Genomic DNA, 41583 nt, shown 5'->3' with positions numbered 1-41583 from the left:
TTACAAATACCCGTGTTCTGCTAAGAATGCGGGTGTGATGCCATCTATACTAGTTTCATCAGTGGTGGTGTGTGAGTTTCCAGGGTAAACAAATTTTTCGACGTATTTGCCGAGAATATCCCCTTCTAGATTTACTAAACTCCCAGAAACTAAATAGCGAAGATTTGTATCGGCGTATGTGAGGGGAATTACCGCTACCTTGAATTGAGAGAGTTCTGGCTCATAAGCAGCTACAGTAAGACTGATGCCATTGACAGCTATGCTACCTTTGGGGACAATATACCGTGCGATCGCCTCGGATGCAATAAAGGTCATTTCCCAAGAACCAGCCGTTTGTTCTGCTACTAGTAATCGACCAATGCCGTCTACATGACCCATCACAAAATGACCGCCAACTTTACTGCCCACCCTTAGCGACGCTTCTAAATTTACATATCTCTGTTGCGTTTGCTCACCTCCCAACGTCGTGCGGCGTAGAGTTTCCGGTGAAGCCGTGGCAATAAAGCCGTCTTTTAAAACTTTTTCAACTGTCAAGCAAACACCATCTACTGCAACACTGTCACCATAAGCCAAATCTTGCATAATTACTTCACCCGAATGGCTTACACAAGTAATTTGCCAAGAATCGCCCTCTAAGGGTTTCATCGTTCCTAATGCCTGGATTAATCCTGTAAACACGGCTTTTTTGTCAAACTAACTCTATTTATTGCCTACTTTTGCTTGAAATCAATTGGTAATTGTCACAGAAATTTCCAACATCCAAGTATATTTTCTGACTTTTTTTCGTATAGGAATATTAACACATTAGCATCCTTCACAAGGCATACTTGGGTAAGAAGGTTATTGTCGAAGAAGACCAATTTGACTTACTCTGGTTTTCACCACAAGTTCGGAGTTTAATAGAAGCAATTATAGAGAACGAATGCTTATGTTTATTACTGTCGCAAAACTGTCTAAAAAGGGGTACTATTTGTTACACAGCATCCAAGGCTCTCGAAGCATTGTAGAGGCTTAGGCAATGATTGAAATGAAAGTCGCTGGCATAGCATTAGATGCCATAACCCGCAGCCCGATCGTCCTTTTGAAAGATTCTTCAGATCGGCGGGCTTTGCCAATTTACATCGGTCAGGAACAGGCTAGGGCAATTATGGGTGCGCTGGAGAATCAAAAGCCTCCCAGACCCTTAACCCACGACCTGATTGTGAATCTTCTAGAGACTTGGAATATGACTCTAGAAAAGGTGATCATTCATTCCCTGCAAAAGGATACATTTTATGCGGCTTTAATTGTCCAGCAAGGCGAGGTCAAAAAAGAAATCGATGCGCGTCCTAGCGATGCGATCGCTATTGCCCTCCGTACAAATACTCCTATTTGGGTAATGGAAGAAGTGATTGCTGATGCTTCTATCCCTGTTGATCGTGATGCAGATGAAGCCGAACAGCAAGCCTTCCGTGAATTTATTTCCAATCTCCGTCCTGAAGATTTGATCAAGCGCTTTGGTAATGACGACAGCTAGGCAATTTTAGATTTTAGATTTTAGATTTTTTCTTGAATCTAAAATCCAAAATTCAAAATCTAAAATTGAATGACTCCTAACTCTTTGTTAAAGATGCAATACCGACGCTTTGGGAAAACGAATCTGCGCCTCTCGGTTTTTTCTCTGGGAACAATGCGCTATTTGGCTTCTTTTGAAAATGCCCACCAGACTATCGAACAAGCCTTAGCGCTAGGAATTAATCATCTAGAAACTGCCAGAGGTTACGGCAAAAGTGAGGAGTATCTTGGTAGGGCACTAAAAGCTGGGTTGTCAGTACCCCGAACGAGGCTTTATATCACTACCAAAATCTCAGCCACAGCAGATGCTGACACCATGCGTCGGTGCATCGACGAATCCCTAGAACGATTACAGCTAGATTATTTAGATTGCTTAGGCGTTCATGGCTTGAACACCTGGCAACATTTAGAGTGGGTGCAAGCCAAAAATGGCTGTATGCAAGCTGTAGAGGAAGCTGTTGCTGATGGTAGAGTACGACACGTTGGTTTTTCCAGCCACGGGTCATTAGAGCTAATTCAGGCAGCAGTAAATACAGATTATTTTGAATTTGTCAATCTGCATTATTACTATTTTTTCCAACGGCACGCACCAGCGATTCAACTAGCTGCCGAAAAGGACATGGGCATTTTCATTATTTCCCCTGCTGATAAGGGAGGACGCCTCTACACACCACCCCAAACTCTAAAAGACCTGTGCTCGCCGTATTTACCCTTAGAACTAAACTATCGCTTTTTACTTTCTGATAACCGTATTTCTACTTTGAGTATCGGCCCAGCAAACCCAGATGAATTAAGGGAACCTTTGCGAATCGCTGACGATGATGGAGAGTTAACATCAGCCGAAAATTCTGCTTTTGAACGGTTAGAAAATCACCAAAAAGTTGCTTTAGAAACTGATAAGTGTAGTCAATGTTATGCTTGTTTGCCCTGTCCAGAAAATATCAATATTCCAGAGGTATTGCGGTTAAGAAATCTTGCAGTGGCATACGATATGACTGAATATGGGCAATATCGTTACGGAATGTTTGAAAATGCCGGTCATTGGTTCCCTGGAATGAAAGGCAACCGTTGTACAGAATGCGGTGACTGTTTGCCTCGGTGTCCAGAAAAGTTAGATATTCCACCTTTGTTGGAAGATGCTCACGAAAAATTAAGTGGCAAAGCAGGTAGGAGATTGTGGGGTTGACACTCTCCGGTCTAAAGACTTACTGTGTACACACAAGTCGGAAAACCTTATCCACATTGGTTTGAATCTGGTAGGGTGCGTTATGGACATTAGTCCTAATGCAGCGAAAATCTGAGATGGTGCGTTAGTAGGGTCTTGACTTTAAAAAATTAGAATTGGGATATCCACAAAGGAAACAGACAGACATATAACGATCCCAGTCAGTGGCTGCCAGAATCTTGAACTCAGCACCAACAGTATTCTTCAGTCAGCTGCACTGGGCGTGTTAGACTGCGACCTCCAAACTCATTCTGATCGCCCCCAACATAGTTGCTCGCCATCTTAACTTATCGCCTCGATGAATCCTCACCTTTGACCTTCTGCACAGGTGTCCATTTGAATACGTCTGATGATGGTTGTTGATTTGAAATCAGCTTACCTTCAATCGCAAGCTTACCCGTCCCTGTTACATAAATCTCATAGCTTTTGACAATCCAGTAAACTGCAAATACAACAACCCCAGATGTTTCAACCCAGAAAATCGTTGCTCTTACCCCTGAGCCAGGGGGGATAATTAATGTCAGCAGAAGAGTAATTAAGGGAATAGCGATCATTGCTAAACCCAGTAATTTATATATCCTTCCATACTTTTTTCTGTCATATTCTTTCTTCATTAGGTCTGGCGTAAGCGTATCTGATGCTAGGCAAATGCAAACATACGCAATAGAAAGGAAAAACAGAATTGCGAAAGTACCATGTAACGACCATTTGCTACATGAGGTATCGCAGTTCCACTCCATAGGAAATAGTGCTACTCCAACAAGAAAGATCCCAGCACCATTTAGTGCCCAATCTTCCAAAAGTGAGTAACCTTTATAGAGACATAAGAAAGCCCCAATTGCACATAGGATACCAACAAACAAGTCTCTTGTAGTACCACCTCCACTGTGATAGTAGGCACTTATTGAATCTTGAAGCTGTAGGTTAGAGCGACTATGCCCTACAGCCCATAAAGAAAAGGGCAAGATGAGCGCAAGTCCCCCTATTCCAATGCGAAGGTTAGTATACGCAGCAAGAATATGATCTTGCAGATTTTTAGATTTCATTTACTTCCTAATTTCTGAAAAAGATTACAAAATGTTAGATTGAGAATAAGACGTTTACAGCGCTTCCGCCTATATGCAATACAGTTTTCCTTTTGCCCCTGTCCTATCATAGCTTTCAGCTTTGAGGATGTACCTCATAGCCGCCGGAAGTGCTGTAATATCTAATTAATAGTTACACTTTACTTTTTAATCTTCCTACACTTAAGCTTTTACTACAAAAATTTATCTTCCAAGCACCGCACCCAAGCCTCTAAAAACCAAAACTCTCAATAGCCCTAACCATTAATCAAACCGACTCAAACACCCTAGTGCGTTAGCCTACGGAATAACAACTAGTTTTTAGGTTTCAACTTCGGGGTTTTCAGCGAACATTCTTAGAAAAATGTAAAATTAATAAAGATTTAATAGAGTCAGGAAGATCCGCCTAAGCTGGGGTATCTAGCGGCAATAAAGATGAAGATTAAAAAAAAAGAAATATCCTGCGTCAATCACTGACGGTTTTCCGCTACAGTGGACGGGCTGTTAGCTTAGTATGGACTACTAGCCGATCGCTTACTATTCTTCTGGCTAGTTTAACAATAGTTGCTGGTCTTTTACCGGCGGCGATATCCTACATCAGTAAGTTAATTGTGGATGCAGTGGTACTTGCCTCTCAAGTTCACTCACAAAACAATGGTTTTGTCAATATTTATCCTTCCCTATCTTATGTAGGATTAGAAGCGATCGCTGTAATTTTATTAGCAGGCAGTCAACGGGGAATCACCATTTGTCAGTCGTTATTGCGGGCGCTAATGGGTCAGCGAGTGAATGTACTCATCTTGGAAAAGGCGCTAACACTTGATCTTAGGCAGTTTGAAGACTCAGAATTTTATGACAAATTAACCAATGCCCGACGAGAAGCATCAGTTCGTCCGCTTTCCTTAGTAAACCGCACCTTTGGGTTAGTGCAAAATGCCCTTTCCCTGTTCACCTACGGTATTTTGCTAGTAAATTTCTCAGGTTGGGCGGTGGTGGTGCTGATTTTGGCAGCTATGCCTGTATTTATTGCCGAAACAAAGTTTGCTGGAGAAGGCTTTCGCTTGTTTAGTTGGCGTGCGGCAGAAACTCGTCAACAGCATTATTTAGAAAATTTGCTAGCAAGAGAAGATTTTGTCACAGAAGTCAAACTCTACCAACTGGGAGAGATGGTGTTAAGGCGTTACCGCAACCTGTTTGAGCAACTCTATGGCGAAGACCGCGATTTGACTCTGCGGCGAGGACTATGGGGGTATCTCCTGGGTTTAGTCAGTACTGGTGCTTTTTACCTAGCTTATGCTTGGATTGTACTGGAAACAGTGCGAGGTAAGATTTCCTTGGGAGATATGACAATGTATCTCACTGTGTTTCGCCAAGGACAGTCTACTTTCTCCAATGCCCTCACTTCTATTGGAGGGATGTATGAAGACAACCTATATTTATCAAATCTCTACGATTTCCTGGAAGAAGAAGTACCAAAATCTTGGGGTAAGGCAACCATTGGTTTAAATCCTCAAGATGGTATCCGTTTTGAGAACGTATCATTTACTTATCCAGGGAGTTCCAAACCAGCGTTGACAAACATTTCGCTGCATTTGAAACCCAGAGAGAAACTGGCAATTGTCGGTGAAAACGGTTCTGGTAAGACTACCTTAATCAAACTACTTACCCGACTCTACACCCCTGACTCTGGGCGAATTTTCTTAGATGGCTTGGACTTGCAAGAATGGGATGTGGATGTATTGCGGCGTCGGATTGGTGTGATTTTTCAAAACTTTGTCCGCTACCAATTCACTGTGGGTGAGAATATTGGGGTGGGCGATGTAGAACATCTCGACAACAAAACCCGTTGGCAAACTGCTGCTGAAAAAGGGATGGCGCAATCTTTTATTGACCAATTACCCCAAAGCTTCCAGACTCAACTTGGTCGTTGGTTTAAGGGAGGACAGGAACTTTCTGGGGGACAGTGGCAGAAAATTGCTCTGTCTCGTGCTTTTATGCGATCCCAAGCAGATATCTTGGTGTTAGATGAACCAACATCGGCAATAGATGCCCAAGCTGAGTTTGAGATTTTCAATCATTTTCGCACTGTTACTAAAAATCAGATGGTACTTTTGATTTCCCATCGCTTCTCAACAGTACGAATGGCTGACAAAATCGTAGTTATAGAAAACGGGGAAGTTATAGAACAAGGAACTCACGAAGAACTGTTACAGCTAGGAGGACGTTATGCCAAGTTGTTTCTGTTACAAGCAGCCGGTTATCAATAGGAAAAGAAGCTAATAAACTTGGTTGTTTGTCATAATCTATGCTAATTGGGTTAGTTACTCAAAAAAAACAGCCATGTATGTAAAAAATTATTGGGTCTTTAATTTACCAGAGTGTATCTATTTGAAATTCGCTTTAACTAATCTCCGCTTTTTTAAGTACCGTTTTTTTGTTTTGCGCCGTAATTTCCAATTGCGTATGCTCATGACAATTGAGCCAAAGTCCCGACTGGCAAAGGCTGTTGTTTTATTCGCACTGTGCCAAATTGTATCCGCCTCAGCTGGTTCAAGTGGAGATATACAGCGATCGCAATATCGATCAAATAGCTAGCGTGGGTCAGGATGATAAACTATTCCGTGTTGATTCATCAAAGCCAATGAAAATAGCTTGTAATAAATATTTACAAAACTCAGAAAGTTATTAATCAAATGCTGAACTGGAGAAAATCACGATCGCAGATTCTGTTAATGTATGCGCTATTGGGAGCGATCGCACTGGTGATGCTCTTTCCTTTACTGTGGCTAGTTAGTACAGCCTTGAAATCGCCTACAGAAAATATTTTGCAGTCGCCACCACAGTTATTGCCTGCCTCACCTACACTAGATAACTTCTTTAGTGTGTGGAACTCTTTACCTTTTGGACAATATCTGTATAACAGTACTTTGGTGTCAGTGCTGACTGTGGGCTTAAATCTGCTATTTTGCGCTTTAGCTGCCTATCCGTTGGCAAGATTATCATTTGTCGGGCGAGACTGGATTTTTGTAGCGATCGTCTCTACGATTATGATTCCCTTCCAAATCGTGATGATTCCCCTTTATATTTTGACAGTCCAGTTGGGTTTGAGAAATAGTTATTTAGGAATGATTTTTCCGAGTTTAGCCTCTGCCTTTGGCATTTTTCTGTTGCGTCAAGCTTTTATGAGCGTACCCAAAGAGATAGAAGAAGCGGCTCGAATGGATGGCAGTTCGGAGTTAGGTTTGTGGTGGCATGTGATGTTACCAGCAGTTCGCCCAGCATTGGTAACTTTAGCTATTTTTGTATTTATTGGTGCTTGGAGTGACTTTTTATGGCCTTTAATTGTTATCCAAGATGAAAATTTATACACTCTTCCGTTGGGAGTCGCAAAGCTAGCCGGGACATTTTCCCTTGACTGGCGATTGGTAGCTGCTGGTTCAGTAATTGCGATCGCCCCAGTATTATTACTATTTTTATTTTTACAACGTTACATTGTACCCACAGAAACTGGTAGTGGGGTTAAGGGTTAAAGAAGAATTCAGAACAAGAAAGTGGTAGATGAGGGAAAAATAATTAATGCCCAATGACAAATGACAAATTCAATAAGCCCCAGTCTTTTTCAAGACTACCCCAATAGTTTTAATAATCAGACTCAGGTCATAAGTTACAGACCACTTACGTTGATAATCTATATCCATCTTGACAATGGTTTCAAAATTTGTAATGCTTGAACGCCCATTAGCTTGCCATTCTCCAGTAATACCTGGTTTGACTCGCAATCTATCCCAGTGGTGTGGATCATAATTGCTGACTTCATCAGGAGTGGGTGGACGAGTACCAACTAAACTCATGTCCCCTACCAGAACATTCCAAAATTGGGGAAATTCATCTAAGCTAGTACGCCGCAAAAATTTACCCACAGGAGTAATGCGAGGATCGTTAACAGATTTAAAGATGTGACCTTTGGCTTGATTTTCGACCAAATGCTTGAATTTATCGGCATCGACGATCATTGAACGGAATTTCCAGATGCGGAAAGTTTTTCCGTTTAAACCACAGCGAATTTGGGAATAAAATATTGGGCTTGGAGCATCTATAAAAGTAACAATTGCTACAGGAATTGCTATGAAAAATGTAATTATCAGCCCCACAATCGCTCCAACAATGTCAATTAATCGTTTTCTCACGCTTAAGGTTGACGGGTGGAAAGGCTGTTGCGAGCAATTAACTGAATAAAGATAAAGATGATTCACAACGACTAAACTTATCTACAACAGGACTTTTTGAATCAGTAGTGTAGACATGAACATAATTATTAAATGATTTTTATTGATTTTGTCAATACTACTGAGTGTTAACATACACAAAAATTAAGCAATATAAAAACCGAAAACCTAAAGTTTACAGAATCTTTTAATTAAGGTAGGAATTTGTAAAATTACAGTATCATCTCATAAGCTAAAAAAGCTAGTGTTATGGATATACTACATCCAAAGCATTACAGTGTTGAAAGTTGAAAGCTCATCAGGATGTGACCGACTCAGAAAGACACATGAACCTATCCCACTCTTCTAATAATCTCTACTTCTTTTCGGAAAATGTGCTTAAAACCTTGATTTTTCGATTTTAGTTCTCAATAAGCTTAAGCTTTGTAGCACATATATTATTAGTAGGATAGGTTCATCCGTAATGTAAGTAAAACGGCGTAAATAATTAAAGGTATGTAGTCAGGACTTTAGTCCTAAAAGAAGGGCTAAAGTCCTGACTACGAAATCGATTACAATAATTTTACATTACTTAAAATAGTTCAATTTATTCGCACCGACTTACTTACTAATCTCAATGATTAACCTCTAAAGCGAAATTCGCTAAGTATGCTTCCTCCAGTGATTGCTGATTACTAGCCTTGATTGCATCTAGATAGCGACGCAAAGACAACAGTTGTTGGGAATTGGGACGATATGTGAGACTCCCTTGTTTTTCAAAAAGCGGTGCTGTAGCGATCGCCTGATAGTCAGGATTTTCTTGCGAACTCTGAGTTAGCCAAGCCGAATCTGTAACTGAAGGTATCAAACCCGAAGGCAGTTCACCTTCCAAAAAAGCCAGCAGACGTTGCTGACAAGTGCGAGTATTGATCCTACGGCCCTCAAATAACTGGATAACTTCACCGAAAGATAAGGGTCGATCTGGTAGCAACCGCAGCAATTCTGTAAATAGGAAATAATCAGTGTATTGTTGCCTGGGTATATCTAATATCTGGGGATGCAGAGGCAGCATCGCCAAACCATAAGCAACGCGACTGCAATTAGGAGCGCCGTTTTCGCCAAGATATAAATCTTGAATAATCTTAGCGCTGGGGAGTTTTTGCCGTAGCCAACGATTCACCGTCCCGACACAAGCCACCCCACCAGTCAGGATAGCTTGATTAATGGATTCTGTGGGGATGCCACGAGCTACCAATAACTTGTTGAGTTCTCGGTTCAGGCGACGCACAAAGGGGATAAATACCTGGCTTTCTAAATCTCGTCGCTGCAAAATCCACTGCTGATCGGCTAATTCTAAGGTAAAAGACTCTTCGTGTTGCAAAATCAGCTTTAGAGCTAGTGCGGCATCTAATACCGCCTGTCCCAGCAGGGAACTTTCTAGACGCTGCTGGAGGCGAATCCGAGCGGTGATATCTGGCTCTCCGACTCTGGGTAGTTCTAATGCTTCCAACCCTAAACTCTGCCAACGCATTTGGTCTAAACCGGGAATTGACGGTTGCCATTGCCAAGCATTATTGGCAGTAGTTTTGCGTAGGCCTAGCCCGCCGCAGGCATCGCTTTGTATTTCTTGGCGTGATTGCCGAGATTTAGGTGGCAATAGCAACTGGCAGATTATATCTTGTTCAATTCCCTTGCCAGCATAAGCAAAACTGTGGAGCATGAAATCATTGTATGTCAATTGCTGCAATGTTTCTGGGAGATTGACCAGCAGCATTTCTGTGGCAGTTGCCCCAATGTTAATCACAAGGGTATTACCAACAATGGGATTTTCGCTGGTTTTTGCCGGATGAGAACCCTGATGTTGGCTTAATTTTACTTGCTCACCGTTAGCAGCATCAAGTTCTGGGAGTAGACTAGCGATCGCTTCTTCGACAAAAAAGACTTGCTGCGGATGTTGGATGAGTTTACTGGTAAGTAAAGCTGACCGCACGTTAAAGCGGTATTGTTCCGACCAACTAGATGGACAGGTGCAAATTACACCAGCAATATTATTGATAATTTTGGGGAAATCTTGTTCGCTGATCCCCATAGCAGTAGCCATTAAACTAGGGGTGGTACAAGTTTTTTCGGATTTGAGGGTTAATAGTAGTTTAGAGAGCGATCGCACAATCCAAATCAAAGGCCCTGCCGAAAATTCATTTAATTGCAAAACAGGTTCCCATTTTTGCCGTTCACTCTTGTAGGGAATGGCTACTTGTAAATAGGGCTTCAACTGCGCCGAGTAGAGATTATTTATCGTCGCATCTGTTGTTGTCCGTGTTGCAGGAGTGTTGGCGCGATCGGGTACTTTATCTTGGGCAACAGCCGCAGGTGCAGTCCGCTCATGTACTTCGATACTTTCGTTTTCTCCGTGGGGTACAGAAGCTGTAGGCAGATAAACCTCTGTTGGTAAACGAAATGATTGCTGAAAGGAAGTTGTTCCCGGCGGATTTTCTGCTGACCAGTAGATAGGATGTACAACAAAAGTAGAGCGATTTAATAATGCCGCAGAAATTCCTGTTGTACCTAAATCAATTCCTAAATACCAGACAGATTCTAGAACATTGAGTGATTCTGGATTGTTGATGGAGTTGGAAATTGGAGGTAAAGAACTTTCTTCAACAGGAATAGTGACTTCCTTTTCTTGTTCAGTTTCTATCTGAGGAACTGCTGAGGTATTTTCTACTATTTGGAGATTTTCTGTTGGCGGCTCAGGGGAAGTTATGGGAATTATGTGTAGATTTTCATCAAGTAGTTCTGAGAAAATATCCAAGTTGGTAGCTGGCTGCAACTCAGAATTTAGCTGTAAATCAAAATTAGCTAAATCCCGATCTAATTGTTGCAACTGTTCTTCATCTAAAGAAATATCAAGTACGGCTGGAGCCTGATTTGACTCAACACAAAGCAAGTTTTCTTGTGGCGAGGCAGCAATGTAGTCATCTGAAGACAGTTCTGGCTGATTATCGTTAATTAGTACTTCCGGTTTGGCAATCGCAATTTCTGCAATTTCCGCTACTTCGGGAGTAACTGGTGCTGTAATTATGCCATTATCCTCAAAAAATGACACTTCCAGCAGTTCCTGCTCATTACCTGTATCAGGCAATAGTTCAGTTAGAGTATTAATTGTATCAGCGCTAGCTGGCTGATTGCCGATCTCCAAGCTGTCTATTGCGCCAACTGCTTGTGGAGTAAAGCTAACAAGCTCTATATCTGTATCTTCTTCAAAAAATAGTTCTTCCTGTGAATCTGATAATGCTGTAGTTTCTACTGGAGTCTGTTGGGTTGTTTCTGGGTTAAAGTTGCCCAGATCGAACAGATCCGTCGTATCTGCTGTTACAGCTTCAGAATCCACAGTTGGAGAGACAGATGCGCCCTCAGCAATGTTTAACGTTGATTCTGAGGCTGTGGAAACTTCAAGACTTGGATTATTAACATCACCAGTACCAAACAAGCTGGCGTAAAGTTGGTCTACTTCATCACCAATTAACGCAGAAATATCTTGCGGTAATTCAGTCTGCTGGAAAGATTGAGACGAATCTATACCAAGCTGCAACAGCGCTGCATCTAAATCTTCTGTAGTGTTAGTATCCTGTTGGTTAGGATCAATTGTGAGTGAAGATGTTTCTGGCTGTATAAGCTCTAAGGATTGGGGTGCAACTCCAGCAGAAATCTCGGCGGGGTCAGTTAATGATGCTGGTGTATCAGATTCGACCTCAAGGAAAGATGGTTGGGAACTAGGGGATTGCTGCTGCAAATGCTGGGTCAAATTGTTGAGAAAGCTGGCCATCAATTGTTCGCCTTGCATCCCCTGACTATGCATTCTTGCCAATGCTTGCGACAGGGACTCGTGATAAGTATTAATGTTGCGCTGTAGTGCTTCAAATACTACATTTACAGTCCCATCTAGTGACAATAAACGTTGATCCAACTCCCTGGCCAGGTGAGTTAAACGTTCCTCTGAGTCTGGTGATTCTAATAACGGTTGAGTTGCAGAGATTCCTGGTTCTGAGTTTGCACTATTTGCTCCTGAAGTGGCGGAATTTTCCCGCGTCTGTGTTAGCTGTGGCGTTAAAGTTGGCACAAGACGACTCATAAGTACCTGTAAAAACTCGGTAATCATCTGCTCCTGGTTTGTCAACTGCTGCGCTAAGGAGTAATTTTGCAATCGCCTTTGCTCTAGCTGCCTAATTTCCTGTATGAGAGCGCCTCGCTCTTGCAAGAGCAATTCTAATTCCGATCGCAATGGCTGGATCAAGCTCGAAAATTCACTTTTTAATTGTCCTACCCCAACAGTACTCTGTTCATGATTGGGTTCGGGTCGGGGTAGTGGGTACTGATTATAACCTTGCTCAATAAATTTTGTTAATAAAGGCGATCGCGGTTCTTCAGAAGACTCATTTGGGATGCTATTCTCTAATGCTTCTTTTTCTTCTAGCCTTACCAAGAAGTTGCGAATTCGTTCTAAAACTTCTTTAGGCTCTTGCGCCTGACCAGACAGAAATCTAGACATACGCTTGCCACCACTGGCAAGTAAGTTGTCAATGTCTGCGATCAGCTTTTGAATTTCGTCTGCACTGGAAGTCACTTTTGTTACCTTACTTAGAGATGTATGTCAAATAATCTGACAATTACTTTACAATCACCGATAGGAGAAGTTTTGAGTGGCAGAAGCCGCTTTCGACTTGTAACTGTCATTATGTTATGGATTACTGCGAGTCGTGGCAATCTTCAGTCAGCCTTTGTGTGAAAGCTTAGTTTTACAGATCATTAATTGCCTATTTTTGAAAATGGCTAAAATACCTGAGCAATAATTTACTCCCTTTAGTATCATTAATGTTGTTTGCCTATATTATTGTGAACTAATCAAGTTTGCAGTGCAGCTAGCCCCTAAGCAATACAACCGTCGGCTATAAACTACTTTTTGCAAAACTTTTACCCCGTTTAAACTTATAGGTAAAGATTATTTAGAAAAAGGTTCTTGTCGCTTTCTTATGTAGCATAGTTTAGTTTTCTTTTTGAAAGGGAGCTGTGCAATGATAGCTTAGGCTGAAAATGGCGCTCTTGTTTGTTGTGTGTATATATATAGCCGCTTGAATAAAGATGTCGTAATGGAAGACCGATATAGCTTGCAAGCACAGGCTAATTCCTGGATGATCATGTCGTCAGCTCCCTTTTTTCAAGGGTTGCCAGAAACTGCTGTAGAATCAGCCCTCATCCATCTTGTTACCCGCACTCACCCAGCCAATCAGGTAATTCTGCTGGAAAATGACTGGGGCGGTTCTGTGTATTTTATCTTGGACGGATGGGTAAAAATTCGCACCTACAATCTGGAGGGAAAAGAGGTAACACTGAATATTCTTGGTAAAGGGGAATTGTTCGGTGAAATGGCGGCGCTAGATGAAGTGCCTCGATCTACAGATGTGATTACCTTGGCCCCAACGGTAATTGGTAGTATGCCTGCTCAGGATTTTGTCAAGTTACTTCAGATAGAACCCTTAGCGGGAGTTCGATTGGCGCAACTAATGGCACGACGCTTGCGGCAAGTAAATCGCCGATTGCGGTTGCGGGAATCTGATAGTCAGTCACGGGTGGCAGATACGTTGGTATTTTTGGCAGAAGGACAGGGAAAAAAAGGGCAAACAGGAACCGAAATCCCCAATTTACCTCATCGGGAATTGAGTAGTTTGAGCGGACTGGCACGGGAAACTGTAACAAGAGTGTTGACAAGGCTAGAAAAAAAAGGCTTGATTAAACGGGATCAAGACACTATTTGTATTCCCGATTTGTCAGCCTTAGAAAGAATGATCGTTTAAAAACTTGTCAGATATGAGTATTTTAGATTCTTTGCCAGATGAGCCAGAGAAAGATCCATTGCCTGAGCCTCCAACTCCCCAAAATCATTGGTTAGACAAAGAACAGCAGTTAATGCCTCCTCAACTCAAAGCTGATGCGCCCTTAAGAATGGTAGAAACAGCATTTTTAGCAAGTGCCGCTAGCTTAATTTGGTTTATTAATTTCTACTTTCCCTTAGGGCCAGTTTTGCGGATATTTTTTCCGGTACCGATCGCTTTAGTTTATCTGCGTTGGGGCAGGCGTGCGGCATGGATGGCAGCACTCACCTCCGGGTTACTGCTGATGGTACTGATGGGGCCAGCCCGCAGTTTGCTGTTTGTCATGCCCTACGGGTTTATGGGCGTGCTTTTAGGAGCAACATGGTATCGTCGTCGTGTTCCTTGGATTACTTCTATCACCTTGGGTACACTGTTGGGTACTTTGGGGGTCTTTTTTCGGCTGTGGTTGCTGTCTGTTTTGTCAGGTGAAGACCTATGGATTTATGTAATTACCCAGGTGACTGAGTTCATAGAGTGGGTATTTTTTAACTTGAGTTTGTTAACGAGTCCTAGTGTGTTTTTAATTCAAGTGGGAGCGATCGCTTTAATTCTACTCAACAACTTTATCTACCTTTTTGTGGTACACCTAGCAGCATGGTTGCTTTTTGATCGTTTGGGCAACCCCATTCCCCCTCCACCACGCTGGGTACAAGTCCTCATGGATTATGAAGGATAGTTATTAGTCATTTGTCATTTGTCTTTGGTTAAATGATAAGTCCTAACTAATACCCAATGCCCAATTCCCAAATTCGCATTTATACGCAAAAAGAACAGGGTGAAGAATGGCTACGACGGTATCGTGGCTGTCTACCCGTATTTGCCTGTGTTTTAGGATTTACTGAAACTGGTTTAATTCCAGGTATTTCAGCAGCCGGTCGCACTCCAGAGGATCGGAAATATACTGCTTGTGCCGATGCCGAGTTTTTGTATTATGGCTCAGAATATAAAGCCCAATATCCCTTACCACCATTAACGGCCGGGGCTTCACCTGTGCTGATTTCTCGCGCTGTCTTTGAGTCACTAAAAATACCAGTTCATTTGTTTAATGCTGGTTTACCCCAGCCTCCGGCTGTGCCAGTAATTGATTTGGGCGGCACAGCTGCTCGGTGTTTAAGTAGTGGTGCTGCTATGGAAATCACAACTGTACATCACTTGTTTAAACAAGGGCTAGTTTGGGGCGAACGCCTTGCTGCCAATAACCAACATAACTATGTGATTCTCGGTGAGTGCGTCGTTGGAGGTACTACAACTGCCCTGGCAATCTTAACTGGTTTGGGTATAGATGCTGCCGGAAAAGTTAACAGTAGCCACCCTATTTGTAACCACGCGCAAAAGTGGGCACTAGTGCAAGCTGGGCTAGAGAAGATGAGGGGGAGCAGAGAGCAGGGAGCAGGGGGAGCAGGGGGAGATGAGGGAGCAGGGGGAGAAAATTTTACTTTGTCCTCCTCATCCTCCCCAGTTAACCCCTTGCAACTCGTCGCTGCTGTGGGTGATCCGATGCAAGTGGTGGTAGCTGGGATGGCGATCGCTGCTAGTCGGAGTTGTGGTGTAATGCTCGCTGGTGGGACGCAAATGCTGGCGGTTTATGCGCTGATCAGTGCGATCGCTCAAACTTACGCCTTATCATGGCAACCTGAAGAAGTAGTTGTAGGCACAACTCGCTGGGTGGCAGAAGATCCTACTGGTGCTACAGTTGACTTAGCTCTCAACTTAGAAAAAGCCAGCTTAACTCAGAGTGGAAAAACTCCTCCCCTATTAGCAACTCATCTAAGCTTTGCTGATTCTCGTTATCCCCAACTCAGAGCTTATGAGCAGGGCTTTGTAAAAGAAGGTATGGGCGCTGGAGCCGCTTGCATAGCCGCTCATCTTAGTCAAGATTGGCAGCAACACCAGCTTTTGGCAGCTATTGAAGCCCAACTTGAACGGCTAAGTACAGCATCTCATTAATTCTTAGCGAATTAAATTCGGCAAGATTCCGCGCCCCACCAAAGTTATAGGCGGAGGTTTCCTCCGATGCTACTTCTCTGTGCGTTTAAACAACGCTACAATTTTACGCAAAGCTTTACTTAGCCAAATCAACAGTTAATAATCTAATCGTTATTCAAATTGCATCTGCGTGTTTCACGAACTTTTGCTCTCAGGAAGCCAGAAACTCTTGACTTCTCTGTGCGTAAGAGCGTCTTTCTAACAATTTGAACTATGCAACTTTGCTTACCTTCTTGTTTTTCAGGAGAATTATCTGATGAAATTAGTAAAAAAGCTTGGTATTGCTACCGCTAGTGCTGTCATCAGTATTACTGGTGTCGATGCATCTTCTGCGGCACAAGCTGTACAGCTATTTGATTTTCAATACTCTTTTCCCAGTGATGAAGCAAATGGTACAGGGATTTCCGCTAGCGGCACTCTTACCACCACCGATTTAGATCCTATAAAAAACAATTACACAATCACAGAAATAACTGGAACAAGGACGATTCAAGGAATTTCCGAGACAATCATTGGAATACTCTCACCAGGTACATACGGAATCAATGATAATCTGTTGAATGCGAGTACGCCCCTGTTAACTCAGAACGGTCTTTCTTACCTGGTTTCTGGAAGCGGAGAAGACGGAAATGGAAACGTTAACGTATTTTATAGTAGTTTCAATGAAGGTTATTCAGAGCTTTCAAGCGATGTAGATTATGGCAGCTTTAGTGTCGTACCACGTCCTGTTCCCGAACCCTACACAGTAAGTGGTTCATTGGTTGCTCTTGGTTTTGGCTGGTGGATGAAGCGAAAGCAAGCAGTAGCTTCCCAGAAGAAGCTCTATAACAATATCTATCTGTTAGATTCATAGTGCATCTGCAATCTAGATTGCATTAAAAAAATGTGCTTGCTATCCTACTTTTACAGTAATACCAAGTCGCGTTCATGATATGTCACTAGACGACTTGGTATTAACATAGGATATTAGCTGTAACTAAAATTAAAAACTTCCAGGATTGTCATCAAGTGCTAGCAAGAAATTAATTAGGTCTGTTTGCTGGTTTGAATTAAACCCAGACTGCCTATCTACGTAGAAATAATGACCAGTGCCATCAAGGTTACTACGCACTAAACTAGGGTTAGCTTTGTTAGCTTTCACAACTTTTGCACGAAGATCGCGATCAACTAAGGCACGTAAGCTACTAGCTGGATCGGCAGGTATACCTTGACTGAGAGTGCCAGAAAGCCCTAAGCCAGTCTTGTCAACAACCGCGATTCCATTTGAGTCAACTTTTAGACTTCCTGCTCGTACTGCTACACCACCATCATGCAAATATGGTGCGCTTAAATAAAGACCACGCAAGGAAGTAGTTTTGTAACCGCCTTTTGGCAATATACCTTTGGGTAGAGTCGTAGGACTATCGGAGATACCCTGCGTTGGTACATCTAGCACTTCAGCTTTAGCGGGTATGGGAACTGGAGTGTTAAAAGTGTATAGCTTGGGTGGTACTAACAAATTACTCACTCCCAAGCGAGATTGGGCACGAGCGGGGTTAGTACGAATTTCATCAATTGGATGAATTTGATTGTCAGTGAAGAAAGGTGGAAGATGGCAAGTTGCACAATTAGCTTTCTCAAATACTTTTGCGCCACGCTTAACAGAATTGCTGTTCAACGCTTGCCAGTTTTCCGAAGTCTGGTTGGCAGGTGGTACTAAGCTATTTTGGAAAGCAGACATGGCGTTGCTAGCAAATAAGAAAGTTCCACTGGCGATATCACTGGGCTTTCCAGTATTCGGGCTAAAAACCAAACCGTTGTAAGTAAATAAACTGGGGCGCAGGTTTGGGTAATTTCCTGTGCCAGGAGCAGGAACTTGGTCTTCTAATTCTGCTTGTGTAGGATTCGGTGCAAGCTTCCGCAGCCATTGTGAGGGTTTTACTATCACTCCTTCTGGTAAGCGTAGGCTGGGAGTGGCAGCGTTTTGCAAAAATGTACCAATATAAACCTCTGGATCAATACCAAGGGTTTTTGCACTGAGTTGAGCAGCTGCCGACAGATTGATTTCCGAAGAGTGAACACCATTGTTGATAGTACTCAATCCTGCAAACGGGCCGACAGCAAACTGTCCATCAGCCCCATAAGGATGATCCTTAAAGGTGAAAACACTAGGGATTTGAGTAGTGTTTCTAATACCATCTGGTGAACTCTCGAAATTACCGAAAGGTACATCTAAAACAGCATCATCAAAGGCTTTTTCAAACTTTTCAGGATCAGGTAATTCTACTTTATTACCTTTACTGTCAATAATCGTCTTGCCATTGCCTTTATATTGTGGGTCTAGAGGGTTAAAGTTTAACCGTGCAAACCCTGCGGCTGTATTTGGTGATAAGGCAATCAGTAGAGGCGTGGCAATTTCGCCATTAGGTACTCCTAAAAGACGTTCACCTTTCTTTGAAAGGGATATGTGGCAACCAGCACAACGAAGGTCAATCTGAGATGTATTTGTTGTTCTGTTAACTGTGATTCCCAGCCCAACGGGAAAAGACCCTCCCTTTTCCATTTTTAAGCCTGTATTAATGACACTTCCTTTAGGAAAAGTTTGACTACCTAACGCTATATTCTTCTCAAGAATAATTTGTAAGTTCGTTGTCGGTTGACCTTGCAACTTAACTATTGCTGTCTGTAATTCTGGCAAAATTCTAGCAATGCCAAGTCCAAAACCAAATACCCCTTGCAAACCAAATGTGTCGCCAATCTTCCGGTTGAAGAATATATCTTCACCTTGGGCAATTAATTCCTTAGTAATTTTAACTGCCCCTACCCGTTGATAGGAAATGGGGTTATTAGGATCAAGTCCCTTATTTGCAACTACCCCTGCTGCTTCTTGAGGGCTAAGTAGTTTGCCGAAATAGTCGTAGTAGCCTAGTGGTTGAGTAGGAGCAGGTTGCAAAAGGTCAATCTTAGCGAAAGCTGTCTGACTCGTCATCAACCAATTTGATAACAAGATGCCAAAAACACTAATGATAAAAACGCAGATTAATAAGAAAAGCTTGGTTTTTGAACCATACAATACCCTAAAAGCACCAGTCTTAGGGTTATTTTTTTTTTGTTTCATAGTGAGGTACTCACTAAAAGCTCTAACGTAGATATATCATACTCTTACGTAAATATATGTAATAATGTGTTTAAGTTTTTTATCAATTTTATGGCTGGACTAGTTGCTTATACTTAATAAATATATAAACCTATATTACTAATAATATTTATTGCTACAAAGCTTAAGCTTATTGAGAACTAAAAACTAAAAATTAAGGTTTTCAAGCACATTTTACGGAAAGAAGTAGGGATTTTTAGAATAGTGGGATAGTGTCATGGACATAAAGCCATGATTTGGCATTGAATTTAAAGGCTTGCCTTCCCTACCTCCAGCCATTTTTTTAATTCGTTGAACTCAGGTTAAATTTAATGAATTCTCTCTCTGAGTAATTGTTCTTCTAAGGCAGCAATGCGATTGTATGCTGCTGTTAATTGCGCTGTAAGTCGTTGTATTTGAATTTCTGGTGTTATGTTATCTCCACCTTGACGATGCATATCTAGATAAATGCCATCTATCAAGACATCCTTGTGTTCCATTTCTGAATTTAAATTGTTACGTCTGAACTGGTAGCCATCAGTTGCGCCATTTTCCTGATAATTATCCTTACTTTGTGTATTTGCTAAAGAACACTCTGAAAAAGCTTGAGTGACTTTACCATCAAGCTGCTCAATTACTTGGCAGAGGGCATCGAGTTTTTGGCTTAAAGTCAGGATTTGCTTCTGTAATGGCTCCATTTAATACCCTCATCCGTACATTTTCTATATGTTATTCAATTTACTCCCAACCTTAACGATACTTATGGATTATTTAAGTATTGATAATTTTTGGTGGAAATGTGACATTTAAATCATTACTTAAAAATACAAGTAAAATTTAGCTATAAGTACTAATGAGGAAAATTATGAAGATAATTTCATTTTTATATAGCCATTTGCTCAAAAAATCGCTATTTTGATTCAAATAGTCAAAATTATCGGTATTGCCAAGACAAAATACCGTTAATTTTCTAACTACAGCTTTTCACTTAGTCAGCCTCTGGTAAATCTCTGCTTAATATTAGATATAATCTAAAATCTCAAAATCCAAAATCAATGGATCGACGGTCTTTTTTACTAAGTACAAGTACACTGGCACTTTCACAACTGCTTTTTGGCTGTGGTGGAAACAACCAGACGCAACTAAAAGTACAGTTATTAAAAGGTTCTATACCTGGTCAGGTGGTTAATCAGTTCCACAAAGGTTTGCAGCAACAGGTGCAGTTAAAGTTTGCTCCGGTTGAGCAGATACAAGGTTTATTTCAGCAATTACAAAATTGGCAGCAGAAACCAAAAGCCACTGATGAGCAGGCATGGAGACGCTTTATACCCTTTATGCAAGGTCAAAAAACAGCTGATGCAGACCTGGTGACATTGGGAGATTACTGGCTAAAAGCAGCTATTGAGCAGAAACTGATTCAACCACTCCAAGAGGTACAGGGAAACCAATTAAAGCAGTGGTCTGCTTTAGATGAAAGGTGGAAACAACTGGTAACGCGCAACGACCAAGGTAACTTGGATACTCAAGGGAAAGTATGGGGTGCGCCTTATCGGTGGGGTAGCACAGTAATTGTTTATAACCGTGACAAGTTGCAAAAATTGGGATGGACGCCCAAAGATTGGAGTGATTTGTGGCGAGATGGATTGCAGCAGCACGTTTCGCTACTCAATCAACCACGAGAAGTTATTGGTTTAGTCTTAAAGAAGCTAGGAAAATCTTATAATACAGAGAATCTTGACCAAGTACCAGACTTGGAAAAGGAATTACAGACGTTAAACAAACAGGTCAAGTTCTACAGTTCCAATAACTACTTAGAACCTCTAATTATGGGAGACACTTGGGTAGCGGTTGGTTGGTCAAGCGATGTATTGCCAGTTCTGGGACGTTATCCGCAACTTGGTGCAGTTATTCCCCAATCAGGAACAGCAATATGGGCAGACTTGTGGGTACGTCCCGCAGGTATTACTACTAAGAGTACTTTATCAGATCAATGGATTGACTTTTGTTGGCAACCAAGCACAGCTAAACAAATTTCGGTGCTGACCAAAAGTAATTCGCCAATTTCTACAAATATTGTCGCTTCCGATATCCAAGAACCATTATGGAGTTTGTTAGAGAGCAATCGCCAATTTTTTAATAAAAGCGAATTTTTGCTTCCCTTACCCCCATCAATAATAAAACAATACGAGTCTTTATTCGCCAAAATTAAGGTTTAATTGGGAATTGAGAATTGGGAATTGAAATTTTCCCATCTCCCTCATCTCCTCCAATTCCTAACTCCTAACTCTTAACTCCTAACTAGAGTAAACGCTCTAACCCTATCTTGTTCTTAAAAGTCGTTTGAATACTGCATAAAGCTGGACTTGTACTAAAGTTGCAAGTGTAGGTTGCCAAGGGTTCTTTTTGATAGTTAAATACCCGGACATTATAACCAAAGTTACGTGCAGCGCTACCCAAGCGATTTACGAAGTCGTAACGCTGTATAGAGTCTAGTAAGCTCCAAATTTGCTGATTCACGATCAAGTCTACTCGTGCAGGTTCTTTTTCAGAAGTTGGATATGCTATCCAATTATCCAATAGCTTTGTCTCAGAGTTTTGTTGTGCCCACCATAAACTGGGAACGGTTAATCGTTCTGGGTTTATGGTGTTAGCTGTGATTACATAGTCTTTTGGTTTGGTCAATAAATCTAGTTCCAGAGGTGCATTAGAAGGCGATGGTATTGGGCGGGTTTGCGCTAGCGAAGGCGGGACTAGTAAAGTGGTGAGGCTAATGGTTAGTAATAATGAAAGTAATCTGTGGCGTTGGCTACGCCCGCCGCAGGCATCGCACAATTTAGGTATATGCATAGCTGATACTAATTCGTAATTCGTAATTCGTAATTCGTAATTAAGGCAATAGTAAAAATTCGCACATTTTAAAGTTTAATGGCAACGATGCAAATTCTTCGATAGTCTGCTATCCAAGTTCCTTGTTGATACAATATTGGCTTAAGATATTCCTCAACGACGCGAATTATTTGTATTTGTTGCTCACTAGAAAGTCCTGCTAAAAAACTGCTGGCGAACATCCCAATCCAGTTTGCCATACCTGCTTCTCCTTCTGCTAAAGGAGTCGGACGAGCGAAAAGCATGGCATGAATGACATCAAAGCCTTGGTGTTCTAGTAAGGTGGCGTATTCACCAATACTAGGGAAATACCACGGATTTAGGGCTTGTGCAGGGATATTGATTGCTTCTAAGGCGCTTTCTAAAGCTGTGGCGATCGCTTGCACATTTCCCTTACCCCCAAATTCTGCCACAAAACGGCCTCCGGGCTTTAGGGATTGATGGATGGAAGCGATTGCATTATCTGCTTCTTTCACCCAATGTAGTACAGCGTTGGAAAACACAGCATCCAATGGCCTGTCTACTTGAAAGTTTCTAGCATCAGCAACATTAAAGTGGATATGGGGATAGTTTTCTCTGGCCTTTTCGATCATCGCGGGTGCAAAATCAACTCCCATGACTTCAGCACCAGCTTGGGCAATTTTTTCGGTGAGTTGTCCAGTACCACAGCCAAGATCCAAAATGGATTCTCCTGGCTGAGGGTTGAGGAATTTTAGCAAGTCCTCACCATACTGCCAGACAAAGGCGTGTTTATCTTGGTAAAGAGCAGCATCCCAAGAATTTTTAGGTATTGAAAGATTATTCATAAGTAGTGAAATTACAGTGTGTTGATTTGCTGATTGATGACCCCCTGATCATCACAATAAAAAAGATTTTTAATTATGTCCAATATATATTTTTACCTTAACTAATATTTTAAAGATATGAGTTTAAGTAACAGATGGAATTACGGCACTTGCGCTACTTTGTCACCTTGGCCGAAGAATTGCACTTTGGACGGGCGGCGGGTAGCAGCCGAGATGGGTGTGGCGATCGTCCCAGCATCTTTGCAAAATTTGCAACGGATTGGGGTAATTTATAAAACTTTAGAAGAACCTACGCCAAAAGTAGCCATTGCAATGATTTGGCGAAAAAACGAGACATCGCCAACTGTGTTGAAGCTTGTGGAAATAGTTAAACAAGCTGCCCAACAGTGGTGAATAGGGCAGCAACAATTATTACCGCAATGCAGACACTCCCATAGGGCCACGAGTTACGCCTAATTGATTTTGCAGTTTCAACTCGCGCCAGAGTTGGGAACCTGTAATCTCACCTTGCAGTAGTTGAGTATAGCAATGTATTGTTTTACTCACTTGTTCTGGTGTTTCATTCACAAATTCGATGCGAAACTGACGTAATCCCAGTTCTATGAGGCGCTGTACGTACTCAGCTCCCGTTTGAGCAGTGCCGTTAAATACAGTATTGCGACAACCTACATCTGCTTTGAGGACATGTTCGCTACCAACGCGATCGCGCAATTTAACTTCCTGCTTTTCACAAGGTCGTCCACAGTTAGTGTAGTCTGTACCTGTCGATAGAAAGGCACAAAATACACAATGCTCCATGTGAAACATCGGCATGTGTTGATGGATTGTCACCTCAAACCACTGGGGTGAGCAACTAGCGAGCAGGTCTTGTAGTTGGGTAATATTCAGGTCATAGGATGCCGTCAGCCTTTCTAAACCAAAGTGTTGCTGAAAGTAGTCTGCTGTTAAAGGATTAGCAACGTTGAGCGAAAAATCTGCAATACAACGGTCTTGAGCAAAGAATTGCAATTGGTCATAGTTGCGTATTAGATAGCCATCTGCTTCACAGGCACGTACTTGCTGCAAAATCCAATTTTCCCCCGGTTTGGTAATTCGGGGAGGTGCAACCCAGATAGTAGGGAGTGGGGAGTGGGGAGTGGGGAGTTGGGAGTTAGGAGTTAGGAGTGAAGAATTGTCTGCTTTGTTTTTTTGCTTTTGTTGGCGCACCATTTGAACGGCTTCTCGGTAGGCGCGGGGGTCTTCAAATTCACAGTATAGGGTTTCAATACCAGCTTTCAGGGCAGCTTGGAGTTGCTTGAGGTTTCGTACTAAAACGATGAGTGAGGGAGATGTAGCTTTAGCTTCCCGCAGGGTGGGAGATGAGGGAGATGAGGATGGTAGTAAGTCTTGGAAAGAGACATCAGAACGTAATTGCCAGCGTTTGGGTTGACTTCGCAATTCTTCCAACTGTGCTACGATTTCCCGCCGCATTCGGTTCAATTCACTGACGGGTAGCATAAAAGTACCACTGAGGTGGTTAGTTAGCGTTCCCAAACAAAAAGGTGTGTTACCGAGACGACCGAATTGTTCTTGTAAACGGTCTGCATCTAGGGGTTTGGTGTGTGCCTCCACCAGCGAAATTGCAGACTCTACTTGGACAATATTACCGAGTCGATCGCGAGCGATCGCAATTAGTGGCTGACCAATTTCTCCATAAACCTCTACATCAATCGGACGTTGAAATTGAGGATTCTCGCCTGCAAAACTCTGACGTAGTTGCTTATCGAGTTCTGGATCGCTGGTTTTCCAAATGCGATCGCCTATACGCACTCGGCGCAGGTTCAAATCATTTCGCCCAAATGTCAGCATGGTTTCTTTACCTTTGGACACCACAGCATAAACCCGACCGCCTTCTTCCTTCGCTTCTGGATGACCGCAATCAAATACTATTCCATCTCCAGGTTTTACAGGCGCTTCCAGTTTGACTGTTACCTGTTCGTTGTGAATGCGGCTGACTTCACCCAAATAAACCCCACGTTTTTTACCAAAGCGGGCGTGAACTAGTTCTTGATTATTAATCCCGCCAAACCAACCCATGTAGAGTCCGCGAGAAAATGCCATTTCTAAGTTGTAATGTTCTTGATCTAATTGACCTCTCCCCCGCTTTGCTTCGGAGAGGGGAGCTTTTATTTCCCCTTCCTTTGTAGGGAAGGGGGTTAGGGGGTTAGGTCTTTCCAATTCCGTCATCACCTCATCTAGGGCTTGCCGATAAACACGGGTGACATTAGCAACATACTCTGGAGCTTTCAAGCGACCTTCAATTTTGAGACAAGTTACTCCTGATTTCACCAAATCGGGCAAAACATCTAAGCCTGCTAAGTCTTGAGGGCTGAGTAAGTATTTGCGTTCTTTTAAATTTACAACTTCCCCATCGGCGATTAACTCATAGGGCATCCGACAAGCTTGGGCACATTCGCCTCGATTGGCAGAACGTCCGCCTAAAGCCTCACTGGTCAAACACTGACCAGAATACGCTACGCACAAAGCACCGTGAACAAAAACTTCCAAGGGCAGTGAAGTTTTATGTTGGGCAATTTGCTGCTGAATTTTATTGATTTCCTGAAGAGAACATTCACGCGCCAGCACCACTAATTGACAGCCGAGGGACTTGGCAAATTCCACCCCAGCCGCACTGGTGATGGTCATTTGGGTGGAAGCATGGATGGGGAAATCGGGCGATAGGTGACGGATGAGACGGCATATACCTACATCTTGAACAATCACCGCATCCACACCTGCTGCAATAATTGTGCGGAGATATTGCTGCGCTTCTGCTAGTTCTTTGGGAAATATTAGTGTGTTGACAGTGACATAACCCTTTACGCCGCGACGATGCAAGAATGCCATCAATTGGGGTAAGTCTGCCTCAGTAAAATTTTGTGCCCGCATTCTGGCGTTGAAGCGATCTAAACCGAAGTAAATCGCATCTGCCCCATTTTCCACAGCAGCTTTGGCACAGTCCCAATTACCTGCTGGCGCGAGTAGTTCGGGACGTTGAAGGGAGGGTTGGGAAAAAGGGCGTAGGCGTAGCCCATCGGAGATATCGCTTTTCATCAGATTTAGGATTAAGTAGCACCATAGTGATTTTATCGAAGTTATTGAGGGATGGTGGGGAGGGAGCGATCGCTATTCAAAATTAACAGGAGTTCGATAATTCCTGATTACTGCTTTTAAGTATTTTCCTAAATAATGTTAAATCTTATTTCTTATATATTTTAGTAATTCTACGGTGATAGGTATAAATTTAATCAACTTATTATATATTAAGGATTTTAGCAATTTTCTAATCTAAATTTTTAGAATCTTTCAATTAAATACATTAGAAAATATATACAGATTAAAGTATATGGAACAACCATTGGTATCTATTGTAATTGCAACATATAATAGAGCCTCAAGTTTACGTACCTACACTTTTCCAGCGATCGCTAAACTCAACTATCCAAATTATGAGGTAGTAATAGTTGATGATGCCTCAACTGACGATACAGAAAGCTTTCTAAAAACTGGTAACAAGAATATAAAAAACCTTCTTATTCTACGAAATAATCAGAACAAAGGAGCTTGCTTTTCTAGAAATCTCGGTGTTGCTCACACCAAAGGTGAGATTGTCGTTCTGATGGACGACGATGTGAGTCCATTCCCTGATTGCTTTAATGAATTAATCAAAATCTATACAGAAGACCCAGATGTGATGACTATTTGGGGATGTATTTACGAACATGGTGGCTTTGGTAAAGGAACAACAACATTTGGCACTGGTAGCCTCTGGTCATTACGACGAGAAATATTTAATAATTTTCGCTTCGATACAAATCTTCGATATTTTAGAAGCAGTGCTTGCGACGAACACGAGTTAGCACGACGAATACAAAAGAATGGTTTCAAGATTATTAAGGCTCAAGCAGTCAAAGCAGATCATTTCCAAGCTCCTGCTGAAAACAGAATTTGGAGAGGACTAGGCGGAGATTTGAATTACCTTTATGAAAAGTTGAAATATGGATCTATTCTCCAGTACTATGGCTTGTTAATTCTTGGATTTCTATTGATAATCAAACGACTAGTTACAAAAGCAGAGTTGAATAAATATTGGGATAATCATCCTTATAATCAAGTTTTACAAACACCAAATCGTCTATTTATATTTATCAAAAAGCGACAATTTTCTCTAGCTGTAAAATGGTTATTTTATATTTTGATAGATATTCCGTTCCGAGCTAAAACGAAGGAAATAAGCGAATCCTTTACTAAAGCCTACAGCACTAAATGGCCTGCATAATCTCGCCTGTCTTCTGCTGAATTTATCAAGCATTGTCAGAATTTTTAACTAATAATTCCTGTAACTGTATCTGAGCTTTGGGAGATAAATAACTTTCTGCCAAAGCTTGCAATTCATCTAGATTTAAACCAATCAATAATTCCAAGTCTACAGATAAGTTAGTTAGCTGTTGATAAGTTTCTAAATCTAACAGTACTCTAACTTTTTTTACCTCTGCATTAGTGACATACTGAACTGAGTCCGATATGGCTTTACTTGAGAATTTGATTAATTTTATCGTAATCTATCATCAATAATAAAACATTTGATGATGTGTCTTCACCATCTTGAATCCTTCAGCCTTTCTGAGTCAATCCGGTTTCCGTAGAAACAGCTTGTAGTGGTTTATCCCAAGGTTCACTAAGTATTTCAGACAAAAAGGCAAACTCAAAGACAATTCCGATAGTTGGCTTTGTTTGCCATTGCGGTAAACTGAGCAAGCGATCGTAATATCCACCGCCATAGCCTAAACGATATCCATGATAGTCGCAAGCGACACTAGGGACAAGAATCAAATCTACTTCAGCCGCATCTAAGATTGGAGCGTCGGGGTGTGGTTCAGTAATGCCATAAGCGCCGCTTTGGATAGAATCACTCGGTGTCCAAAGATGCCAAGATAGGGATTTTTTATCAATGCAGCGAGGAAATCCCCAACGATATTTGGTGTTTGCAAATAGTGGACTGAGATCGGGTTCTTGGCGAAAGCTGAAATAAGCGAGTATTGTTTTTGCTTGGGTAAACAAAGTAGAGTTTTGTAAATGAAAGCATAAGCGATCGCTTTTTTCTCTCCACTCTTGAACGGACATTGATTGACGAGTTTTAAGTAGAGTGCGCCGTAGTTCTACTTTATTTAATTGATGATTAACTTTGTCCATAAAAATTTATAGCGTCAAATAAATAAGCTGGGCATCGCCCAGCTTAAGTACTCTACACTCACCAGCACATTGTTATACAGCGTGCTGACGATACCATTCAATGGTATTCTTTAGCCCTTGCTCAAAGCCCACCTGAGCCGTGAAATTAAAGGCTTCCTTTGCTCGTTCAGTATCTAAACAACGACGGGGTTGACCATTAGGCTTGTCAGTTTGCCAAACAATTTCACCCTTAAACTCCATCAATTCGCAGATTAGAGTTACTAAATCAAAGATGGAGATTTCATAACCTGTTCCCAAGTTAACTGGTTCCGATTCGTTATAGAATTGAGTTCCCATAACAATCCCCCGCGCTGCATCTTCTGAATACAGAAATTCACGAGTAGGACTGCCATCACCCCAAACTGGGAGTTGCTTTTCTGCCTTAATTTGGGCTTCGTGAACTTTGCGAACTAATGCTGGAATAACGTGAGAACTTCCTGTGTCAAAGTTATCTTCTGGGCCATATAAATTCACTGGCAGTAGATAAATTCCATTAAAACCGTACTGCTGGCGGTAAGATTGCAATTGGACTAAAAGGGCTTTTTTAGCAATTCCGTAGGGGGCGTTGGTTTCCTCTGGGTACCCATTCCAAAGATCATCTTCTTTGAATGGCACCGGGGTAAATTTAGGATAGGCGCAGATTGTGCCAACACAAACAAACTTTTCTACTCCCGCTTGATAGGCAGCGTGAATTAGCTGCGTACCCATAATCAAGTTATCGTAGAACAACTCAGCAGGTTTTTCACGGTTCAGACCGATACCCCCAACATGAGCTGCTAGGTGGATAATTACGTCTTGCTGGTCAACTGCGCGTTGGCTATTTTCCCAAACACGCAAATCACAATCGCGCGATCGGGTTACTGTAATTTTCTCACGTTCAGCCCCTGCTTTACACAGTTGATCTATCACCTGACGACCTAGAAACCCCGACCCACCAGTGACAAGAATGCGTTTATTTTTTAATTCTAAGCCGGTCATATTTTATCCTCTGTGGTGCAAATCAGAAGTGCAAAGCGCCCAGTTGTTGACGAATAGTCGCAATATCTAACGGAAATTGCGAACCATTTCCATTGGGTGAAGTGTGACCCACTGCTTGTAAATCTGCTTCTACCATTAAGGAAACTAGTTCTTCAAAGGTTACGGATGGTGTCCAGCCCAACTTCTGGCGTGCTTTGGTAGCATCGCCAATCAATAACTCTACCTCAGATGGACGAAGGTAACGCTCATCAAACTCTACATAATCTTCCCAATTGAGATTTACGTAATTAAATGCCAGTTCCAAAAACTCACGCACCGAGTGGGTTTCACCAGTAGCAATTACGTAATCATCTGGCTGGTCTTTCTGCAACATTAACCACATTGCTTTGACGTAATCCTTCGCATAGCCCCAATCTCGCTTTGCATCTAGATTACCCATGTAAATTTTTTTCTGCTTACCAGCAACGATACCAGCCACTGCTCTAGTAATTTTGCGGGTTACAAAGGTTTCACCCCGTCGTGGTGACTCGTGGTTAAAAAGTATGCCATTACAAGCAAACAAATCATAAGACTCACGATAATTTACAGTTTGCCAGTGGGCGTAAACTTTGGCACAGGCATAGGGACTGCGGGGATAAAAGGGCGTTGTCTCAGTTTGAGGTATTGCTTGTACTAAACCGTACATTTCTGAAGAACCCGCCTGGTAAAATCGCACCTGAATTCCGGTACGGTGTTGATAGTCCCGAATTGCTTCCAACAGACGCAACGTTCCCATTCCGACAGCATCCACCGTGTATTCTGGTGAATCAAAGCTTACTCTCACATGGGATTGAGCGCCCAGGTTGTAAATCTCTACTGGCTGGACTTCTTCTAAAATGCGTCGCAACGTCGTACCATCTGTCAAATCACCATAGTGAAGAAACAACCGCACTCCCTCTTTATGGGGGTCTTCGTAAATGTGATCAATGCGGTCTGTATTAAAGGTAGAAGTCCGGCGAATAATGCCATGAACCTCATAACCTTGTTCCAACAAAAATTCACTTAGATATGAACCATCTTGACCAGTAATACCAGTAATCAACGCTCGTTTCTGTTGCGTCATGCTTAATTATCCCTTATTCTCTTTGATTAAAAAGTTACAGCCAATCTGATACAACCTAGCAGCTAATTGCTCAATTGCCTAATGGGAAACCTACGAGTTATTGTTGTTCAGAGACTTTCTCCCTAAATAGATATACTTAATAAAAAGTAATTTAACACGTAAGTTCAACCTAGATATATCAAGATTGTTTAAATATATATATTTTTCTTTTCCTATATAAATCAAGATTCTTTTTGTATACGTTCTTTGTTTGTGAAAACTTTATAATGTAATAGTTTTTATGAAGATTGAATAAAATAAATATTTTAAATTAGACTTTTGCCAAAAATCAGAATAAGAGCAAAGCAAACCACAGATATACACTCAAAAAAGTCTAAGTTAAGTAGGAACGCATAAATTATAGATAACTATATAAATAAAGAAGAACAATCATTTAGTCTTAGACAAAAATTGGTATTTAGGGGCATTAACTGCCCCACAGAATTGGCCCTAAGTAGTTACTCAGTATGCCCCGTTATTTTTGGGCAGAATGACCACATCAACAGTTTTCAAGATGATCCATAAATCAAGCCATAAATTCCTAAACCTAGCATAATGCAGGTCTATTTGGACTCGCCGAGGGTAGGGAATATCATTACGCCCAGACACCTGCCACAAACCAGTAATTCCTGGACGGATTGTTAAAATCTCATCAATGTGACAACCGTATTTTGGTAGTTCTTCTGATACCAAGGGTCGAGGGCCGACTACACTCATGTCCCCTTTTAAAACGTTCCAGAACTGGGGAAATTCGTCTAAGCTAGTAATTCGCAAAAATCGACCAATTTTGGTAATCCGGGGGTCTTGTTTCAGCTTAAAACTGCTTTCAAATTCTTGTCGCAATTCGGGCGATGTTTCCATCATTTGCATGAGGATTTCGTCCGCATTGCTTACCATTGTTCGGAATTTAATACAATTAAACGTTTTGTAATTTTTTCCTACCCGTTCCTGGACATAAAAAATTGGGCCTTCTGAGCTGAAAGCAATCAGCAAGGCCAAAATTAAGTAGACGGGCAAGAATAAAATTAACACCGACAGCGAAAACACTATATCGAACAGTCGTTTGGCAAACTCTCCGTTTAAACCCTGAAAAGATAAACCTTTTGGTTTAACTTTTGGTGTTTTCGTTTTTAGACCGCGTTTTAAGAAACGGGTAGACGTTCTGGTGTCTTGCCTTACGCCTCGCTTGCCGGAGAGGAGTGAGCTCTGGGCAGTCATCATACTCCTTAATAATCCACACCACACATAGTCCCAATATTAAAGCCAAAATGAGGTGCTTCTGGGGGAAATTGCCAAAAGCCTAAAAAAATAAGCCGTTATTCAAGACCATCATTGCAAAAATGGTCTTTTTTCGTTGCATTTGTTTACAAAATCTAAATAACGATCTGCAAAAATTTGCGGTGAGAACTGCGCGGCGTGCGATCGCATATACTCGGAACTGAACGAACCCTCATACACTTCAAACTTTTCTACTGCCTCCACTAAAGCCGCCTCTGTTTGCGTCCTGAAGAATATACCTGTCCCTGTATCCGCACAAGAGCGAATATCTCGCACTGTTTCTAAAGCACCCCCTGCACCGTAGGCAATGACTGGCGTGCCACAGGCTTGTGCTTCCACTAGGGCAATACCAAAATCTTCACAAGCTGCATATACAAACGCCTTAGCCCTAGACATATATTTTTTTACCACATTATCGGGTTGCCATCCCAGTATTTGGATATTAGAGTTTGCCATTTCACGAATCTTGTTCATTTCATCTCCTGTACCAATAACGACTAATGGTAGTTTTAGTTGATTAAAAGCCTTGACAATCAACGATATTTGCTTGTAACTCACTAAACGGGAAACTGTCAGGTAAAAGTCCTCTTTCTCAGACAGAAATGGAAATTCCGCAATATTCACTGGTGGGTAAATGACTGTTGCTTCTCGTCGATAGCAACGCCAAATCCGCCGAGCTGTATGTTGCGAGTTAGCAATGAAGTAATCAACGCGATTGGCACTCAATACATCCCACTGGCGCAAACGATGTAATAAATATCGCGTCACCCACCCAGCGAAACCACTACCCATTTTGCTGTGGCGCAGATAATCAAAAGTCAAGTCCCAGGCATAGCGCATAGGGCTGTGACAGTAGCAAATATGCATCTGTTCGGGAGTGGTAAGAATTCCTTTGGCAACAGCGTGGGATGAAGACAGAATTACGTCATAATGCCGCAAATCAAGTTGTTCAATTGCCAAAGGCCACAAAGGCAAGTATTTTTGTATACCGTTGCGGGCAGATGGAAAGTTCTGAAGAAACGTCTTGCCAATTTGACGCTTATATAAATAACTTTCAGGATTACTGGATTCAAAATCTATGAGGGCATACAAATCAGCATCAAAGTGATTCAAAATTTCTCGTACAACGAGTTCTGAACCACCGGTGGCTTTGGGTGTCAGCCACTCATGAACCAGAGCATATTTCAAGGGCACAGCTAACTTGAATGAATTGAAATTACAAAGGGCAACTTGATGACGTTAACTGAAAAGTCTTCCCCTGTGATTAATTAACGGGAAGCGCCCCAGATTAGCACATAAGACGCAATCTTACCTTAGAGGTTCCAGATGGATGCTGCAACCTGATAATCTCAGAGGGGGGAGTGAGGAATGGGGAGTGGGGAGTAGGGAATGGGGAATGAGGAATACCAATAGTTTTTTTCCCTGCCTCCTCTGCTTTTCCCCTACTCCCTTGACAAAAACTGATATAGAAATGGTGAAATTATGCGAATTTTAATTATGGGTGGTACTCGGTTCATTGGTGTCTATTTGACTCAACTATTAGTGGAACAAGGACATGAGGTGGTGCTGTTCAATCGGGGAAATAGGCCAGCACCTTCTTTAGAGGGAGTAGGACAAATTATAGGCGATCGCACTGATGCTACTCAATTAAAGGCAAAGTTATCACAAGAAAACTTTGATGTCATTTTTGACAATAACGGGCGGGAACTTACTGATACTCAACCACTGGCGGAGATTTTTCAAGACCGAGTGCAACATTTCGTCTATATGAGTTCTGCGGGAGTATATCTCAAATCTGACCAATTGCCCCATGTAGAAGGCGATCCAGTAGATCCTAAAAGTCGCCATAAGGGTAAACATGAAACAGAAGCTTACCTGACTCAATTAGGATTACCTTTTACTTCCATTCGTCCTACTTATATTTACGGGCCTCGTAATTATAATGAGTTGGAAGGCTGGTTTTTTGATAGAATTGTGCGCGATCGCCCTATTCCCATCCCCGGAAATGGCTTGCATATAACCCAGTTTGGTCATGTAAAAGACTTGGCACTAGCAATGACTAAGGTTTTGGGCAATGAACAAGCCATAGGACAGATTTATAATATATCTGGCGATCGCTTTGTGACTTTTGATGGTTTAGCCCGTGCTAGTGCTGTAGCGGCTGGCAAATCACCTGATGCTGTAAAAATCGTCCATTACGACCCGAAAAAGTTTGATTTTGGCAAGCGCAAAGCTTTTCCGATGCGGGTGCAGCATTTCTTTGCTTCGGTGAACAAAGCACAAACAGAATTAAACTGGCATCCTGAATATGATTTGATTTCTGGATTACAAGACTCTTTGGAAAATGATTATTTGGCTAATGCAAAAGACAAAGCCGAAGTAGATTTTTCTGTAGATGAGGAGATTTTACAAGCTGTTTAATAAAAAGATTCCCACTTTTTGGATAAGTTGGGAATCTAAGCCTTATTCCAAAGAAAGAATCTTTTCTTTTACCTGGAAAAGACGCAATTCATCGCGTCTTTAGGTTTTCCTTGAATAGGAATAATATTTTTATTGCGTAGCTACCACTAAAATTACTTTTTGTAAATACTATTGTTGGTTGACAAAATGAACAAGTTGCAATATCCACTCCATAATGTTCTAGAAGCCAGGGCCCGCTTAGGTGAAGGCCCCATGTGGGACTCTACCCAAAACCTACTGTATTGGGTCGATATTTTTAACCATCGGGTGCATCAGTTCAATCCTGCCACAGGAAAAGACTTGTTTTTTGAAGTGGGAGATGTTGTAGGTGCGATCGCACTAGCAGGTGCAGATAGATTAATTATGGCACTGCGCCATCACCTGGCATTCCTCAATACCCAGACAGGTGTAGTTACCCCCATTTTGGAAATTGAAGGAAATTTACCAGATAATCGTTTCAATGATGGTAAATGTGACCCTCAAGGACGTTTTTGGTTCGGTTCAATGTGTTCTTTGGAAAAACCCCAAGCTAGCCTCTATCGCTATGACAATGATGGTTCATTGCATGTAATGGAAACTGGATTGACTATTTCTAATGGTTTAGGGTGGAGTCCAGATCAAAAGACATTTTACTTAACAGATTCTCCTCAGCAAAAAATATATGCTTATGACTTTAATTCAATAACAGGAAACATTAGTAATCGCCGAATTTTTATTGATTTAACTCATGAATCCTTCCATCCAGATGGATTGACAATAGACAGTGAAGGATATATTTGGTCAGCTATGTGGGATGGATGGTGTGTGATTCGTTTCAATCCCAAAGGTGAAGAGATATTGCGGATAAAGCTACCTGTGCAAGTGCCAACTAGCTGTACTTTTGGCGGCGAAGATTTGCAAACACTTTACATTACCACTGCTTCAGTTGGACTCAGCCAAGCAGAGATCGAAAAAAGCTTTTACTCCGGTGATTTGTTTGCTCTCCAAACTGATGTTACTGGATTACCTAGTTATGATTTTTGATAATTATCGCAATTTACAGATAATTAAACTATTGTGCTATGTTTTATTCTCTCCACAGTGCCACTTGCTGTTTAAGTTCTTTCATATCTAAATAATCGCTAGCAAAAGCTTTTCGTAAAAGTGGATGAGGAATAAATTGATCATACTTTTGAATTTCCGGTGCTTCTGAAGTACTGAGTAAATCTTCTGAGGTTATTCTTTGCTCACATAATGAAGCAATTTCGTGATGAAGATATTTAAATTTATCCTTGCCTAATTTAATTGTTAAATAATAAGGATTTACTCCGCCAATACTTGTAATTTCCAACGATTCTCGACAGTAGGAGTTGAGTAATCTTTCTAAAGTGCGGTAAGCAACCGTACCCATCCAAGGAAAAATGTAGCATTTACCTTTTTCTAATTGCAAGATATTTTGTTTATCCAATCCTATCTGCTGCACCAGTTGACGAACTTTACGTAAACGTTGCAAAGCATTTTTTTGCAAATAGCTGTACTCGACATTTTCAAATAGAACTTGTTGCATTCGTTGCAAAACCTTGGTGTGAATAGTACCACCACTACCACGCCAATAAATAGTAGCTTTACCCTCGGCTTGTTTAACAAAAATAGCTTTCTTTTTAAAGTCAACTTCTACGACTTCCCAAGTTCTCCCAGCTAAAGCAAATTGATTTCCAACAGCAGGCGGCGTGACGATACTACCAATTTGCGATGCACCTTGCTTAACAATATATTCTTGCTGTTCAGCAAAGACAGCATAAAACTGGAACTTTCTCACAATCTTTTCTCCTGCCAAACCCAGGATTAATTTACCTTGCTCAGTATGCTGAATATGACCAATATCAATTAAATAGCGGAGCAATAGTCGAAAATCTTCTTTTAAAATAGCAGCAAAGGGCGGCAAGCTAAAAATTTGTTTAGCTAAGGCATTAGGTGAAATTTCCCCTGCTGCTGTTAAAATACTCATTGTTTGGTGATAAAGCAAACTCAAAGGATATTTAATTGGTCTGATTGGTTCAATCCATTGTTCTTCTAAATAAAGTTGAATGATAGCAATAGACTGCAAAAGTTGCCAAGGTATTTGCTCCGGTAAAGAAGCTTCTGATAATGGTTTCTCTTCAGAACAGATAAAGCGCATATCAGCAGCTTCACCTCTTCTGCCACTACGTCCTAAGCGCTGTAAAAAGCTAGCTACAGACAAGGGTGATTCTAACTGAATAACTCGCTCTAAATGACCGATATCTATGCCTAATTCTAAAGTTAGAGTAGCGGCGGTAACTGCTGGATTGTTAGGTTCACGCATCGCATTTTCAGCAGCTTGCCGCAAGCTAGCAGATATACTCCCATGATGCACATGATATATATCTGGTAGCCTTTGTTCTATGGCAATTTGCCGCAAAGATGCTATTACAGATTCCGTTTGCGTGCGATTATTAGCGAATATCAGACATTTGCTAGATTGGCTGAGGTTGAAAATATATTTTTCATAAGCTGTTGCCTCTGATTCATCTACTTCATCAGTAATATAAAAATGTTCTACAGCTAGTTTAATTTGGCGTTTTATGCCGTCAGTTTGCGGTGTAATCACTGCCTTATCTGTTCCTGAACGCAACCAATCTTCAGCTATTGAGTAATCACCAAGAGTTGCCGACAAACCAATCCGGCGCGGTTGCTTTTGCGTCAACTTTGCTAAACGTTGTAATTGGCAAATAATTTGACAACCGCGTTCGGAACCCATAAAGGCATGAATCTCATCAATGATGACAAATCTTAAATCACCAAATAAGCGGAGGAGGTCGTTATTTTTATTGATTAACAAGCTTTCTAGAGATTCTGGTGTAATTTGGAGAATACCTTGAGGGTTTTTTAAAAGTTTGTTTTTTCGAGTTTGAGAAACATCACCGTGCCAGTGCCAGACTGGAATATCTGCTTCTTTAAGTAAGTCGTTCAGGCGCTCAAATTGATCATTAATTAAAGCTTTGATGGGACTAATATATAATATCCCTACAGTTGCAGCAGGGTTGGCATGTAATAGAGTCAAAACTGGGAGAAAGGCTGCTTCTGTTTTACCCGCAGCAGTTGCAGCAGTAACAAGCAAATGAGCATCGGTGTCAAATATAACTTGACAAGCGGCAATTTGAACTGGCCGCAATTCAGTCCACTGGTGATGATAAATATATTCCTGGATGAAGGGTGCAAGTCGGTTAAAAGCATTGCTCATGTTTTTATGAATAATTGGATTAAAGAATCAGTCACTTACTTGTAAGATGTGATGGGCAATTAAATAAATCTCTTAATTAAGTAGTATTTGGGAAAATTTTGTCAATTTTTCCTCCTATTGACTCAAGTCAGATTAACATCTGTCAGTCAAACTTAAGTAATAGACACAAGTATATAATGAGGCAAAATCATGAATAAGTATAAGGAAGTATTACGAGTAGTTCTTGCTATATGCATCATTGTGGTTGGAGTGACACATTTTCTTGTTCCAGGAGAATATGCCAAAATTGTGCCGCCGCAACTACCTTACCCTTTAGGATTAGTTTATCTCAGTGGTTTTTATGAAATTTTGGGTGGTGTCGGTTTATTAGTCCCGCCTGTAAGTCAAGCTGCTGCTTGGGGACTTCTTGCTCTTTTTATCGCTGTTTACCCTGCCAATATTTATATGGCGGTTAATCTTATTAAGATTGAACATATACCAAATTCACCTTGGATACACGTAGTCAGACTTCCCTTTCAAGCAGTTTTAATTGCTTGGGCTTGGTGGTACACAAAATCTTATGATGGGGAAAAACAAGCTTCTATTATTCCCAAGTCGGTCATTCCCAAAGAACTAAAATTAAAATAAGTGCGTTTTTTTATATCTGAATTATGCGCGTTACAACTTTGTTTGGCATAACACTCTTGTTAGCAGTAAGCATTGGAGGAGTTGCTGTTCCGGTGACTCAAGCGGTGCAGCTTAGAGATGGTACAGTCTACTTTGTCCAACCGCCAAAACTTGTTAAAGCGACAACTACTTATAAAGATGTGAATGTTTGGGGTGGGACTTATTATTTTACAATTAACGTGCCGGAGAATGCTGGAGAATCGCTCCAGAAGGTAACGATCGCACAGAAGGAGGGAGCAGAAAACATCGACTACAATCTTAAGGATACCCGCGCATTTGTCGGAACTCGCGAACGCAAAGAATCTCGGCTAACACTAGGCCCAGTCACAGCAGAACGCAAGACACGAACTGTTACTGTAAATTTTGAGCCACCTGTGACTCCGGGACAGACAGTTACAATCGCCCTCCGCCCTGTGAGTAATCCCAGCTTTTCTGGTGTCTACTTATTGGGTGTCACAGCGTTCCCAGCAGGTGAGAAATCGCACGGGCAATTTCTCGGCTTTGGACGGTTTCAGTTTTACAGCAATACAAATAGCTGGTGGTTTCCATAAGTATTACAGTAGCTTGTTGCGAAATTGCGTAGGCGCAGCCCAACCCAGGCATCGCAAATGCAAATATTTATCCCCAGATTATTTGTAAATTTAAAATAAATCCTGGTAAAATACCTTCTCCTGATAATTCTTGTGGAGATGCTAGTGTTTCTATTGGTTTACCAATACGATAAATTTCTACCTGACACATTTTCGGATTAATTAACCAGCCTAATTTAACTCCGTTATCGATATATTCTTGCATTTTCGCTTGCGTTTCTCGCAAACTATCACTTGGTGACATTAACTCTAAAACAAAATCTGGTGCGATCGGCGGAAACTTTTCTTGTTCTTCGGGTGTAAGTGCATTCCATCTCTCTTTTCTTATCCAAGCTATATCAGGAGAACGGTTTGCACCATTGGGAAGTTTAAAGCAGGTGGAAGAATCGAAGCCAACTCCTAGTTTAGTTTGGCGATTCCAAATCACAAAATCTGCCGCAATTTCAAAATTACGATTTCCAGTTTCTCCGCCTGTCGGTGGCATTATTAGTAGTTTTCCCTCTGCATTGCGTTCAAATTTGACTTCTGGGTTTTCCCGACAGAGTTGATAAAATTGGTTGTCGGTAAGTTGAATGATGGGGTTCAAGTTGACGGTGATAGCTGTCATGGGGATTATCTTGAAGATGACATCAACTTTAGTTAAATTGTAAGCAATCATGAGTCAGAATATTGACGCAGCCAGGATTTCTATTATTATTCCGACTCTTAATGAAGCAGAGAATATTAAAAAAGCAATTGCAACTACTCAACCTAATACAAATATAGAAGTAATCATAGTAGATGGTGGCTCCAAAGATGACACCATAAAAATAGCTCAGTCTTTAAATGTCAAAGTTATCTCATCCTCTCCCGGTCGGGCTGTGCAAATGAATACGGGTGCTGTAGTTGCTACCGGCGAGATTCTGCTGTTTCTCCATGCAGATACCTGTTTACCCACTGGGTTTGATGACATGGTTCGCACAGCCCTACAACAGCCTGGGGCTGTAGCTGGTGCATTTAAGTTGCGGATTGATGCATCACTTTTAAGTTTACGATGGGTAGAGTGGGGAATAAATGTGCGATCGCATTTTTACCAAATGCCCTATGGCGACCAAGCAATTTTTTTAACAAAAGCAGTATTTCAGCAAGTTGGCGGTTTTCCTGAATTGCCTATCATGGAAGACTTTGAACTTATGCGTCGGTTAAAACGCATCGGACGGATTGTAATTGTTCCCACACCAGTTGTTACCTCAGCCCGTAGATGGTTACAAAAGGGAGTATTTAAAACTACTCTATTTAATCAAGTAGTAATTATTGCTTATTTACTCGGCGTTTCACCTAAGCGAATTTGTCGCTGGTATCGCCGAGAAAAATTTAAGAGGATTTAAGCTGTTTCTCATATAAGTAGTATATCTTAGGGGCAGTAGATTCGAGCCTCAAAAGGTCAACATTGAGCCTCAGAAGGTCAACATTGAGCCTCAGAAGGTCAACATCGAGCCTCAGAAGGTCAACATCGAGCCTCAGAAGGTCAACATCGAGCCTCAGAAGGTCAACGTCGAGCCTCAGAAGGTCAAACTTATAAAAATGAAGAAGCGTTTATTAAATTCCAAACTCAAAGTACTATTCATAAGTTGCCTAATTGTCACTGTGATAATTGTCGCTAAACAATTCAACTTTCAGGGACTTTTACAAACCTCAGTGATTTGGGTTGAGAGTCTTGGCGTTTTAGGGCCTATCGCCTACATAGTCATTTACAACTTGGCAACATTACTGTTTATACCAGGTTCCCTCTTAACACTCAAAGGCGGTTGTCTGTTTGGAGTCTTTTGGGGGTCAATATATGTGCTAATTGCTGCAACAGTCGGAGCAACCTTAGCTTTTATCATTGGACGCTACCTTTCGCGGGATTGGGTTTCCCGACAAATGGAAAAACACCCTAAATTTAAAGCGATTGATTTAGCAGTTGCCAAAGAGGGATGGAAAATTGTCTTGTTGACTCGCCTCAGTCCCATTTTTCCCTTCAATTTATTGAATTATGCTTTTGGAGTAACACAGGTTTCTCTGAAAGACTATATATTAGGTTCCTTTGGGATCATTCCCGGTACTGTGATGTACGTTTATATTGGTTCGTTAGCTGGTAATCTTGCCATGATTAACACCTCTTATCAACCAACTACTCCAGAAACTCAAGTCTGGCAATGGGTAATACGAGTAATTGGGTTGATTGCTACCGTTGCTGTGACTGTGTATATCACAAAAGTTGCTCAAAAAGCATTAGCTCAGAGTGTGGCATTAGAAGAAATAACAACCTATGACAAAATTAACAATAATTCAGATATTTAAAAGTATTAATATCAAAAACTTACAAAAGTTTTTTAGCTTAACTGTATTAATATTACTAATATTGGCGAGCGCTTTCGCATTCAACACAGACCCAGCTTTAGCACAAAAATCTGCAAATCCAAATTCTTTCAATCCTCAAGCCATTTTACGGAACTCGTTGCAGTGGATTGATAGCCTGGGTGCGCTGGGAGCCATAGCTTTTATTGCTCTTTATATTATCGCCAGCGTCGCTTTTTTCCCAGGTTCTATTCTCACCTTGGGGGCTGGTGTGATTTTTGGTGCAGTTTGGGGTTCTCTCTACGTGTTTATCGGTGCAAACCTTGGCGCTATTGCTGCTTTCCTTGTGGGACGTTATTTTGCAAGGGGCTGGGTTGCTCGGAAAATTGCAGATAACAAAAAATTTGCCGCCATTGACCAAGCGGTTGGTAGAGAAGGATTAAAAATTGTGCTGTTAACGCGACTGTCCCCAATATTTCCTTTCAATTTATTAAACTATGCCTTTGGCATCACAGGAGTTTCACTTAAAGATTACTTCATCGGCTCTGTAGGCATGATTCCCGGAACCATTCTGTACGTTTATATTGGTTCCCTTGCAGGCAATCTTGCCATGATTGGTACTGAGACTCAACCTACCAACCAAACTTTACAATGGGCAATTCGGATTTTGGGTTTGATTGCTACAGTAACTGTGACAGTTTATGTAACCCGGATTGCACGCAAAGCTTTAGAAGAGGAATTATAAGGGCGCACAAATTGTACATTTTTATTGTGGTCTATTCAACTGCAAATTGATCTAAATTATCAATCGTTGAAATGTTTATAGGAATCGTATTTGATTTTTGAAATTATCTACGTGGGCGGGGAG

At 41.4% G+C, this 41583-nt stretch carries 34 protein-coding genes; 18 read left to right on the top strand and 16 right to left on the bottom strand.

All coding sequences use genetic code 11. The features are described 5' to 3' along the window. Positions 1–678, bottom strand: coding sequence for a riboflavin synthase (locus VE944_RS12330; protein WP_324977295.1), 678 nt, complete (start codon positions 676–678; stop codon positions 1–3). A gap of 340 nt (positions 679–1018) precedes the next feature. Here VE944_RS12330 and VE944_RS12325 point away from each other — a divergent pair, with 340 nt between their 5' ends. Together VE944_RS12325 and VE944_RS12320 are read left to right on the top strand one after the other, a co-directional pair. Beyond that, on the top strand, positions 1019–1516 hold the full coding sequence (locus tag VE944_RS12325) for a bifunctional nuclease family protein (RefSeq protein ID WP_100901288.1): 498 nt from the start codon (positions 1019–1021) through the stop codon (positions 1514–1516). 93 nt (positions 1517–1609) lie between these two features. After that, positions 1610–2740, top strand: a complete 1131-nt coding sequence (locus VE944_RS12320; RefSeq protein ID WP_324977292.1) for an aldo/keto reductase — start codon at positions 1610–1612, stop codon at positions 2738–2740. Positions 2741–3066: 326 nt separating this feature from the next. Here VE944_RS12320 and VE944_RS12315 read toward each other — a convergent pair whose 3' ends face one another. Then, positions 3067–3825: a DUF998 domain-containing protein gene (locus VE944_RS12315; RefSeq protein ID WP_324977289.1), complete on the bottom strand. Its 759-nt coding sequence runs from the start codon at positions 3823–3825 to the stop codon at positions 3067–3069. A 476-nt stretch (positions 3826–4301) separates the two neighbouring features. Here VE944_RS12315 and VE944_RS12310 point away from each other — a divergent pair, with 476 nt between their 5' ends. After that, a complete protein-coding gene (locus tag VE944_RS12310; RefSeq protein WP_324977305.1) occupies positions 4302–6110 on the top strand; it encodes an ABC transporter ATP-binding protein in 1809 nt (602 codons plus the stop codon). A gap of 426 nt (positions 6111–6536) precedes the next feature. Next, positions 6537–7373 carry a carbohydrate ABC transporter permease gene (locus tag VE944_RS12305; protein WP_324977286.1) on the top strand — a complete coding sequence of 279 codons (837 nt, stop codon included), beginning with the start codon at positions 6537–6539 and terminating at the stop codon, positions 7371–7373. Between the two features lie 69 nt (positions 7374–7442). On the opposite strand, the gene VE944_RS12300 is transcribed toward VE944_RS12305, so the two are convergent. Then, on the bottom strand, positions 7443–8096 hold the full coding sequence (locus VE944_RS12300; protein ID WP_414690125.1) for a sugar transferase: 654 nt from the start codon (positions 8094–8096) through the stop codon (positions 7443–7445). 586 nt (positions 8097–8682) lie between these two features. After that, positions 8683–12672, bottom strand: coding sequence for a hypothetical protein (locus VE944_RS12295; protein ID WP_324977283.1), 3990 nt, complete (start codon positions 12670–12672; stop codon positions 8683–8685). 523 nt (positions 12673–13195) lie between these two features. On the opposite strand from VE944_RS12295, the gene VE944_RS12290 reads away from it, so the two are divergent. The 4 genes from VE944_RS12290 (at position 13196) to VE944_RS12275 (ending at position 16817) form a co-directional block, all read left to right on the top strand. Further along, positions 13196–13900 (top strand): Crp/Fnr family transcriptional regulator, encoded by a 705-nt coding sequence (locus tag VE944_RS12290; RefSeq protein ID WP_324977280.1) that lies wholly within the window; start codon positions 13196–13198, stop codon positions 13898–13900. A gap of 13 nt (positions 13901–13913) precedes the next feature. After that, positions 13914–14654: a DUF2232 domain-containing protein gene (locus VE944_RS12285; protein WP_324977277.1), complete on the top strand. Its 741-nt coding sequence runs from the start codon at positions 13914–13916 to the stop codon at positions 14652–14654. A gap of 56 nt (positions 14655–14710) precedes the next feature. Beyond that, positions 14711–15925 carry a nicotinate-nucleotide--dimethylbenzimidazole phosphoribosyltransferase gene (locus tag VE944_RS12280; RefSeq protein WP_324977274.1) on the top strand — a complete coding sequence of 405 codons (1215 nt, stop codon included), beginning with the start codon at positions 14711–14713 and terminating at the stop codon, positions 15923–15925. 295 nt (positions 15926–16220) lie between these two features. Further along, complete coding sequence (locus tag VE944_RS12275) at positions 16221–16817, top strand: PEP-CTERM sorting domain-containing protein (RefSeq protein WP_324977271.1); 597 nt, start codon at positions 16221–16223, stop codon at positions 16815–16817. Between the two features lie 129 nt (positions 16818–16946). On the opposite strand, the gene VE944_RS12270 is transcribed toward VE944_RS12275, so the two are convergent. Next, positions 16947–19061 (bottom strand): di-heme oxidoredictase family protein, encoded by a 2115-nt coding sequence (locus tag VE944_RS12270; RefSeq protein WP_324977268.1) that lies wholly within the window; start codon positions 19059–19061, stop codon positions 16947–16949. 347 nt (positions 19062–19408) lie between these two features. Beyond that, the gene (locus VE944_RS12265; RefSeq protein ID WP_324977265.1) at positions 19409–19777 is read right to left on the bottom strand and encodes a hypothetical protein; all 369 of its coding nucleotides are present in this window, start codon (positions 19775–19777) and stop codon (positions 19409–19411) included. A gap of 357 nt (positions 19778–20134) precedes the next feature. On the opposite strand from VE944_RS12265, the gene VE944_RS12260 reads away from it, so the two are divergent. Continuing rightward, positions 20135–21295, top strand: coding sequence for an extracellular solute-binding protein (locus VE944_RS12260; protein ID WP_324977261.1), 1161 nt, complete (start codon positions 20135–20137; stop codon positions 21293–21295). 82 nt (positions 21296–21377) lie between these two features. Here VE944_RS12260 and VE944_RS12255 read toward each other — a convergent pair whose 3' ends face one another. Beyond that, complete coding sequence (locus VE944_RS12255) at positions 21378–21926, bottom strand: hypothetical protein (RefSeq protein ID WP_324977258.1); 549 nt, start codon at positions 21924–21926, stop codon at positions 21378–21380. A gap of 68 nt (positions 21927–21994) precedes the next feature. Further along, positions 21995–22771: a class I SAM-dependent methyltransferase gene (locus tag VE944_RS12250; RefSeq protein ID WP_324977255.1), complete on the bottom strand. Its 777-nt coding sequence runs from the start codon at positions 22769–22771 to the stop codon at positions 21995–21997. A gap of 117 nt (positions 22772–22888) precedes the next feature. Between VE944_RS12250 and VE944_RS12245 the strand changes: the two genes are divergently transcribed. Then, entirely contained in the window at positions 22889–23164 is a 276-nt protein-coding gene (locus tag VE944_RS12245; protein ID WP_324977252.1) for a LysR substrate-binding domain-containing protein, read from the top strand. An 18-nt stretch (positions 23165–23182) separates the two neighbouring features. On the opposite strand, the gene VE944_RS12240 is transcribed toward VE944_RS12245, so the two are convergent. Beyond that, the gene (locus VE944_RS12240; RefSeq protein ID WP_324977250.1) at positions 23183–25864 is read right to left on the bottom strand and encodes a U32 family peptidase; all 2682 of its coding nucleotides are present in this window, start codon (positions 25862–25864) and stop codon (positions 23183–23185) included. 292 nt (positions 25865–26156) lie between these two features. On the opposite strand from VE944_RS12240, the gene VE944_RS12235 reads away from it, so the two are divergent. After that, a complete protein-coding gene (locus VE944_RS12235; RefSeq protein ID WP_324977248.1) occupies positions 26157–27089 on the top strand; it encodes a glycosyltransferase family 2 protein in 933 nt (310 codons plus the stop codon). Between the two features lie 335 nt (positions 27090–27424). Here VE944_RS12235 and VE944_RS12230 read toward each other — a convergent pair whose 3' ends face one another. The 5 genes from VE944_RS12230 to VE944_RS12210 form a co-directional block, all read right to left on the bottom strand. Continuing rightward, positions 27425–28003, bottom strand: coding sequence for a 5-formyltetrahydrofolate cyclo-ligase (locus VE944_RS12230; protein WP_324977246.1), 579 nt, complete (start codon positions 28001–28003; stop codon positions 27425–27427). A gap of 72 nt (positions 28004–28075) precedes the next feature. Beyond that, entirely contained in the window at positions 28076–29020 is a 945-nt protein-coding gene (locus VE944_RS12225) for a GDP-L-fucose synthase family protein (protein WP_324977243.1), read from the bottom strand. 22 nt (positions 29021–29042) lie between these two features. After that, positions 29043–30122: a GDP-mannose 4,6-dehydratase gene (gene gmd, locus VE944_RS12220; protein ID WP_324977240.1), complete on the bottom strand. Its 1080-nt coding sequence runs from the start codon at positions 30120–30122 to the stop codon at positions 29043–29045. 501 nt (positions 30123–30623) lie between these two features. After that, entirely contained in the window at positions 30624–31379 is a 756-nt protein-coding gene (locus VE944_RS12215; RefSeq protein WP_324977298.1) for an undecaprenyl-phosphate galactose phosphotransferase family protein, read from the bottom strand. A gap of 111 nt (positions 31380–31490) precedes the next feature. Then, complete coding sequence (locus VE944_RS12210; RefSeq protein ID WP_324977237.1) at positions 31491–32633, bottom strand: glycosyltransferase; 1143 nt, start codon at positions 32631–32633, stop codon at positions 31491–31493. A 288-nt stretch (positions 32634–32921) separates the two neighbouring features. Here VE944_RS12210 and VE944_RS12205 point away from each other — a divergent pair, with 288 nt between their 5' ends. Together VE944_RS12205 and VE944_RS12200 are read left to right on the top strand one after the other, a co-directional pair. After that, positions 32922–33860, top strand: coding sequence for an NAD-dependent epimerase/dehydratase family protein (locus VE944_RS12205; RefSeq protein WP_324977234.1), 939 nt, complete (start codon positions 32922–32924; stop codon positions 33858–33860). Positions 33861–34046: 186 nt separating this feature from the next. After that, the gene (locus VE944_RS12200) at positions 34047–34922 is read left to right on the top strand and encodes an SMP-30/gluconolactonase/LRE family protein (protein ID WP_324977231.1); all 876 of its coding nucleotides are present in this window, start codon (positions 34047–34049) and stop codon (positions 34920–34922) included. Between the two features lie 43 nt (positions 34923–34965). On the opposite strand, the gene VE944_RS12195 is transcribed toward VE944_RS12200, so the two are convergent. Then, a complete protein-coding gene (locus VE944_RS12195) occupies positions 34966–37140 on the bottom strand; it encodes a DEAD/DEAH box helicase (RefSeq protein WP_324977228.1) in 2175 nt (724 codons plus the stop codon). A 189-nt stretch (positions 37141–37329) separates the two neighbouring features. On the opposite strand from VE944_RS12195, the gene VE944_RS12190 reads away from it, so the two are divergent. Together VE944_RS12190 and VE944_RS12185 are read left to right on the top strand one after the other, a co-directional pair. After that, positions 37330–37767 (top strand): DoxX family protein, encoded by a 438-nt coding sequence (locus tag VE944_RS12190; protein ID WP_324977225.1) that lies wholly within the window; start codon positions 37330–37332, stop codon positions 37765–37767. A gap of 23 nt (positions 37768–37790) precedes the next feature. After that, on the top strand, positions 37791–38357 hold the full coding sequence (locus tag VE944_RS12185; protein WP_324977222.1) for a DUF2808 domain-containing protein: 567 nt from the start codon (positions 37791–37793) through the stop codon (positions 38355–38357). Between the two features lie 67 nt (positions 38358–38424). Here VE944_RS12185 and VE944_RS12180 read toward each other — a convergent pair whose 3' ends face one another. Beyond that, positions 38425–39003 carry a Uma2 family endonuclease gene (locus VE944_RS12180; RefSeq protein ID WP_324977219.1) on the bottom strand — a complete coding sequence of 193 codons (579 nt, stop codon included), beginning with the start codon at positions 39001–39003 and terminating at the stop codon, positions 38425–38427. A 49-nt stretch (positions 39004–39052) separates the two neighbouring features. On the opposite strand from VE944_RS12180, the gene VE944_RS12175 reads away from it, so the two are divergent. The 3 genes from VE944_RS12175 to VE944_RS12165 all read left to right on the top strand — a co-directional run bounded on the left by VE944_RS12175 (position 39053) and on the right by VE944_RS12165 (position 41460). Further along, positions 39053–39763 carry a TIGR04283 family arsenosugar biosynthesis glycosyltransferase gene (locus tag VE944_RS12175; RefSeq protein WP_324977217.1) on the top strand — a complete coding sequence of 237 codons (711 nt, stop codon included), beginning with the start codon at positions 39053–39055 and terminating at the stop codon, positions 39761–39763. A 196-nt stretch (positions 39764–39959) separates the two neighbouring features. Then, a complete protein-coding gene (locus VE944_RS12170; RefSeq protein WP_324977213.1) occupies positions 39960–40718 on the top strand; it encodes a TVP38/TMEM64 family protein in 759 nt (252 codons plus the stop codon). After that, on the top strand, positions 40687–41460 hold the full coding sequence (locus tag VE944_RS12165; RefSeq protein ID WP_324977210.1) for a TVP38/TMEM64 family protein: 774 nt from the start codon (positions 40687–40689) through the stop codon (positions 41458–41460). Before VE944_RS12170 ends, VE944_RS12165 begins: the two co-directional genes overlap by 32 nt. Positions 41461–41583 lie beyond the last annotated feature (123 nt).

Origin of the sequence: Nostoc sp., assembly GCF_035638895.1 — a bacterium.
GTDB lineage: Bacteria > Cyanobacteriota > Cyanobacteriia > Cyanobacteriales > Nostocaceae > Nostoc.
This window is presented reverse-complemented; position numbering and strand designations above follow the sequence as displayed.

Bases quoted from the DNA above. Each gene is read 5' to 3' on its own strand.
- VE944_RS12170 (WP_324977213.1), top strand. From the start codon at position 39,960: ATGAAGAAGCGTTTATTAAATTCCAAACTCAAAGTACTATTCATAAGT.
- VE944_RS12265 (WP_324977265.1), bottom strand. From the start codon at position 19,777: ATGGAGCCATTACAGAAGCAAATCCTGACTTTAAGCCAAAAACTCGAT.
- VE944_RS12180 (WP_324977219.1), bottom strand. From the start codon at position 39,003: ATGACAGCTATCACCGTCAACTTGAACCCCATCATTCAACTTACCGAC.
- VE944_RS12250 (WP_324977255.1), bottom strand. From the start codon at position 22,771: ATGAATAATCTTTCAATACCTAAAAATTCTTGGGATGCTGCTCTTTAC.
- VE944_RS12255 (WP_324977258.1), bottom strand. From the start codon at position 21,926: ATGCATATACCTAAATTGTGCGATGCCTGCGGCGGGCGTAGCCAACGC.
- gmd (WP_324977240.1), bottom strand. From the start codon at position 30,122: ATGACGCAACAGAAACGAGCGTTGATTACTGGTATTACTGGTCAAGAT.
- VE944_RS12315 (WP_324977289.1), bottom strand. From the start codon at position 3,825: ATGAAATCTAAAAATCTGCAAGATCATATTCTTGCTGCGTATACTAAC.
- VE944_RS12325 (WP_100901288.1), top strand. From the start codon at position 1,019: ATGATTGAAATGAAAGTCGCTGGCATAGCATTAGATGCCATAACCCGC.
- VE944_RS12195 (WP_324977228.1), bottom strand. From the start codon at position 37,140: ATGAGCAATGCTTTTAACCGACTTGCACCCTTCATCCAGGAATATATT.
- VE944_RS12260 (WP_324977261.1), top strand. From the start codon at position 20,135: ATGGATCGACGGTCTTTTTTACTAAGTACAAGTACACTGGCACTTTCA.
- VE944_RS12225 (WP_324977243.1), bottom strand. From the start codon at position 29,020: ATGACCGGCTTAGAATTAAAAAATAAACGCATTCTTGTCACTGGTGGG.
- VE944_RS12240 (WP_324977250.1), bottom strand. From the start codon at position 25,864: ATGAAAAGCGATATCTCCGATGGGCTACGCCTACGCCCTTTTTCCCAA.
- VE944_RS12270 (WP_324977268.1), bottom strand. From the start codon at position 19,061: ATGAAACAAAAAAAAAATAACCCTAAGACTGGTGCTTTTAGGGTATTG.
- VE944_RS12205 (WP_324977234.1), top strand. From the start codon at position 32,922: ATGCGAATTTTAATTATGGGTGGTACTCGGTTCATTGGTGTCTATTTG.
- VE944_RS12320 (WP_324977292.1), top strand. From the start codon at position 1,610: ATGCAATACCGACGCTTTGGGAAAACGAATCTGCGCCTCTCGGTTTTT.
- VE944_RS12215 (WP_324977298.1), bottom strand. From the start codon at position 31,379: ATGACTGCCCAGAGCTCACTCCTCTCCGGCAAGCGAGGCGTAAGGCAA.
- VE944_RS12280 (WP_324977274.1), top strand. From the start codon at position 14,711: ATGCCCAATTCCCAAATTCGCATTTATACGCAAAAAGAACAGGGTGAA.
- VE944_RS12165 (WP_324977210.1), top strand. From the start codon at position 40,687: ATGACAAAATTAACAATAATTCAGATATTTAAAAGTATTAATATCAAA.
- VE944_RS12200 (WP_324977231.1), top strand. From the start codon at position 34,047: ATGAACAAGTTGCAATATCCACTCCATAATGTTCTAGAAGCCAGGGCC.
- VE944_RS12190 (WP_324977225.1), top strand. From the start codon at position 37,330: ATGAATAAGTATAAGGAAGTATTACGAGTAGTTCTTGCTATATGCATC.
- VE944_RS12245 (WP_324977252.1), top strand. From the start codon at position 22,889: ATGAGTTTAAGTAACAGATGGAATTACGGCACTTGCGCTACTTTGTCA.
- VE944_RS12290 (WP_324977280.1), top strand. From the start codon at position 13,196: ATGGAAGACCGATATAGCTTGCAAGCACAGGCTAATTCCTGGATGATC.
- VE944_RS12235 (WP_324977248.1), top strand. From the start codon at position 26,157: ATGGAACAACCATTGGTATCTATTGTAATTGCAACATATAATAGAGCC.
- VE944_RS12285 (WP_324977277.1), top strand. From the start codon at position 13,914: ATGAGTATTTTAGATTCTTTGCCAGATGAGCCAGAGAAAGATCCATTG.
- VE944_RS12185 (WP_324977222.1), top strand. From the start codon at position 37,791: ATGCGCGTTACAACTTTGTTTGGCATAACACTCTTGTTAGCAGTAAGC.
- VE944_RS12305 (WP_324977286.1), top strand. From the start codon at position 6,537: ATGCTGAACTGGAGAAAATCACGATCGCAGATTCTGTTAATGTATGCG.
- VE944_RS12175 (WP_324977217.1), top strand. From the start codon at position 39,053: ATGAGTCAGAATATTGACGCAGCCAGGATTTCTATTATTATTCCGACT.
- VE944_RS12275 (WP_324977271.1), top strand. From the start codon at position 16,221: ATGAAATTAGTAAAAAAGCTTGGTATTGCTACCGCTAGTGCTGTCATC.
- VE944_RS12230 (WP_324977246.1), bottom strand. From the start codon at position 28,003: ATGGACAAAGTTAATCATCAATTAAATAAAGTAGAACTACGGCGCACT.